Below are 57,671 nucleotides of genomic sequence, written 5' to 3' on the forward strand. Positions count from 1 at the left end.
CCATTACATTTTATTATATTATATTATTAGTAAGGCGTACTACATGCTAGTGCAATTATAAAGAAGAATATATATATAGCAACGGTAAAAATAATTGAAGCTATGAATCCAAACAATGACCATTTACCTATAGCATCTGAACTTCTTGGTTTATTATCCTTCCACATAAAATAAACTATTATTCCAACTATAGGAAAGCAACAAGCTATTATATTTGCAATGGTGTCAGGCTCATCTTTTACTATTGGATGGCCATAATTATATGAATTATTATTCATTGATTGCTGGTTATTTGGATTTATAGCATTGCCACATTCAGGACAGAAGGTGACGTTATTTAGAATTTCTTTTCCACATTTAGAACAATACATATGCGAATCCTCCTTAAAAATTAAGTTAGTTTTTTATTTGATTTTTGGGTTACCACAGTGTATACAGAATTTAGCATCAACACTTATTACTTTTTTGCAATTATTACAAAGAGTTTCATTTTCATCCATATTTGAAATGGCATTTGTATCCCTCACTATAGGAGTACCACAAGTTGTGCAGAATTTACTGTCAGGGTTAAGTGGAGTTTTACAGTTTCTACAAACATTATCGAGATTATTTAGTACAAGTTTTTCATTAAAGTTTATAGAATTTGTGATAACTCTCTTTTTAAATATCAATTTACTAATAAATAAAGTTAATGAAACAAACAATATAAGTATTGGAGAATATTTAAGGTTTCCAAAAATGAAATCACCCAAGCCAGTAAAATAATTATCATTAAAAGCCATACTCAATACAAAACATCTGATAAAAGAGTATAATGAAAATGATGCTATAATCCCAAGGGTTATTAATAATATTTGTATAACTAAGTCAATAGTTTTAGATTTATTTTTGAAATATGAACTTATCAAGTATGATATTAGAATTGTAATAATATATATTCCGTAATAACATAATTCTAATAATAAGAATGGCACATTATCTATGCTAATATCATTTTTGAACATATTTATGGGTATAGCTAAAATTGGACCTAGAAATAAAAAAATGCAAGTACTTAATCCCACGTCTAAGATGTTAGAGGAAGCATACCCTATAAACACTAGAATTGCTAAGAGGAAGCATAATATAACTTCATAAAGTACATCATTAAAAGGTACAAAATCTATAATTAAAGATGTAATTATAGCTATGGAAGTGGCAATGGCAAGACAAATTATTTTTTTAGTATTAATGGATTTTTTATCATAATTAATCATTCTATTTAATTCCTCCAATGAGGCATATATTATAGGCCCCTCAAAATTTTTTGTAATTTGACTCCATGACTATAACCAAGTTTTCCAATAAAAATAATAATATATATTGTAGCAATGCCAGCTAAAATACCTGTGAATAGCCTTCTTGTATTTGTACTTGTCCACTTTCCTAAGTATTGTCCTATACCATCAATTCCGATAGGTATCAATAGAACAAAACTAAACATCAAGGGTATTTCTATGAAAAATGCCATTAGTAATGCTATTAAGTATCCAATTAATATACCAGTGCAACGAGCACAAATAGGAAACTGCTTTCCTTTATAAAAGAATGAACGCTCAGGTAGCTTGTGACATATAAAAAGATAGTCAAGTATTTTCATATTTTGATTTTTTCCTTTCTCATTAAAACCCATTAGTTGCTAGCCTAAACACAATGAATAATATGTATACAATTATGATTTTATGCGGATTTTGATTAAAGTAGTAGCTAATATATTAAGCTACTACTTTAATCAAAACATTATAATGTAAAAAATAATTAAAAGTTTACAGTTATTCTAGTAAGAAGAAAATGAACTTCCAGCTAAGCCTAATATAATACAGAGTATGTATATAATAGCTACGGCAATAACCCCACCGATGGCCCATTTGCAAACTGCACTTGAACTCTTTGGTTTTGTATCCTTCCAAACTAAATAAAGTACTAGTCCAACTATTGGAAAGCAACAACTTGCTATGTTTGCAAGGGTGTTTGGCTCATCGTTAACAATTGGTTGCCCATTGTTATATGTATTTTGAATATTTCCCATTGATTGTTGTTGGCTAGTTGGATTTGTATTATTGCCACATTCAGGACAGTAGATGGCATTGTCAGGAATTGATTTCCCGCATTTTGAACAAAACATGTATATATCCCCCTTAAAATTAAAATATTGTATAAATTCCATTAACAATTGTATCATTTATTGTAGAAATAGTAAACAATTTAGGTACAAAAGTAACTCCCTAAGCCTGCTGAGGCAAAATAAGACATATTCACGGCTTGTTCACAATTATTGTTGTACTTATAGTAAGTGGATGCAGCATAACGGAGCCTATTTAATACCACGGGGTTAGCCCCCCTCTCATTTTATGGGAGGGGGGGCTAACCCCAATTTTAAATTACATTTGGTTACCTGTTGGTTCAGATATACTCTTAAGAGCATCTTGGGCATTGTCAGAAAGAATAGGTTCAAGGGAAATATCTCCTAGTGAAACAATACCTACAAGATTATTATTTTCTACGATTGGAAGTCTACGTATCTGTTCTCTACTCATTATTTCAGCAGCATCATGAACATCCATTTCTGGGTTCCCTACAGTAGGATTTGAAGTCATGATATTTCTCACTTTTGTTTGAGCTGAATACTGACCTGAGGCTACAGACCTTAAAGCAATATCACGATCAGTAACAATACCATTTACCATTTTGTTACTACATACTGGTATGGAGCCAACATTATATTGTTTCATAAGTTGAGCAGCTTTTTCAATAGAATCCTCTGGGGTTAAACAAGCAACATCTTTTGACATGATTTCTTTTACTTTCATAAATTTCACCTCCATATATAGAGTAACCAATTAAATTATTATTTATTAGCTTGATATGTTGAAATTTTTGTGAAATTAATACTAGATATAGATCTATATATCAGGCTATAAAGGTCAATAAAGTCTAAAGGATTTTTAAATTAGCCTAAAAAATTCAAAATATCCTAAAAACAACCTATAAATTTTAGCAAAATAGTTACAATTTTTTAATATTTATGGTAATATGAAAAATAGGTGTTGACTGAATTATTAAAGTCAGACCATTCGCTAGAGAAATGAGGGGATAATTATGGGAAAAAAACTAATTTCACTTATTTTAGGCTTATCATTAACTTGTACTGTTTCGGCACCTGCCTTTGCTGCAGAATTAAAGGTAGATAAAGAAGCAAAAAAAGTACAAGCTATAGAGAAACTTGAAAAGCTAAGTGATGAAACAGTGGAACTAAAGGAAAATGATGGACAAGTCTTTTTATCAGGAGAGCTTTCTGATAAAGAAGTTCCAGGCGAGGGTTCAGCAACTAAATTTTTAGAGGAAAACAAAGAGCTCTTTGGAATTGACAATACAAAAGAGGAACTAAAGGTTGTTGAAGTAAATAAAGATGACATAGGAGATACTTTTGTAAAGTTTGCACAAGTTATTGAGGGAACAGAAGTAGATAACAGTTTAATAAATGTGCACTATGATAAAAATGGAGTTATAGTTAGTGTTAACGGTAACCTTGAAGAAAATAAAGAAATCACTACTCTTGGTAGTAAGGTTATTTCTCCTGAGAAAGCTATTGAAATAGCAAAAAGTCAATTTGAATTTAAAAAATTAAAAAAGACGCCAAAGGCTGAAAAGCTAGTAATAACTGAAGATGGTGTGAACTATGAAGTTTACAAAATAAATATTTTCTTTATGGAGCCTACCATAGGATGTTACGATGTTTATATTGAAGTTAATTCTGGTAAGGTAATAAAAACAGAAAATAAGATAAGATATAATACTTCAGTAACTGGAACAGGTATTGATGTTCTAGGAAAAACTAGAGAGCTAAAGTTAAGTGAATATAAAGATGAAGCTGAAGATAAAGTACAATATGGAATGGTAGATTTAACAAATGTAGCCACAGAAGCTATAGCTACCTATGATGCGAAAAACAGCACTGAGGAGCAATTTAATATGTTTTTAGTTTCAAATACTACTAAGGAGTTTACAGCTGAAGAACATAAAGCTCCAGTAAGTGCTCACTATAATGCAGATAAGGTAATAGATTTTTATAAAAATTTATTTAATCGAAATAGTATAGATAATAAGGGCATGGCAATAGAATCAATTACTCATCTTGGCTCAAATTACAATAATGCCTTTTGGGCTGGAGATATGATGTTTTACGGTGATGGAGATGGAGAAGAATTTACATACCTAAGCGGAGATTTAGATGTAGTTGGTCATGAAATGACTCATGGATTAGTAGAGTATACAGCTGGACTTGTCTATGAGTATCAACCAGGTGCATTAGATGAATCTATGGCTGATGTGTTTGGAGTACTTATTTCAACTTATGATAAGTATAATGTTGCTAATGGAGGAACTTGGAAATTTAACTCAGCTGATTGGGTTGTAGGAGATGACATCTATACTCCTAACATTCAAGGGGATGCTTTAAGAAGTTTAGCAGATCCTACCATATATGGTCAACCAGCTCATATGGATAATTATTGGGATCTTCCTAAGACAGATGATGATGGTGGAGTTCATAGTAATTCAGGGATTCCAAATAAAGCAGCATATAATATAGCTAAAAGTATAGGAATGGATAAGACTGCAAAGATATATTACAGAGCATTAACTCAGTACATGCATGCGGATACTAATTTTCAACAAGCAGCATACTGCCTTGTACAAGCTGCAGCTGACTTATATGGAAAAGGATCTAATGAGATCACTGTAATAAAGAATAGTTTTGCTTCAACTGGAGTGGCATATAAAGGACAGAAACCAGTTATTTCAGGAGCTACAGCTAAGAATGCAACAGTTGGAAATGTGTTTGATACAAAAGCTGGAGTTACAGCTGCAGATCTTGAAGACGGAAGCTTAACTTCAAAAATAGCTGTTAGTGGAACCATAAATACAAATAAAGTAGGTAAATACACTTTAACTTATACAGTAGCAGATAGCGATGGAAACAAGGTAAGTATACCTAGAGTTATTAATGTTGTTGCTAGAAATGTACAAATTAATGCATTAATAGGTACTGATAGATACGATACAGCAGTTAGACTAAGTAAGGGTCAATTTACAACTGCAAACACTGTAATGATAGCAAATGGTGGAGCTTTAGCAGATGGATTAGCTGCTACACCACTAGCAACCTTTAAAAAAGCACCTTTACTTTTAACAGAAGCAAGTAGTCTCCCAGAAGGAACTAAAGGTGAAATAAAGAGATTAGGTGCAAAAAATGCTATTATTGTAGGTGGAAGTGGAGTAGTTAATGACAGTGTAATAAAGGATTTAAAAGCACTAGGTGTAACTAACGTGGAGAGAATTGGTGGAAAAGATAGATATGAGACATCTTTAGAGATTGCTAAGTATATTGATAAAAATTGCTATGAAGTAAGTAAAGTAGTTATAAGTAATGGACATGGTGAAGCAGACGCTCTATCCATAGCTTCCGTAGCAGGTAGAGATAAGATGGCAATAGTTTTAGTAGAAAAGGATACAATTCCAACGAAAGTTTATAGTTGGTTACAATCAGAATCTCTACAAAATGCCTATATCATAGGTGGTACTGGGGTAGTTTCTGATAATGTACTAAGTAAGGTTAATGGAATCACTTCAGGAAATATAACAAAGAATAGATTAGGTGGCAAAGATAGATATGCAACTAATGCCATGGTTATAGATAAATTCTATGGAAGTGTTGTAAATAAAACTTATATAGCAAAAGGATATGAATTAATAGATGCTCTAGCAGCAGGTCCAGTTGCAGCCCTTAATGGATCACCAGTGGTTTTATCAGATGATGACTTAACAACAGAACAAAAAACTGTACTAGATAAGAGATTTGGAAATATAATCATAAGAACTGGTGGCGGAATTGCAGATAAAGCAGTAAATTCTTTAAAAAGTTGCATTCAACAGTAATTAAGTAATAGAGTCCAAGTATGGAGGATACTACTATTTCTTAGACTCGAATATAAAGCTGGTGTGGTATTTCACACCAGCTTTTGTTATGTGTAAATCATTAGTATGTATGCTGAGCTGTGAGGCAAAAGAAACCAGAAGTTCATGTTTAAAAATTTTATAAATTTTGTTTTTTAAACTTTAAATTTCATAATAATTGTTTGTAAGTTTTGTGCTAAATTTGATAGGTTTTCACTAGAATTTGCAATTTCTTCTATAGAGGCAACTTGTTCTTCCATGGATGCTGTTGCTTCTTCAGTTGCAGCCGCACTTTCTTCAGCAAGGGATGAAAGCTTTTCTAAAATATCTAGTATTTCATATTTTGTTTTTTCCATATTTTCTCCTGAAACATTTAACTGTTTAACTACTTTTCCAGATTCTTTCATTGATTCAGCAATTAACATATACTTATCTCTAGTATTAATTACACTACTAGCTTGTTCTTTAGATATATTAGATAGCCTTTCCATTGTATTTACAGCATTTTTAGCATTTTTTTGCAATTCATTAACCATTCCATCAATCTCTTTTGTAGAAGTTGAAGATTGTTCGGCTAATTTTCTGATTTCATCTGCTACCACTGTAAAACCTCTACCTGCTTCCCCGGCTCTTGCTGCTTCTATTGCTGCGTTTAATGCTAATAAATTAGTCTGTTCTGCTATAGAGGCAATGACATTACTTGCTTGTCCAATTTTATTAGAACTATCATTAGTTTTTAATATAACTTCATATATCTCTTTTGTTGCATCATTGCTTTCTTCTGTTATTTTTGATAGGGTATCAATGTCATTTAAACCTTCATTAACCACTTCTGCTACCTTCATTGAAGCAGTATTTAAATTTCTCACATTTTTCTGATCTTTTTCAATAATTTCTCCTAATATAGTAGCTTTTGAAGAACCTTCTTCTGTAATTAGTGATTGTTCAGAGGCTTCCATTGCTATTTCTTCTACTGTTTTTGATACTTCGTCTACAGCTATGGCTGATTGTTGTGAAGTAGCCATCAACTCCTCTGAAGCAGCAGTAACTTGTTCAGAAGAATCACTGACTTTGTCAATAATATCCCTAAGATTTTTAATTATGCCTTGTAGAGCTTGGGCTAAGGCTCCAATTTCATCATTTTTTTTAAGATAGTCTTCAGAAATATCTTCTGTAATATCTAAATTAGCTATTTTTTCTGAATGTTTTATTGTTTTTATAATAGGTTTAGTAATGGACTTACCAATTAAATATGTAATAGCAATACTAATAAATAAAATTATAGAAGTAACTATTATAATTGTTTTTTGTAGCCTAGGAATTGCAGATAAAACCTCACTCTTGTTGGCAGTAGTAATAAATATCCAATCAGTACCTTCAATAGGAGCAAATCCAGCATATAAATCATTACCTTCAAGGGAATAGGTGCTAACTCCTTTCTTATCTTTCAATGCTTTCTGAAGTAGCGTAGACATTGAGGTTAGACTTTTATCTTTTTTCATTTCTTCAGACGGATTAAACTGATTTAATACTTTTTCCCTGTCTGGATGAGCAATTATTGTTCCATTACTATTAATAATATAGCTATATCCTTCATCACCATATCCAATATCATCTATAATTTCACTTAAAGCATTTCCGTCTCTACGCCCTATTAAAGCACCTATAACTTTACCATCTCTCTCAATAGGGGCTGCATACATTAAAACAATTTCATTGGTTACACGACTAATTAATAAGTCGGATACATTCACTTCGCCATTTAAAGCCTTTTTTACATATTCTCTATCACCTAATTGGTTAGTTGATCCATTTGAATAACGGGCAGTACCATCAGGATCAACCACAGCAATATCAAGAAAATTTAGTCCTTCTACTTGTCTTTGTAGTATAGGTTGTTGTAATGTCCAATCCATGCTCTTAATTTTGTCTAATAGAGCTATTGTTTTTAAGCACTGTTCTTGAGTCTCACTTCTACTCTCTGTTACTCGTGCTCCTTCGGCTGCTAGTGAAACTAGAGATTTTTCTGCTTCTTTTGTAAGAGCAATATTAATATTTTGCGTAGAAATCATCTCTAATGAAATTGATGATAATAAAATTAGCACAGAGAAGTAGATAACTAATTTTGTTTTAATACTTTTTATTTTAAACTTCCTTTTAAAGTTTTTTAGATTTTTCATTTTCATCCCTCCATTTAATTAATCTATAGATTTTGGTTTTAATAACTACTACTTAAGAGTAGATATTTATAACATGCTAGATGCAATATAGTGTAAATAGGTTACTTTAAAAATAAATATTGCAAAATATGTAGTTTGTATTCCAATTCATATTATAACAAATTATCCTATAAAACAACAGAATTAAAATATTTTATACAAATAATACTAATTTTTTAACTTAAACAATCAAAAAAATTAGGCTTAAGTTGTTAACTAATGAAGCTTAAACCTATAGAAATTGAAGATAGGAGTTCTAAATTTCAATATTACTTTGAAAACATACAAATATAGGATATAATATACTGGTAAGGAGGGGAATATATGAGAAAAGATAGGATACAAACCATATTATGCATAGTATTATCCGTTGCGTTAATTGCTACTTTAGCTTTAGGTATAAATAGATCTAAGAAGGAAAAAGAAAAGATTTTAGAAAGTAAGAAACTATATGAAAGCTCAATAAATCTAACATCTAAACTGGAAGAAGAGAAAAAAGAAGGTAATGTTAAGAGAGAAACCAAAGGAAGTGAAGAAAAGTTCATTTTGGAAGGAAAAACTCTACTTTCTCTTGGAGATGGAGTTTCAAAAGGAAGTACATATCAAGAAAAGGTAAAAACTCTTTTGAATTTAAAAAGTGTAACAAATAACTCTAATAATGGCTTAGTTATGAGTAGTATGCTTAACTTAATTAATGGAGAAGCCCTCAAGGATATAGATATTATAATTATTATGGTAGGTACTAATGACTACACTAAAGGAAGAGCTCTAGGAACTAAAGATGATGGGGGAGAAGTTGAATCTTTTTACGGAGATGTGCAAGCGGTTATAAATACAGCACAAAAGGCTAAGCCTGAGGCAAAACTTGTATTTTTAACTCCATTAAAGCATGGATATATTGAAGGACAGCCAAGCTATCCTGATAAAAACAATATTGATCTTGGTCTAGAGGATTACTCCATGGCAATTAAAGAAGTATGTAATAAAAATTCTATACCAGTAATAGACTTATTTAATGAAAGTGGCATAGAAGCAGAAAACATAGCTGATTATACTGTAGATAATATGAATCTAAATGAAGCTGGAAATGAAAAAGTAGCCAAGACTATCAGCGAAGGTTTAAAGGAGATATTTAAGTAGGATATACTAAAGTGGATACACATAGTAGATATGCTAAAGTAGATATGCATAATAATATTGTAGTTTTGTGATATAGATGAAAATTCTTAGAAATGACAAAAGTTAATCAATGCAGAAACCATTAAATTTTGGTTTCAAATGATTAACTTGTCATGAATAAGAATTTTCAATAGGAATTATTTAAATTGCTTATTATTTTGAAAGTATTTATACACATAAAGAATTAAGTGAGGACCTTAGCTTGTTAAGAGCTACGGTTCTTCTTTTTGCTGCTGTTGAATAGTTAAGGTTTCTGGATTTTGAATAATCTTTTAGGTTGCCTTCACAATTTATGTATATGAAGGTTATTAGATCTCTTAAGTTATCTTGGAGGTTGTCCACTTCTCTTTTTATAAGTTTATACATTTCTTTTTCTATAAAACTATCTTCAGTTGATGCATCAGCTATTAAAGTATCCTCTATTCTAAGGTTAGTTTCAATTGGAGCTTCGATGGTTTGTACTTCATTATCTTTTGCTCTTTGCCTTATTAGGTAATTAAAGTTATTTTTTATTGCATAGGATATATAAGCTGTAAAATTGCCTTTTTCCGGAGTGTATTTTTCAAGGCAACGCATTAAGGTTATGTTTCCCATTTGAATTAAGTCTTCCATTTCATAGCCTCGGACATGAACCTTTGAAGCTTCTTTAATTATTAGGTATTTGTATTCATTAATCAATTCTTCCATTGCACTTTGGTCTTTATTTTTTGCTTTTAATATAAGATTCTTTAAATTGGAATAATCCATAGATATAACCCCCTAAAATACTTTAATAATATATATGCATTTTTTTGAAAAAGTGGAAATATAACTGATAAAAAAATTTTAACACAAACATTAGTTTGTGTAAATATACAATTGAAATATTTGGATAAAAAATATCTGAACAAAATATTTGAATAAAAATATCTGGATTAAAATTTTAATTTTATATTTATATGTTTTCTTATAATATATAGTGAAAGAGGAACAATATATATAAGGGAAATATACAAGGGAGAAATATACAGGATATTGATATACTGTATTAGTTGATAATTAAAACAGAATAATATATATTATCAAAAGATAAGAGATTTAAATGGTTTGAATATATTCTTTCTGTATTATAAAAAAATTTTAAAATAATTCAGAATATCTTGCAATAGATAATAATTGTTTGTTAATATGTAAGTATGGAAGATAATATGAATGCGGAGGTAATGAAATGGAACCTTTAAAATTAACTAATTCAGTTCATTGGGTTGGGGTTAATAATCCTGAACTTAGAGTATTTGACATAATAATGGAAACAAAAATGGGAACTACATATAATTCCTATTTAATTGAAGATGAAAAAATCACTATTGTTGACACAGTTAAGGATGGATACTTTGAACAATATTTAAAGAATATTAAATCTATTATTGGTGATAAAAAAATAGATTATATTGTAGTTCAGCATACAGAACTTGATCATAGTGGTTCATTAAAGGAACTATTAAAGGAATATCCAGAAGCTCAGGTTGTTGGATCAAAGGCTGCAGTAAGATATCTTAGAGGAATTATAAACATGGAATTTAAGTCTATAGATGCTTCAGGAGAGCTATCTATAGGAAAGAAGACATTAAGATTCGTAAATGCACCAAATCTTCACTGGCCTGACAGTATATTTACTTACTTAGCAGATGAAAAGATATTATTTACATGTGATTTTATGGGATGTCACTATTCACCAAGTGGGTGCATTACTGATAGTTGTTCTGGAAACTATGAAACTGAAATGAAGTATTATTTTGATGTTATCATGGGACCTTTCAAAAAATTTATTAATACGGCCCTTGATAAGATTGAAAATATAGAAACTGAAATTATTGCTCCTAGCCATGGTCCAATTCATATTGATGATAGAGAGTATTATAAAAATTTATATAAAACTTGGGCTAAGGAAGCTGCTATTGAAGAAAAAAACATCCAAATATTCTATGTTTCTGCCTATGGAAATACAGAAAAGGTTGCAAATCATTTAAAGGATGCCATTGAAAAAAGAGGAATTAAGGCTGGAGTTCATGAAATTACAACTACACCTTTAGAGGAACTTGTATCTCTTGTAGAAAAGTCAAGTGGTATATTAGTAGGTTCTCCTACTATAAATCAAGATGCAGTGGAGCCAGCTTGGAATTTACTTGCTCATGTTAGTGCTATTGTAAATAGAGGTAAAATTGCTGGAGCTTTTGGATCTTATGGTTGGAGTGGAGAAAGTGTGCCTATGCTTTCAGAGAGATTAAAGAGCCTTAAATTTAATGTAATTGATCCAGGTTTTAAATTTAACTTTGTACCAAGTGAAGAAGAACTTAAGCTAGCAGATGAATTTGCTGATAACTTCCTTGGAATGTTAAAATAAATTTAGTATATAATAATAGATTATGGTATATTATTAAGGTATGAGATATAATATAAAAAATGTTATATTCCATACCTTTTTTCATAGCCAATACTAATTACAAACTTAATAATATGTTTACATGAAAGATTTTATTAGGGAATAGGCTATAGAGAGAAAATATGGTAAAATGTAAGAAAGCTGATAAATTTCATTGCATTTTTATAGGAGTGATTATATTGAAGTGGTTAAATAAATTAGAGAGAAAATATGGCAGGTATGCCATTAGTGGATTGATGAAATACATTGTAGCAGCTAATTTGGCTGTATTTTTATTAGAGGTTATAAATCCAGGGTTAGAGGCAAACCTAATGTTAATACCTCAGGCAGTAATGGCAGGTCAAGTGTGGAGGTTAGTTACCTTTATTTTAATTCCACCAGCAACTAGTGCCTTTTGGATACTCTTTACCCTTTATTTCTATTATATTATAGGTATGGGGTTAGAACAGGCTTGGGGAAGCTTTAAATTTAATATATATTATTTAGTAGGGATGATTGCTACTATAATTGTATCTTTAATTGGAGGTAGTCCTGCTACAGGGGTATTTATAAATCTAACTTTATTTTTAGCCTTTGCATCCATATATCCTAACCATGAAGTTTTACTATTTTTCATTTTACCAGTTAAAGTTAAGTATTTAGGAATTTTAAATGCAGTGCTTTTGGCACAACAGTTTATAATGGGTGGAGTTGGAATAAAACTCATGATCCTTGCATCCTTAGCTAACTACTTTATTTTCTTTGGAAAAGACTTTATAGAGTTATTTAAAACTAAGAAGAAAGTTAAGAGGAATAAGGAAAAATTTAAAGTCATAGAGATGAAAGATTATGTACGTCATAGATGTACTGTATGTGGAATAACTGAAAGAGATGACCCTAATATGGAGTTTAGATATTGTTCAAAATGTAGTGGACATAAGGAATATTGCATGAATCACTTGAAAAATCATGAACATATTAATGATTAGTAGTGTATACCATGACTATTTGTTAAAAAATTAAGGGATCCATCAGAATTAAATGCTAACTATTAAGGTTAGTTAAATTTTGATGTATTCCTTTTTTATTCCATGACTACCAGCTCTAGTATTCCCATCTTATTTAAAGGTGGAGGAAAGAGCTTCTATATCCTAGGATAAGGATTTCTATATATGAAGGAGGAAAATTTATGAGATATGAAGGTGCAGTTTATAGACCACCTAGTGAAGGAAGAAGTTTAATAGTTCAAGCTACCATTGGTTGTTCTCACAACAAATGTAGTTTTTGTAATATGTATAAGGCAAAGCAGTTTAGAATGAGGGATTTAGAAGAAGTAATTGAGGATTTAGTTTGGGCTAGGGAGAGGTATGGATATATAGAAAAAATATTTATAGCTGATGGTGATGCTCTTATTATGCCTACAGAAAGACTTATTACAATTTTGGATAAAATTAAAGAATTATTTTCAGAATGTAAAAGCATTACTGTATATGCTAGTCCCAAGTCTATTTTACTTAAAACTCCAGAAGAACTAAAGCTTTTAAAAAGTAAGGGTTTGGAAATGGTATATCTAGGTATAGAAAGCGGAGATGATGAGGTTCTGCTTAAAGTGAATAAGGGAGCAACCTCAAAGGAACTTATTGAGGCTGGAAGAAAAATTAAGGATAGTGGAATAAAACTATCTTGCACTCTAATAAGTGGCTTAGGTGGGTTAGAAAACTGGAAAAATCATGCTTTAAACTCAGCAAAGGTTATTAATGCCATAAATCCAGATTATCTAGGCCTTTTAACTCTTATGACTCCTGAAGATGCACCTATATATGAAGAAATAAAAAGAGGAGCTCTTATGCTTTTAAATCCTAGGGAAGTAATGGAGGAGGTTTATCACCTTGTTAAAGAACTAGATCTTACAAACTGCATATTTAGAAGCAATCATGCATCAAACTATGCACCACTAGCTGCAGTATTAGGTAAAGAAAAGGAAAGATTACTTTCAGATATAGAAGGTTTTTTAGCAGGACAAAATAACTTTAAACCAGAATATTTTAGAGGGCTTTAATAATATTGAAATAAAGCCCTCCCTTTGATATAATTAGGATGTTAAAAAACTTTAAAACCTAATGGAGAAGGTTAGCACATAATGTAAACCATTACCTAATTTCAACAGAGCCTAAATATTAATGTACTATTTAAATTAAAGAGCTGTTTAAATTAAAAACAGTCTATTAAGGAAGGATGTTAATAATGAAAAATACATACATAAATATTCTTAAGAGAGAAGTTATACCAGCCTTAGGATGTACAGAGCCCATAGCTCTAGCCCTTGCAACGGCGAAATGTAGTCAAGCTTTAGGAGGAGTTCCAGATAGGGTTACGGTTCTTGTTAGCTGTAATATTCTAAAAAATGGTATGGGAGTAGGAATACCTGGTACAGGAATGGTTGGTTTAAATATTGCAGCAGCCCTTGGAGCTATTGGTGGTAATGCAGAGGCTGGATTAGAGGTTTTAAAGGATGTTACTAAGTCAGATATTGATAAATCAAAGGAATATTTAGCAGAGGGCAAGGTTACAATAGACCTTACTAAAGCGCCGGAAAAACTTTATGTAGAGGTTATTGGACATAAGGGCCATGATAGCTCTTCTGTAATAATTAAAAATAAACATAACAATATAGTTTTAATTACTAGAAATGAAGAGATATTGTTTGAAATCGAAGAGGTTAAAACTGTAGCTACAGAGGATAATGGAGACGAGGAACAGTTATCTGTTAAAGATATATATGAATTCATAAAAACTGTACCCTATGAGGATATAGAGTTCTTAATGGAAGGTATAGAAATGAATCGTAGAGTTTCAGAGGCTGGAAGAAAAGAAGAATATGGACTTAAAGCAGGAAAAATTTTATTAGATGGAAAGAACAGTAAAATGTTTGCAGATTCACTTCAAACCTATGCCATGGGATTAACTGCTGCAGGCGTTGATGCTAGAATGGATGGATGTACACTGCCAGTAATGAGTACAGCAGGTAGTGGAAACCAAGGATTAACAGCTACTTTACCTGTAATTGCAGCGGCAGAAAAACTAGGAGTTAGTGATGATACTTTAGTTAGAGCCGTAGCCCTTAGTGATCTTATAACTATTCATGTAAAAAGCTTTATAGGAAGACTTTCAGCTCTATGTGGATGTGGAGTTGCAGCTTCAATTGGAGCTAGTTGTGCCATTGTTTATATGCTAGGAGGAGAACTATGTGCTATAAATAAAGCTATAAAAAATATGGTGGCAGACGTTTCTGGTATGGTCTGTGATGGAGCAAAGCCAGGATGTGCTCTAAAAATTTCTACAGCAGTAGGTACATCAGTGCTATGTGCAGCCCTTGCATTGGAAGGGGTAGAAGTATCATCTCATGATGGAATTGTTCATGAGGATGTGGAGAGAACTATAAAGAATATGGCAGATTTAGGGGTAGTTGGAATGGCTGATGCAGACAGAGTTATCCTTAATTTGATGATGTGTAAGTAAAAAGGATGAATTTTTAACTTGTAAGGGATAAATTTTTAACTCGTAATAGTTGACAGTATGGTTTAAATTATCTATAATTTTATAGGAAATTAAGTTTTGTAAAACTAAATAGAAGTGTAATTTTTAAAATTATACAAGTGCTGAAGCAAACCACTTTGATAACCTTCAAAGTGGTATTTTTTTTTGCCGGAAAGGAGAATATCTATGACTAAGAAAACTTTAAAAGAATTATTTTATGATAAGAAATTTTATAAGATGGTATTATTTCTAGCTTTACCAATTATATTGCAGAATCTAATAGCATCCTCAGTAAATATGCTAGATACTTTGATGATAGGAAGAGTTGGAGAAGTTGAGTTAGCAGCAGTAGGTATTGCTAATCAATTTTATTTTATATTTAGCTTATTTATAATGGGAATAAGTTCAGGATGTGCAGTTTTTATAGCTCAACTTTGGGGGAAGAGAGATAAAAATAATATACAGAAGGTTTTAGGTATAGGAATTATAAGTAGTGTTCTTATAACCAGTGTTTTTAATTTAGTAGGAGTATTATTTCCAGAGAAAATAATTTCAATTTTCAACATAGATCCTCAAGTTATTAATATAGGGGCTAGCTATTTAAAAATAGTTTGTTTTAGTTATATCTTTACAGCTATATCTTTTAACTATGCAGCTGCTTTAAGGAGTGTAGAAAATACTGTACTTCCAATGTTAGCTAGTTTTTTAGGGTTAGTTGTAAATGGAGTTCTTAATACTGTCCTTATATTTGGTTTATTAGGTTTTCCAGCAATGGGAGTTAGGGGGGCAGCTATTGCCACCATAATAGCTAGAGGTTCAGAATGTGCACTTTTAGTTTTATATACCTATACTTCTAAGAATATTTTAGCTGCCAAAGCTAAAGATTTATTTAATATTACAAGAGAGCTGACTAAAAGTGTATTTGTAACTATGATACCAGTGCTTTTAAATGAAGCTTGTTGGGGGTTGGGGAACCTAACCTACGCAGTAATTTATGGAAGAATAGGAACTCAAGCTACGGCATCTATACAAATATGTACAACCATCTTTAATCTATTTATGATTATAACCTTTGGACTTGCCAATGTGGCGGTGGTAGTTATAGGTAAGGAAATTGGAGCTGGAAGAGAAAAGCGAGGATTACTTTATGCTAGAAGACTATGTGTAATTTCTTTGATTACAGGAGTTATATTAGCTGTAGTTTTAGCTATAACTTCACCAATAGTTTTAACTGTGTTTAAAGTTTCTGAGGAAGTGCTAAGAAATTCTTTAAGGATTCTATATGTATACTCTGCTCTAATGCCTCTTAGAGTATTTACAGTAATTTTGGTAGTTGGAATCTTAAGAGGAGGCGGTGATGCTAAATATGGTGCCATTGTACAGGGTATAACTCTATGGGGCATCGGAATCCCATTATCTTTTGTGGCAGCTTTTATATTACATCTACCAATATATTTGGTGGTTTCAGTTACTGCAGCAGAGGAAATTGTAAAATGTATTATTGTAGTTAGAAGATATAGAAGTAACAAGTGGATAAATAATATAGTAAATCAAGTTTCTAAGGAAAGTGTAGAAATAGTTATATAATTCTTTGTGTATCGGTATGTGTTGCTTAGCAATTATCATACCGATTTTTTTAGTGAACTGTTGTCAGCCGAAAAAAATTTATATATAATTTATTATAAGGGAATTATTTGAAAATTATTTAAATAAAATATTTTGGGTGGGGTATATTATGACATATAAAGAAATGAATTTAAAAATGCGAGATGGAAAAGAGATTTATTTATACAAATGGGAGCTAGATGAAGGTGTTAAACCTAAGGGAGTTATACAACTTATTCATGGTATGGCTGAATATGGTAGCAGATATGATAGATTTGCAAAGGAATTGGTTAAGGATGGTTTTATAGTTTATGCTGATGACCATAGAGGCCATGGAAAATCTGCAGAAAGCCTAAGTGCTTTAGGATATATTAGCGATAATGATGGATTCCATGACATGGTTCATGATCAACGTGAAATAAATAATTTTATAAAAGAAGAAAACCCATCACTAGATATTTATATTTTTAGTCACAGTATGGGGTCTTTCATAGCACAAAGGTATATGGAGATATATGGAGACACTGTTAAGGGTGTAATTTTATCTGGAACTGGTGGTAAACCTAATACTTCAATGAATATGGGAATATTTTTGTCAAAGGTTATAATGAATCTTAGGGGTAGAAGATCTAGTGGAAAGTTAATGGATGATTTAGGCTTTGGAAATTACAATAAGCTAGTAGAAAATCAAAAAACTAAATATGATTGGTTAAGTAGGGACGAGGAGGAAGTAGAAAAATATATTCTAGACCCCTATTGTGGAGGAGTGTTTCCGGTATCCTTTTTCTATGATTTTTTAAAGGGAATGAAGGCAATACATAAAAAGGACAATCTTGCTAGCATACCAAAGAACTTATCTATAACCATGTTTAGTGGTGATAAGGACCCAGTAGGAAACTATGGCAAGGGAATATTATCTCTAGTTGATACTTTTAAAAGTTTAGGTATTAAAAATTTAAGTTATAAACTATATGAAGGTGGAAGACATGAAATATTAAATGAAATAAATAGGGATATGGTTACAGAAGATATTAAGGCGTGTTTAAATAGCTGGGTTAAAGGGGATAATTAGATTAGTAGGATTATCTCTAGTTTGACATATTAATCATTACAATATAGAATAGATAGAGTTGTAGTTATTTGAATTTACTATGGTTTGCAAGTGTTGTTTATGAGAAAATTATAGGAAGTTTTGCCATTGTAAAACAAATGACTTCTTATGGAAAGATGTTACTTAATTTGGAGGAATGATTATGTCAAAAACCATAGAATATAAAGATCTAACTGGAGACTATGTCCTTGTTGATGTGAGAAGTACAGGAGAATTTAATGAGGCTACTATTAACGGTGCAGTAAGTATTCCTCTTTTTAATGATGAAGAAAGAGCAATTATTGGAACCATATATACTAGAAAAAGTACTGAGGAAGCAAAGAGATTAGGGGTAGAGACAGTATCTAAAAAACTACCTTATATATATGATAGAATTCATGAGCTTGAAAAACAACATAAAAATGTAGTATTATTTTGTGCTAGAGGTGGCATGAGAAGTGCATCTATTACAGATCTTTTAGGTGCCCTTGGCATGAGAGTTAGCAGAATAAAGGATGGTTATAAAGGCTATAGAGCCTTCATAAATGAGGAGTTGCCTAAGGTTAATGAAAAAGTTACCTATATAGTACTTCATGGTAATACGGGAGTTGGAAAAACTGAGATTTTAAAAAAACTTAGAGCTGATGGATATGATGTATTGGATTTAGAAGGATGTGCTAATCATAGAGGCTCCATATTAGGTGCTGTAGGCCTTGGAGATGGTACTAGCCAAAAGCAGTTTGAATCTAATATCTATGAGGAATTAAAGGCTGTTAAGGGTAAATATGTATTCATTGAAGCAGAAAGTAGAAGGATAGGAAGGGTTTTAATTCCGGAATATATACATTCTGATATGAAAAGGGGACTTCACATATTTGTAGATGCTCCAATAGATTTTAGAAGTAAGATAATAATTGATGAATACACTAAAAATAATAGCTGTAATGAAGAAATTTGTGATGCACTAAGAAGATTAAAGAAACACATCAGTGAAAAAAACATAGAAATATATTGTGATATGGTTAATAATGATCAGTATGAAGAAGTGGTTAAGGAACTTATGGTAAGGTATTATGACCCACTATATACTCACAGCTCTGATAAGTATGAATATGACAAAAAGCTTATGATAAACTCCATAGATGAAGGAGTAGAAGAATTAAAAAGCTTTATAAATAATTTAAAATGTGAAGAATAAAATATGTATATTAAGTAAAGCTTATAATTAATGTTTATGAGACTTTTGTAAAATAAACTAATCTAAATAAACCTTAAGCACGTACTAATATTATTCGCTAACAATAATATTAAAGCACATGCTATATATTCCATATAAGATTAGCAATATATTTTACGAAAACATAGCAGAACAGTAATTATAGGCTTTTTCATGTAAAATTTTAATATTTACTATTTAAATAAAGAACATTGCGGTTCATTAAAGGGATAGAATTTTATTTTTTCAAGTAATTAGAAAAATAATAAAAAAATACCGCAAAAATAAGAACGTTTGTTTTGGAATTTCAAGAAAAAACTTTACTCCTTTGGAATAAAGTTATACAATAACAAATGTAACTCAACTTTTAAGGAGGGATAATATGGCGCAAAAGGAGAATAATAGAGGTACTTATGAAGTTACAGATCTCACATCTCTTGAAAAATTAGAGCCAGTAAGGGTTAGGCCTGGAATGTACATTGGCTCAACGGGTACTAAGGGTCTGCACCATTGTATATGGGAAATACTAGATAACTCTATTGATGAAGTTGCCAATGGATTTGGAGACAGGATAATAGTTACTTTAAGTAAGGATAAAACCGTTACTATAGAAGATAATGGAAGAGGAATACCTACAGGAATACATCCTGTTAAAAATAAATCTGGGGTGGAGATGGTTTATACAGAACTTCACACAGGAGGTAAATTCAATAATAATAACTATAAGACCTCAGGAGGACTTCATGGAGTTGGAGCTGCTGTTGTAAATGCTCTGTCTAAGTGGTTAGAGGTAGAAGTTAAACAAAAAGGAAATATTTATCTGCAAAAATTTCACTATGGATATGACAAAGAACTTAAAAGGGACATGCCGGGAACCCCAGCTACACCTTTGAAGATTGTAGGAAAGTCTAATGAAACTGGTACTAAAGTAACTTTTTTAGCAGATGGTGAAGTTTTCGGAAATGTAGATTATAAGTTTGAAATAATTGATGAAAGATTAAAGGAGCTATCCTTTCAAAATAAAGGGATTACCTTAATTCTAAGAGATGCAAGGAAAGATGATGTTGTAGAAAAAGTATATCATTCAGAGAGAGGCCTTTTAGACTTTATAGATTATTTAAATGAAAGTAAAACCGTCCTTCACAAAGAGCCAATAATTTTCCAAGGAGAAAGAGAAATTAATGGACTTATGGTATCGGGAGAAATATGCATACAGTTTACAGATTCTACGGCAGAGCATATTGCTAGCTATGTAAATAATATTCCCACAAAAGAAGCTGGTACTCATGAAACAGGATTTAAGACTGGTATGACTAGAGCCTTTAAAGAAGGTAGTAAGAAGTTAAATCTTTTAAAGGAAAAGGATAAGGACTTTGAAGGGGACGATATTAGAGAAGGTATGACTGCCATTGTAAAGGTAAGAATTACAAATCCAGTCTTTGAGGGTCAAACTAAAACTAAGCTAGGAAATGTTGAAGCCTATTCTGCAATGAATGACCTTGCCTATACTAAGCTAGGTGAATGGATAGAGGATAATAAAGAACTAGCTACTGTAATTATTAATAATGCTATTTCAGCTGCAGCTAGAAGAGAGAAAATTAAGAAAATAAATGAAGCGGAGAAGAAAAAGATAGGAAATGGTACTGCACCACTGGCAGGAAAAATAGCTGTCTGTACTTTGAAAGACAGAGAATTTACTGAGTTTATAGTGGTGGAGGGAGATTCTGCGGGAGGTTCTGCAAAACAAGCAAGGGATAGACGATTCCAAACCATAATGCCTTCTAAGGGTAAGATTATGAATACGGAAAAACAAAAATTAGAAAATGTTCTTGCAAGTGAAGAACTTAGAATCTTTAATACTGCCATAGGAACTGGAGTTTTAGAAAACTTTAAACCAGAGGAATTAAAGTATGGAAAGATAATTATACTAAGTGATGCCGATGTGGATGGATATCATATCAGAACCCTTTGGATGACTTATGTTTATAGATATATGAGACAACTTATTCAAAATGGAAATTTATTTATTGCATTACCACCTCTTTATAAGGTTTATAAAATCACTAAAAATGGTGAGGTTAGTAAGTACGTTTATAATGATGAAGAGCTAAATAAGGCTAAGAAGGAAATTGGTAAGGGTGCATTAATTCAAAGGTACAAAGGGTTGGGAGAGATGAATGCAGACCAACTTTGGGATACTACATTAAATCCGGCTACTAGAACTCTTCAAAGGGTTACCATTGAGGATGCTGCTAAGGCTGAAAAGATGATTTCCTTGTTCATGGGAGATGTGGTAGAGCCAAGAAGAAACTATATGTACAATCACGGTGAATTTTAGGAGGTGTTACAATGGCAAAGAAAAAAGAACCAATTCCAATAGATAATAATATTATAGATGTTTCTATAGATGAGGCTATGCCAGAGAACTATCTTCCCTATGCTGTAGAAGTATCAAAGGATAGAGCTCTTCCAGACGTAAGGGATGGACTAAAGCCTGTTCATAGAAGAATTTTATATGGAGCTTATATGCTTAAGGCATTCCCAGATAAGCCATATTATAAGTCTGCCAGAATAGTAGGAGATATTCTAGGTAAGTACCATCCCCATGGAGATACATCAGTTTATGATGCCATGGTAATTTTATCTCAGGATTTTACTACAAGAAAGCCCCTTATAGATGGTCATGGAAACTGGGGATCTATAGATGGAGATAGTGCAGCTGCCATGCGTTATACAGAAGCTAGACTATCTGGCATTGCTTTAGAAATGCTTAAAGATATTGATAAAGATGTAGTTGATATGATGGATAACTACTCTGATACAGAAAAGGAACCTACAGTTTTACCTGCAAAATATCCAAACCTCTTAGTTAATGGAGCCTTTGGTATTGCTGTAGGATTGGCTACCAATATTCCACCCCATAACCTAGGAGAGGTTATTGATGGAGCCATTGCCTATGCAGATAATGAGGAAATAACCACTAGAGAACTTATGGAATACATAAAGGGACCGGATTTACCTACTGGTGGAATATTAATGGGAAAGGATTCTTTAGTGGCTGCCTATGAAACTGGGGAAGGAAAAGTGGTTTTAAGAGCTAAAACTCATTTTGAAACCTTGGAAAGTGGTAGACTTGGTCTTGTTATTTCAGAGTTTCCTTATAGAAAAAATAAGGCTAAGCTTCTTCAAGCAATATCTGATTTAACAGGAGATAAAAAGCATAGCAAAGCAGTGGAATCTATTGCGGATATTAGAGATGAATCTGATAGAAATGGTATTAGAGCCGTTGTAGAATTTAAGAAAAACACTACAGAGGAAACGGCGGATAGAGTCCTTAAATATCTATTTAAGAGAACGGAGCTTCAATGTAATATATCCTTTAACATGGTGGCTTTAGCTGGTGGAAAGCCTAGGACCATGGGACTTAGGACTATAATTAAATACTATATAGAACATCAAAAGGAAGTTATTACAAGAAGAACAAAAAGAGAGCTAGAAATAGCAGAAAAGAGATTCCATATTGTAGAAGGCTTTATTAAAGCTATTGGAATCATGGATGAAATAATTAAAACTATTAGGGCATCTAAATCTAAAAAGGATGCAGGAGAAAATTTAATAAGCAAATTTGGCTTTACTAACCCTCAAGCAGAAGCTATTTTAGAGTTGATGCTTTATAGACTTACAGGTCTTGAAATTAAGATATTCCAAAAGGAACATAAGGAATTAGAGACTAAGATTAGGGGACTTAAGAAGGTATTAAGTAGTGAAAAGGAGCTTATTAAAGTTATTAAAAAGGAGCTTCTAGAGGTTAAGGAAAAATATGATGACCCAAGGAGAACTACTATTTTAGAAGATGATAGTGATGCTAATATTCAATTAGAAGAACTTATAGTAGAGGAAGATGTGGTAGTAACCATGTCTAAGGATGGATATATTAAGAGAACTGCTTTAAAATCCTTTATTAGAACAACACAAAATACTGAGGATATAGAATATAGAGAAGGAGACTTTAATAGATTCTTCTTTGAATGTAATACCAGAGATACCCTATGTATCTTTACAAATCAGGGAAATATGTATCAATGTAAGGTTGCAAATTTAATTGAGTTTAAGTGGAGAGATAAGGGTGAGAGAATTCAAGGATTTATTAGAACTCTAGATTTAGATAAGGAACTCATAGTAAATGCCTTTGTAGTACAGGATTTCTCTATTACTAGGGATGTGCTTCTTATGACCTCTAGAGGTCTTATCAAGAAAACTGAACTTAGCAAGTTTATTACTAATAATTCAAGACTTCAAGGTATTAAGCTTAAAAAGGATGAAGAATTGATAAGTGCTGAATTAGTGGATAAAGATAGAGAAGAAAGATTTATTGAAATAACTACTGCTAAGGGATTAAACTTCATTGCACAGGAGCCTAAGGTTGAGCCAGTGGATAGAGGTATAGTTGGAAAACCTATAGTTAATTTAACCCATGGAGATAGTATAACTCAGTGTAGTTATGTAGATGAATTTAATTATAAAGAGTTCTATATAACTGTTAATAAAAAGGGGATCTTAAGAACTTCCAGTAGAAGAAGCGGAGAACCGGTTATAACTACATCAAACTCTAACGGTGAGTTATTCCTATTTACAGCTGGTGGAGAGTTATTTAAAATGTCAGCCTTAATGATACAAAACATAGATAAAAAGGGTATTGAACTGGAAAAGCTATTTGAAGGTTATAATTCTAAGGATCCAGTGATTGCAATAATATCTGTGGATAATGAAGGAAGCTCTAAAGAAAATTTCTACTTCTTTACTGAAAAAGGTGTAGTAAAGAAAACTAGTATAGAAGAATTCACTGGTGAGTTTACTAATATCTCAGCATATAAATTTAAGACTCCGGAGGATAAGCTAATTAAAGTAGAAGTTGAAGCTGACAAAGGAGAAGGGTTACTCTTCACAAGAAAGGGTATGTGCCTTAAATTTGATTTAGAAGCTATAAATGTCATGGGGAAAAATGCTACTGGAGTTATGGGAATTAGCTTAAAGGATGATGATAAAGTTATCTTTGCAAAAGCAAGAAACGGTGCTATTTCAAATAAAAATAATGAATTATGCGTAGATTTATTTGAAGAAAACCTGAAAATAACTACCCAAAATGGTCAAGAGAACATAGTGGATTTAGGAGCCTTACCAATTCAAAATAGAGCTGGTAGAGGTAAAAATGTCATTGTATTTATGGATGATGACTTTATAGAAAAGGTAGAGCTAATTAAGTAATAGAAGTAAAGTGGGGGTAGCATGGATAAGATATTTTTAAAACATGGAGTTAGGTTGCTTTATGAAAGAGTTCCAGGAAATATAACTTCTTTTACCATAGGGTTAGAAGCAGGAGCTAATAGTGAACATTCTAATAATCTGGGCATTGCCCATGTTGTAGAACACATGGTATTTAAGGGTACCCATAGTAAAAGCGAGAAGGAAATCAATGAGATATGCAATGAGTACCTAGGATTTCATAATGCTATGACTAATTATCCCTATGTAGTTTATTATGGAAGCTCCTTAAAGGAAGATTTTAAAAATGCCTTTAATATATATTTTGATATAGTATTTAATCCAGCCTTTAGAGAAGAAGGTTTTAAGGAAGAAATGGCAGTTATCATAGAGGAACTTAAGGAGTGGAGTGATGATGTAGTTCAGCACTGTGAAGATTTTTTATTCTATGAAACCTTTGAAAAAAGAAGAATAAAGGAGTTAATCATAGGCAGAGAAGAAACTATAAAGGCTCTAACCTTAGAAGAGATAAGGGAGTACCATGAGAAGTTTTACACCCTAGATAACTGTGTAGTTTCTGTAGTAACTTCTTTAGACCTAAGTGAGGTTATTGAAATTATTGAAGGTGAAATAGCATCCTTGAATAAGACAAAACCTTTATTAACGCATAACACCTGTGAAATAGAAGTCCTGGAAGGGGTAAAATCATCCTTCACCCAAAGGAGCTCTGAAAGAGTTTCATCAAGGGAAAGTCAAGAAGAAAAGACTTTTTCCCTTTACGAGAATCCCAAGGCTGGAGTGTATATTGAAGAGAATCTCTCAATTAATGGATGCAAGGTTCAATATATATTTCCCATTCATAACCTAAGTGAAAGGGAAGTTACCTTACTTCAATTATTTAATGAATATTTTGCAGGGGGCACTAGCTCCTTGCTCTATGATGAAATCAGAACTAAGAGAGGTTTAGTATATGATATTCAAGGAAAGGTTAAGGGAGAAAAGGGCATAAAACTATATACCATAACTTTATCTACATCTAAGGAAAATATTGATTTGGTTAAAGAGATAATTAAAGAAAACATTGATAAAGTAAAAGCTTTAAAGGGCATATTTACTGAAGATTTCTTTAAAAAATATATAAAGAGTCAAAATTTAAAGAGAATGTTAGCTCTAGAGAAATCCATAGTTTTATCTATGCACCTAGCTGTCTATGAAATAATGCACAGTGGTGGAGAATTACTTTTAAATGAGTTTTATAACCTAAGTAATTGCACAGAAGAAGAAATCCTTAGTGTAATAGATAAGGTATTTATTAAGGAAACAATAGGAATCATAAGGAATTAAAGGTAAGGTGATTTGGTGAATACTGTTTGGAAAGATAGTCAGTGCTCTATGGAGGTTTTAAAGGAGCTACTTAAGGATATAAAGGTTACTCCTATTACGCTTAGGGTGCTTATGAATAGAGGAATAGATACTAAGGAAAAGGCAGATGAATTTTTAAATTCTTCTTTGAATAAGCTATATAACCCTTATCTTATGAAGGATATGGATAAGGCCATAGAAATTATGGTGGAGGCTATAAATAATAAGGAAAAAATTATGGTCTACGGAGATTATGATGCAGACGGAGTTACTAGTACTGCCATTCTTTATAAGGCTATAAAAAGCTGTGGTGGAATAGTAGCTTATCATATACCACATAGGGAAAATGAAGGCTATGGTATGAGTATTTCTAGAATAGAGACCATAGCAGAGGAAGGCTTTAATCTTATAATAAGTTGCGATAATGGGATTTCTGCTATAGAAGAGGTAAAAAGAGCTAAGGAACTTGGATTAAAGGTTATTATCACAGATCATCATGAACTTCCCTTTGAGGAGATAGATGGAGAAAGAAAGATGGTAATTCCAAGTAGTGATGCCTTAATAAACCCTAAGCAGGAGGATTGTAATTATCCCTTTAAACTTTTATGTGGAGCCGGTGTGGCTTATAAGTTTTCTTTAGCTTTATATGGAGCTATGAATATGAAGGATAAAAATACTGATGATCTTCTAGAATTAGCTGCCATTGGCACTATATGCGATGTGGTAGATTTAATGGATGAAAATAGAATCATTGCAAAGGAAGGGCTAAAGATACTTTCTAATACAAGAAATTTAGGAATAAAAGCTTTAAAACATATAATTGATATAAAGGATGAGGTAACTTGTTATAATGTTGGCTTTAACATTGGTCCTTGTATCAATGCTACAGGAAGGCTAGAAACTGCTGAGCTATCCTTAGATCTACTACTTTGTAAAGATATGGGTCAGGCTATGGATATTGCTACAAAGGTTTTTAATCTTAATAAGGAAAGGCAAGACCTTACCACAGAAAGTGTGGAACAAGTTTGTGCTGACATAGAAGGGTCTTCTTTGATAAATGATAGAGTACTTGTAGTATATAACCAGCATATCCATGAGAGTATTGCAGGAATTGTAGCAGGCAGAGTTAAGGAAAGGTATGGTAAGCCAACCTTTATTTTAACCCAGGGAAAAGATATGCCAAAGGGTTCAGGTAGATCCATTGAAGAATATAATATGTTTGAAGAAATGCTAAAATGTAAGGATTTACTAAGCAAGTTTGGTGGACATCCAATGGCAGCAGGACTTTCCATAGAAGAAAAAAATATTTCAAAGTTTAGACAATTATTAAATGAAAACTGCTATTTAAGTGAGGAAGATCTTGCTTCTAAAATGAGAGTAGATTCTCCCATAAAGTTAAATTATATAACAGAACAGGTTGTAGAAGAATTCAAGTTATTAGAGCCCTTTGGAAAGGGAAATCCAACGCCAATTCTAAAGGCTAATAGAGTTTTAGTGGCAGATATAAGATTTTTAGGAAGTGAATATCAGCATGTTAAATTTAGATTTAATGTGGAAAGTACCAATAATCTGATAGATGGTTTATATTTCAATAAAAGAGATGAAGTTATTGAGATTTTAAAAGATGTCTATGGAGATGAATATGGAGATATTGGAAGTGGGTATATAAGACCGAAGGGTCTATTTCTAAATATATTATTTCAGCCAGATATAAATGAATATATGGGAAGAAGAAGTGTGCAATTAAAACTTAAAGATATAAAATGCAACTAAAAGTATAAGATGTAAAAGGTAATTAAAAGTTTTATATAAGAAAGTCAGTTAAAAAGTTAAAATCCCATTAATAAAGAGATGCACCTATAAGGTGCATCTCCTATTTAGGGTTTACTTACTATTAAATAATTTATTCAGATATTAATATATCCTATAAATTTCTTTCGTAAGCTTCAACCATTTTTTTAACCATTTGTCCGCCGATTGATCCAGCTTCTCTAGAAGTTAAATCACCATTATATCCTTCTTTTAGGTTAACTCCAACTTCTTGAGCTGCTTCCATCTTAAATCTGTCTAAACCTGCTTTAGCTTCTGGTACTAATAATCTACTTTTGCTTGTCATTTTATATTCCTCCTCCAATAAATTAGTAGAAGTCAACAAACATATTAATGTGAACCTCTTATTATTTAAACAAATTTTGCTAACTTCTTAAATAATAAACTTACCACACGCTACTTACAAATGTTTGATTAAAGATTTTTTTCGTAAGCTTCAACCATTTTTTTAACCATTTGACCACCAACTGATCCAGCTTCTCTAGAAGTTAGGTCTCCGTTATATCCTTCTTTAAGATTAACTCCTACTTCTTGAGCAGCCTCCATTTTAAATTTGTTTAAACCTGCTTTAGCTTGAGGTACTGCTGGTTGATTAGAATTATTATTATTGTTTGACATGTATTTTCACCTCCTTTGTTTTGATAATAGTATTGTACCCGGATATAAGAAGATTATTTAAGAGAATGGGTGGAAACATATGAAAGATTATGAGCAATTACCTTTTTATGTATATATTCAATAGTTTTTAATATAAAATTCATATTTTATATTTACATTTGTCTTCATATGTGGCATAACTTAATAAGGAGCATAATATATCTAATATAATAAAAAACATATTATAATAAAATCTATATAGTAATAACATTATTTTTAGCTTTAGCGAGATTACATATACTCGTCTAAGGCTTAGATATTTTTATTTTAAATATTTCAAAGCTATTAAAGCTTTTACTAGGTAATTTTAGGAGGACTTTTAAATTGAGTAACAAAAAAATCATTATGACAGGTGGAGGAACAGCTGGACATGTAACTCCCAATATCGCACTTGTGCCCAAGCTAAAGGAGCTAGGATATGAAATACAGTATATAGGTACTGAACATGGAATAGAAAGAAAACTTATAGAAGCAGAAAAAATTAAATATCATAGTATTTCTAGTGGTAAGTTAAGAAGATATTTTGATGTAAAGAACTTTACAGATCCTTTTAAGGTTATTAAAGGGGTTTTTGAAGCAAAGTCAATTATAAAAAAAGAAAAACCAGCCATAGTTTTTTCAAAGGGAGGATTTGTATCAGTTCCAGTGGTGTTAGGAGCTTATTTTAATAAAATTCCAATTATAATACATGAGTCAGATATTACACCTGGTCTAGCAAATAAAATATCCATGCCCTATGCAACAAAGATTTGTGTTACCTTTGAAGAGGCTATGGATCATGTTAATAAAAAGAAAGCTGTACTTACAGGTTCACCAATTAGAAGTGAACTATTTAAGGGCAGCAAAACAAAGGCTAAGGAATTTTGTAAATTTAAAGATGATAAGCCTGTAATTTTAGTTACTGGTGGCAGCTTAGGTTCAAGAATTATAAATGAATGTGTTAGAGAAGCGTTACAGGACCTACTTAAAACTTTTAATGTAATACATCTATGTGGAAAAGGTAATTTAGATAAGAGTTTAAATGTAGTTGAGGGATACGCTCAGTTTGATTATATTAAAGAACAGTTATCAGATTTAATGCAATTGGCAGATATAGTAGTTTCTAGAGCAGGGTCTAATACTATATTTGAGCTTTTAGCTTTAAAGAAACCTAATATTTTAATACCCCTATCAGCTAAGGCAAGTAGAGGAGATCAAATTTTAAATGCTAAGTCTTTTAATAAATCAGGATATAGTAAAGTTATAGAGGAAGAAAATTTAAATGCATTGACTCTTTTAGAAGCTATTGATGAAGTTAATAGAGATAAAGAAACTTATATTAAAAACATGAGCAAAAGCAAACAAAGGGACAGCCTTGGAAAAATAATAGATCTAATTGAAAGCTGTAAAAGAAAATAAGAAAAACCCTGAGACCCGCACTACGACAACAACTAGTTAACTAGTTAAATAGTTTTATAGTTAAATATATAAAATTTTCCCTATATAAATAGTTATATAGGGATATTTTTATATAGTGAAAATGATAAATATATAAATAGTCCATACATAAAATCCTATGGCATTAGTGAATAATAGTAAATATATTAAACATAGGAAAGATAGGAGAAGTTTCAATGGAGATAAAGTTAAAGTTCTTAGGAGCTACTAAGTGTGTTACAGGCTCTAGTCATTTACTTACTGTTAATAATAAAAAAATACTTTTAGATTGTGGCTTATTTCAAAGTAATGATTTGAAGTCTTATAGTAATGATATATTGAATGTGGACCCTAAGGAAATTGACTATATTGTGTTATCTCATAGTCATGTGGATCATAGTGGTAGGATACCTATTTTCTTTAAGTTAGGATTTCAAGGGAAGGTAATTTGTACTGAGCCTACTAAGGAATTATGTGGGTATTTACTTAAGGATGCTGCTAGGATTCAACAGGAGGAAACTTATTTTGAAAATCTTTCTAGACATGGTAAAGGAGTTAAAGCTTTAAGTCCACTATATGATGAAGAGGATGTGGAACTAGCTCTAAAAAGTTTTTATACCTACGGATATAATGAGGAAATCCTATTGGAAGAGGATATAAAAGTTATTTTTAGAGATGCAGGTCATATATTAGGTTCTGCAATATGTGAAATTTTAATCAAAAATTGTGGTGAAAGTTGGATTAAATTGATATATACTGGAGATATAGGAAATATTAATAGAGATATTTTAAATAATCCAGAAAAAGAACTCCAGGGAGATTTTTTAATCCTTGAAAGTACTTATGGAGATAAGATGCATGAAGAAAAAGATAATTATGCAAAACTCCTAGAAATTGTAAAGGATATCATGGAGGGTGACGGAAATTTAATAATTCCTTGTTTTTCCTTAGGAAGAACCCAGGAGATTATATACATGCTAAATACTTTTATAGAAAGTGGACAGGTGCAGGGCTGTAATGTATATATAGATAGTCCTTTGGCAGCAGGAATTACCAAAATATTTAGAAAGTATGAAGAATACTTTGATAAGAAGGCTAAGGCTCTTATAGAAAAAGGTGATGATCCATTGAACTTTAAAGGACTGCATTTTGTTGAAAGTAGTGATGATGGAAAAAAGGTTTATGAAGTTAAGTCAAAATCCATAATTATTGTAGCTGGAGGAGTTTATGATGGGGGGAGAATAGCTAACCATCTAAGAAATAATCTTCCTAGACCAGAGTGTGGCGTATTAATTACCTCCTATCAAGGGAACCAGAGCATTGGAAATAAATTGTTAAAAGGAAATAAAAGAATTAAACTCCAAGGTGAGAACATTGAGGTTAAAGGAAAAGTTTTTTATATGGATGGACTATCAGGTCATGCAGATAAGGCAGGATTATATAATTGGGTAAGTAGTATGAAGGAAAAACCTAAGAAAATATTTCTAGTTCATGGTGAAGGAAAAAATATTGAATCCTTCACTAATAAATTAAAAAGTGAAAATTATTCCGTGGTTATACCGGATTTTTTGGATGAATTTCCCTTAGAAATTAATTAAAAACTTAACAAAGTGTGTTAATTTTTAGGGTTGAATTTTAATAAAATTAAGGTATAATTTAAATGTAAGGTCATGTTAAACATTACCAAACCTTTAGTTTGGCATTAATATGTCTTAGAGAAATAGCTAAATATAAGTGAATTCATGATAGCATTTTCACAAAGAAAAAATAAGATTATGAGTTTGCTAATAAAATATTTATAGAAGAAAGAGGGTTGCTTACAATGAGAAAAATGAAAACTATGGACGGTAACACCGCCGCAGCTCACGTAGCCTATGCATATACTGATGTAGCAGCTATATACCCAATTACTCCTTCATCACCAATGGCTGAACACTGTGATGAGTGGGCAGCACAAGGTAGAGAAAATGTATTCGGACAAAAGCTAAAGATAATGGAAATGCAATCAGAGGCAGGCGCAGCTGGAGCAGTTCACGGTTCACTACAAGCAGGTGCATTAACAACTACTTTCACAGCATCTCAAGGATTATTACTTATGGTTCCAAACATGTACAAGATTGCTGGAGAATTACTTCCAGGTGTTTTACATGTAAGTGCTAGAGCATTAGCAGCACAAGCTTTATCCATATTTGGAGATCATCAAGACGTTATGGCTACAAGACAAACAGGTTTTGCTTTACTTGCTACTAATAGCGTTCAAGAAGTTATGGACCTTGCTCCAGTAGCTCACTTAGCATCTATTGAAGGTAGAGTTCCATTCTTACATTTCTTCGATGGATTTAGAACATCACATGAAATACAAAAAATTCAAACTTGGGACTATGAAACTCTAGGAAAATTCTTAAATAGGGATGCAGTAGATGCATATAGAGCAAGTGCTTTAAACCCAGAGAATCCTGTAACTAGAGGAACAGCTCAAAACCCTGATATATACTTCCAAGCTAGAGAAGCTTCAAACCCATTCTACAATGCAATTCCAGGAGTTGTAGAAAAATATATGGAAATGATCAATAAAGAAATTGGTACTGATTACCACCTATTCAATTACTATGGAGCACCAGATGCAGAGAGAGTAATTGTTGCAATGGGTTCAGTATGTGATGTTGCTGAGGAAACAGTTGATTACTTAACAGCTCAGGGAGAAAAAGTTGGACTAGTTAAAGTTCACTTATATAGACCATTCTCATTAGAACACTTCTTTAAACATATGCCAGCAACAGTTAAAAAGATTGCTGTATTAGATAGAACAAAAGAGCCAGGATCTGCTGGAGAGCCACTATATCAAGATGTTAGAAATGCATTCTATGATAGAGCTGAAAGACCAGTTATTATTGGTGGAAGATATGGATTAGGTTCAAAAGATACTACTCCATCTCAAATAGTTACTGTATTCGATCACTTAAAAGAAAAAGAACTTAAAAATGGATTCACTATAGGAATAGTTGATGATGTTACAAATACATCACTAGACATTACAAGAACTATAGCTACTACACCAGCAGGAACTGTTGAGTGTAAATTCTGGGGATTAGGATCTGACGGAACAGTTGGAGCTAATAAGAGTGCTATAAAAATTATAGGAGACCATACAGACATGTATGCTCAAGCATACTTTGCTTATGACTCTAAAAAATCTGGTGGAGTAACAATGTCTCACTTAAGATTTGGTAAAGAAGAGATTAAATCTCCATACCTAATCAATCAAGCTAACTACATTGGATGTCATAACCAATCTTATGTTAATAGCTATGATGTATTAGCTGGAATTAAAGATGGTGGTACATTCCTATTAAACTGTATTTGGGATGAAAAAGATTTAGAAGAACATTTACCAGCATCAATGAAGAGATATATTGCTGAGCATAACATAAACTTCTACACAATAAATGCTGTAAAAGTTGCTCAAGAAATTGGTCTTGGCGGAAGAATTAACATGATTTGTCAAGCTGCTTTCTTCAAATTAGCTGAAATTATTCCAGTAGATGAAGCTATTAAATACCTTAAAGATGCAGTTCAAACATCTTATGGTAAAAAAGGTGAAAAAATTGTTAAAATGAACAACGATGCTATAGATGCTGGAGTTAATGCTATAGTTAAAGTTAACGTTCCAGAAGCTTGGAAAAATGCAGAAGATAAAAATGAATGTAAGAAGGATACTCCTGACTTCATTAAAAACATCGTTGAAGTTATGAATAGACAAGAAGGAGACAAACTTCCTGTAAGTGCTTTTGAAGGAAGAGAAGATGGTACTTTTGACCATGGAACAGCTGCTTATGAAAAGAGAGAAATAGCTGTTAACGTACCAGAATGGATTCCAGAAAATTGTATCCAATGTAACCAATGTTCTTATGTATGTCCTCATGCTACAATAAGACCATCTATTGGAACAGAAGAAGATTTTGCTAATGCACCAGCAGCTATTAAGCTTGCAGATGCAAAAGGCGGACAACTTAAAGGCTTAAAATTCACAATGTCTGTAGCTGTTCAAGATTGTACAGGCTGTGGAAACTGTGCACAAGTTTGTCCAGCTAAACAAAAAGCTTTAGTTATGAAACCTCTTGATACTCAAAAGGATCAAATAGAGTCTTGGAATTTCACAGTTAAAATGAAAAAACCTGAAAATCCATTAGGTGTTGCTTCAGTTAAAGGTAGCCAATTTGAGACTCCACTTCTAGAGTTCTCAGGTGCTTGTGCAGGTTGTGGAGAAACTCCATATGCTAAGCTTATAACTCAATTATTTGGAGACAGAATGATGATAGCTAATGCTACAGGATGTTCTTCAATTTGGGGAGGAAGTGCTCCTTCAACTCCATACACTAAGAATCAAGAAGGTAAAGGACCAGCTTGGGCTAACTCATTATTTGAAGATAACGCTGAGTTCGGTTTAGGTATGTTCTTAGGTGCTAATCACCAAAGAGAAAAACTTACTGACTTAGTTAAAAAAGCAGTATCAACAAGTTGTAATGAAGAGTTAAAAGCTGCTTTAAATGAATGGTTAGAGAATAAAGATAATGCAGAAGCTTCAAAAGCTGCTACTAAGAAAGTACTTCCATTAATCGAAGCAAACAAAACTTGCTGCGAAACAATGGAAGAGTTATATAAATTCAAAGACTTCTTCGTTAAGAGATCTCAATGGATCTTTGGTGGAGACGGTTGGGCATACGACATTGGATATGGCGGTGTTGACCACGTTCTAGCATCAGGAGAAGATGTAAATGTATTTGTATTTGATACAGAAGTTTACTCTAACACTGGTGGACAATCTTCTAAAGCTACTCCAACTGCAGCAATTGCTAAATTTGCAGCTTCAGGTAAGAGAACTAAGAAGAAAGATCTTGGAATGATGGCAATGAGCTATGGCTATGTATATGTTGCTCAAATAGCTATGGGAGCTGACCAAGCTCAAACTCTTAAAGCTATAAGAGAAGCAGAGGCATATCCAGGTCCATCTTTAATAATTGCTTATGCTCCATGTATCAACCATGGAATTAAGACAGGAATGGGTAATACTCAATTAGAATCTAAAAAAGCTGTTGCTTGCGGATATTGGGGATTATATAGATTCAACCCAACTCTTAAAGAAGAAGGTAAGAATCCATTTAGCTTAGATTCTAAAGAGCCAACTGAATCTTTCAGAGACTTCTTATTAAACGAAGTAAGATATGCATCACTTCAAAAAATGTTCCCAGAAGTAGCTGAGGAATTATTTGTTAAGACTGAACAAGATGCAAAAGAAAGATTAGAATCTTATAAAAAACTTGCAGCTCAACAATAGTTTTAAATAATTTAAGGGTTGTCTCCGTTTTGGGGCAGCCCTTTTCTTTATGCAAAATTAGGATAATTGTTGGATGAAAATAAAAACTTTGTATTAAAATATTATAAAACACTTCTAAAATATGAAGATTAAGGGTACAATGAAGAGGAGTATTATTTAAGGAGGCTATTAATATGGGAAATAACTGTTGTGGAAATAATGAAGATAAAAAAGAAACAGGATGCTGCGGAGGACATGAGCAAGAAAGTCATGAATGCTGCTGTGGAGGACACGACCATGAACATGAGCATGAAGAGTGTGGTTGTGGCTGCGGAGAGCACGAAGCAATGTTCGTTGAGTTAGAAGATGAAGAAGGAAATGTAACTCAATGTGAAATAGTTGATGGATTTTTATTTGAAGAAAATGAATATGCCTTAGTACAAAATCCAGATGATGGTTCAATATACTTATTTAAAGTAGTTGGTGATGATGAAGTAGGAGAACTTGTTGTACCAGAAGATTCAGAGTATGATGCAGCAAAAGCATATTACGAAGAATTACTTGCAAATGAAAATAGTGAAAACTAATTAAACTTTTAAGAGCCGCTATTTATATAGCGGCTTTTATGCTTAGCTACTCCATATTCTCCTATGGAAATAATATATTAAGAAGGATATGGAATGGATGATCAATGGTTAAGAATAACATGAAAGTAGGTCAATTTCACATGGAAAAACTAGCTATATTTGATATTGATTATACATTAACTAAAAAGGAGACTTCTATAGAATTATATAAATATATGCTTAAGAAGGATAGGAAGTTACTTAGGTACTTACCATCACATATAATAACTGGTATTTTTTATGGTTTAAAGGTTTATAATGCTGGAAGAACTAAGGAGAATTTTTTAAGATTTTTAGCAGGAACCAGTGAGGAAGACTTAAAGAAGCTAGTGAAAAGATTTTATAAGGAAAAGATAGAGAGTATATTGTATGAAGATGCAATTAAAGCAATTAAGGACTTTAAGGAAAAGGGCTATAAGATATATTTAATTTCTGCCTCTCCTGAGTTTTATGTTAATGAATTTTATAGTATAAAAGAAGTAGATAAGGTTATTGGAACTAAGTTTCATATTGATGAAGGAAAATTTAATCCTAAAATTTTAGGGGAAAATTGCAAAGGTGAAGCAAAGGTAAAAAGATTAATGGAGGAATTAATAAAAGACAATATAGAAGTGGATTTTAAAAATTCCTATATGTTTTCTGATTCTCTTTCGGATTTACCTCTTTTGAAGTTAGTTGGCAAGGGATATTTAATAAATTATAAGAAGAATCATGAATTAGAGATTTTAAGGTGGCGATAATTATGGAGAATTGTATAAATGATTACTTTATAAAAAATGATGAAGCTTATGAAAGGGAGGAATTTCAAGATATATATGTGGTAGAAGGTAAGTGCATATATGAAGTTATTAGGGTTATAGATGGAGCTCCTCTATTTTTAGATGAACATTTAGCTAGGCTTGAAAATTCTTTAAAGTTAGAAAAAAAAGAAGAACTTATATCTATGGATAAGATTAAGGAGTACATAGGAAAGTTAATAACTCTAAACAGAGTTGAAAATGGTAATTTAAAGCTTGTAATAAATAAGGATAATCTATTTATATTTTTTATAAAGCATTCTTATCCAACTAAGGATATGTATAGTAATGGAGTAAAGACTATTCTTTATTTTGGAGAAAGACATAATCCTAATGCAAAGGTTATAGATAATTCCTTTAGGGGAAAAGTTAATGAAAAAATAGATGCTAGTGGCAGTTATGAAGCTATTTTAGTAAATAGTAAAGGGTACATTACAGAGGGAAGCAAGTCCAATATATTTATGATCAAGGGTGATGAAATAATTACAGCCCCAGTAGAAGGGGTACTTCCAGGAATAACTAGAAGCGAGATAATAAAAGCTTGTGAAGAATTGGGCTTAAAGGTAAGAGAAGAAAATATTCATTATGAACATATAAAAAATTTAGATGGATTATTTATATCTGGAACTTCTCCTAAGGTGCTACCTATAAATGAAGTTGAAGGTATTATAAAATATGATAAAATTTATCAAAGAATTTATGATATAAAAGATAAGTTTGAAGAATTAATTACAAGAAACTTGAAGAATTATAAAACAAGTAAATAGTAAAGTATGTCAAAAACAATACGATAATATATTATAGTATTGTTTTTGTATTTTAGAAGGAAATGATCTGTATTATGTATTAGGGGTGATAATGTGGAAAATAAGACATTAAGGGGAACTGCAAAAGTACTTGATGGCAAACTGATTATTACTGATGAAGAAAATATTTCTGAGGGTCCTTGGATTGTAAAGGGCAAGGATGTTGGTTTATTTGTAGATGAACAAGAAGTAAAAGGAAGAGCTAGAGTTAGCTCTGAAAGTAAGATAGATATAATTTTTAATGAATCTAAGGCAATAAGAGAATTGAATATAAATATTAGTGAAGACAAAATGACAGCTAGTATATCAATAAACTATAGTCCAGAAGTAATTTATACTTTAGAAGATACACCAGAAGCACCTATTATTACATTAAATGCAAAGGTAAAAGGAGAGAAATTTCCACCTAAATATACAAGAGATGAATTATTAAAAGAACTTAAAGATAAGAACATAGTTTATGGGATTGACAATAAGATGTTAGATGACATAAAAAATATGGACAAGATAGAAAATGTTGTAGTTGCTAGAGGAAAGGAACCTATTGAACCTATAGATGATGTATTAGAAGTATATTTTGATACTAGTACCCATAAAGGATTTAAAAGTGACCAAAGTGGTAATGTAGATTTTAAATCTATAGGTAGTATAACAAGTGTGAAGAAAGATGATATCCTTGCAAAGCGTACTGTAGGAAAAGAAGGTACCATAGGTATTAACCTATTTTCACAACCTATCCAACCAAAGAAAAGAAAAGTTAAGGACATGATGGTAAAATCAGGATGCAAATTTAAGGATAAGGATACTATAGTGTCTACAATGGAGGGAAAACCTCAAGTAAAGGGATGTATTTTTCAGGTTAATAATGTTCATGAGGTTCTTAGTGATGTAGATATAACTACAGGGGATATTAATTTTATAGGCGATGTAATTATTAATGCTGATGTTAAAGAAGGTATGAAGGTTAAATCAGGAAATACCATAATTATAAAGGGAAATGCAGTAAGATGTAGTCTTTGGTCAGAGGGAGATATGCAAATTATTGGTAGTGCAATTTCATCTACCATAAAGATTAGAAGTGAGTTCTCTGAGTTTAAAGGATATTTAGAAGAGTTATCTGCCATAGTGGATAGTTTTCATAGCTTGTATAAGGCTGTAATAGCTGTTAAAGAAGGTGGAGATATAAAGGGGAATATAAGAGATTGTGATATTATAGCCCTTGTTATAAAGAGTAAATTTCCTTTGATAACAAAGATAATTAATAAAGTATTAAATACAATGGTTGAAATTAATGATAATAACAATGAATTATTTAGAGTGTTAAAGATTAAATATGCTAATAAGAACTACATGTTAATAAGTGGTGTAGAAGAACTAATTAAGGTTAAAACTTTGGCAGAAGAGAAAATAAAGGCCATAGAAGCTATGAAAGATATTAATTCAGATGCTACAATAGGGTACATTCAAGATTGTACAGTATTTTGCTCTGGGGGCTTGACAATAAATGGAAAAGGTATTTATAAATCCAATGTTTACGCAGAAAAGGGTATATATTTTACAGGAGAAGGTCAATGCGAGCTTCGAGGTGGAAAAGTTAAGGCGGAAAGTGAAATTAAGGCTAAGGTAGTAGGTTCACCTTCGGGGGTTATGACGGAGGTCGTAGTAGGTAAGGAAGGACATATTTATTGTGATGTTGCTTACTTAAATACTAAGTTTATAGTTGGAAATATGGAAACTATAATGGATGAAACATGCAAAAATGTTCATGTATATATAGATAAAAATCGAGATTTAATTGTTGATAAGTTTAAAATTTAGGAGGGGTAAAAGTGGCAGAGGAATTTAAATTACTTGTGTTTAGATTAGGAGACCAGTGCTTTGCAGCAGATATTAGAGAGGTAGAACGTATTCTAAACTATGAAGAGCCAACAAAAATTCCAGATTCACAAGATTTTTTACAGGGAGTTATAAATTATCAAGATGGAATATTACCAGTTATTAGTTTAGCTAAAAAATTTGGAATATATAATCTGGAAGATAAAGAAAAGGATGGTTCAATAATCGTTGCTAGAAACGAAGATGGTGCCATGGGAGTTATAGTAGAAGCTGTTAATGAAGTTATATCTAGGAAAGTTGAGGATTTAGAACCCACACCAGATATATCTTCTAATATATCGAAGCGATATGTGAAGGGTATAATAAAAGACAAGAACAAAAATACTATTATTTTACTTTTAAATTTAAATGAACTTCTTTCAAAGGATGAAAAGGAGAAAATAGAAAGGTAAGCTATGGAATACAAGGAGATAAAAGTAGGCATTGCAGATTATAAAATAGCCAAATGTCCAGATAGACTTATGACAATTGGGCTAGGTTCTTGTATTGGTATTGCCATAATAGATAAAAAAAGTGGAATTGGAGGCCTTGCCCATATTATGCTTCCAGACAGTGAAAAGTTTAATAAGATAGCAAATGAAATAAAGTTTGCTAATCTTGCAATACCTATTCTGATTAAAGAAATGGTAGAAAATGGTGCAAAAGAAAAGGATCTAAGAGCTAAGATTGCTGGTGGAGCGTCTATGTTTAACTTTGCAGACAGTAAGGTTAATATGGATATAGGTGCTAGAAATAGCCTAGCAGTTAAGGGGATATTAAAGGCTAGAAAGATACCTATAGATAGTGAAGAAATTGGAGGAACTAAAGGAAGAACAATAACCTTTGATACAGTAACAGGGGAGCTATATGTAAAAACTGTAGGAGAAGGTATTAAAATTATATAGAAATTAATGATTGGAGTGATTACATATGGTACAAAAGGTTTCAGTTATGGTTGTAGATGACTCCGCTTTAATGCGAAAGATGATATCAGACATGATAAATATGGAAGATGACATGGAAGTGATAGCAATTGCAAGAAATGGAGAAGATCTTTTAGAAAAGTTAAAAAAGCAGGTTCCAGATGTTATCACTTTAGATATTGAAATGCCAAAGATGAATGGAATAGAAGCTTTGAAGAAAATAATGGAGTTAAAGATACCTACTAAAGTTATTATGATTAGTAGTTTAACACAAGATGGTGCCGAGGAAACTATGGAATGTTTAGAAAATGGAGCTATAGATTTTGTACCAAAACCATCAGGTTCAATTTCTTTAAACATTAATGTAGTTAGAGAAATTTTAGTTTCAAAAATAAGAGGCATCAGATTTGTTAGAAAGACTTCTTCCATTAGTAACACAAAAGATGTTGACATTAAAGAAGATAAAAAAAGAGAAATACATAGAGTTTCTACAGTATTGAAAATAAGAGAAAGAGACTCAATGCCTAAAGCTATAAGAAGTAAAGAGATAGGTAATAAAAAAATCTCAGCAATTGTAATGGGGGCATCTACAGGTGGTCCTAAGGCATTATTTAATGTCATTACAAATCTTCCAGAAAAATTAGGAGTTCCTGTATTAGTGGTTCAGCATATGCCAGAAGGCTTTACAAAAGCATTTGCTGAAAGACTTGATAAATTTTCTAAGGTTAAGGTGGTGGAAGCCAGGGAAGGTATGTCCATAGAAAAGGATGTTGTATATATAGCACCTGGTGGTAAACATATGGAGATAAGTAGAAACAAAACTATAACCTTAAATTTAGAACCTCCAATGTGGGGAGTGAGGCCAGCTGTAGACAAGCTATTTATATCAGGAGCTAAGGTATATGGAGAGAATTTATTAGGGATTATCCTCACTGGCATGGGAAGAGATGGGGCTGATGGAATTATAGAAGTTAAAAAAGCAGGTGGAGCCACTATATCAGAAGATGAGTCTACTTGTATAATATATGGAATGCCTAAAGCAGCTTATGAAACTAATATGATAGACGAAGTTATTCCACTTTATGATATTAGTAAAAGAATAGCTAATATAGTACTGGGGGATGTGAAGAATTAATGGATTTTACAAAGTTTGAAAGTTTTATATTAAGAGAGTTTAATTTAGATTTGTCTGGCTATAAATCAGCTCAGTTACATAGAAGAATACTTACTATTATGTCTAGAGCTGGAGCTAAAGATTTAGATGAATATATGATATTAATAAAAAAAGATAAGGTCATAAGGGAAAAGTTTTTGGATTATGTTACGATAAATGTAACAGAGTTCTATAGAAACCCACAAATATTTCAGGAACTTGAAAATTTTATAAAAAGTGAATTATCCTATAACAGACCACTAAAAATATGGAGTGCAGCTTGCTCTATTGGTGCAGAACCTTATTCTATATCTATGATGCTAAAGGAGATGACTCCTAGTGTTAGGCATAAGATATTAGCTACGGATATAGATACTAACATCTTAATAAGAGCAAAAGCAGGAGAGTATGTAAGTGGAGATATTAAAAACATACCTAAAGTTAAGCTTCATAAGTATTTTAAACATGAGGGGGAAAAATTTATAATTAACCAGGAAGTAAAAGATCTAGTAACCTTTAAAAAACATGATCTTATATTAGATAGCTATGAAGGTGGCTTTGACATAATTGTATGTAGAAATGTGGTTATATATTTTACTAATGAAGTAAAAGAAAAAATTTATGAAAGGTTTTCTAAAGCATTAAATCCAGGAGGTTTATTATTTATAGGTGCTACAGAAAGTATATATGGATATAAAAATTTTGGTTTTGAGAAACTTTCAACATTTATCTATAAGAAAATTTAAGGAGGGGTAACATGGACACTTCTCAATATCTATCTATGTTTTTAGAAGAGTCAAGTGATAATCTACAACTATTAAATGAGTCATTACTTATATTAGAAAATGATTCGGAAGATATGGAAATATTAAATCAGATTTTCAGAGTTGCACATACCATTAAAGGAATGGCTGCTACTATGGGTTATACTAAAATGGCAGAACTTACCCATAAGATGGAGGATGTACTTTCTAAGTTTAGAGAGGGACAACTTAAAGTAACCCATGAAGTGGTAACAGTATTGTTTAATTGTTTAGATATTTTAGAATCCATGGTAGGTGATATTACTGATGGAGGTGATGGAGACTTAGAGATTAATAACATTGTAACTCAGCTAGTAAAGATAGCAGAGGGAAATGAAAACATCCAAAAGGAAGAAAATTCATCAGAGGTAACTCAGAATAAAGATAAAGAAGTGGTACAAGATATAATTGGCAGTGAGGAGATTGTAGACTTAGGTCTTGATGAATATGATATTGATACCTTAAAGGAAGCTTTAAAGAATAATTTCAATACCTTCCATGTTCATGTTGGACTTGATGAAAAAACTATTTTAAAATCTGCTAGAGCATTTATTTTATTTCAGACTTTAGAGGAGAATGGAGAAATCCTAAAATCAAATCCAAAGCTTGAAGATTTAGAAAGTGAAAATTTTGATTTTGATATTGATTTAGTATTTGTAACAGAAACATCTCAGGACATAATAAGAAATTCTATTAATGGAATATCTGAAATAAGGCAAGTAGATGTAAGAGATATAAGTGGCTTGGTTATAAATGGTAAAAGTATTAACGATGCTAAAGGAGCTAATGAAGTTGCTGCCACAGCTTTAGCTACTAGTACTAAGGCTACAAATACTGCTGAAATTGCTAAAGACAAAGAAAGTTCTAACAAAGTAGTAGAGCTGAAGGATTCAAAAAATAATCTTAAGGCAAAAACTGTAGAAACAGCACCTAGTACCAAAGAGGAAAATAAAAAACAACCAGTAAAACATAAAAATAAAGGTGTTGGACAATCTGTTAGAGTGGATTTAGAAAGATTAGATAACTTTATGAATATGGTATCTGAGCTAGTAATTCATAGAACTAGATTAGAGCAAATAAGTGCTAATCATAAGATTGTGGAATTAAATGAAACCTTAGAAGAAGTAGCAAGAACTACTACTGATCTTCAAGATTTAGTTATGAAGATTAGAATGTTACCTTTAGATGTAGTATTTAATAGATTCCCAAGAATGATAAGAGATTTATCAATGGAACTAAATAAAGAGATTGATTTTGAAATTCAAGGACAGGATACAGAGCTTGATAGAACTGTAATTGAAGAGATAGGTGAACCTTTAATACATTTACTTAGAAATGCTGCAGACCATGGAGTTGAGTCAGCAGAAAAAAGAATTAGTCAAGGTAAGCCAGCAGCAGGAAAGATAAAATTAATTGCCTATTCTGAAGGTACCAAGGCTGTTATAAAGGTAGAAGATGATGGTAGTGGTATCAATGTAGAAAAGGTTAAGGCTAAGGCAGAGAAAGTTGGTATTAATACTGAAGGAATGAGTGATAATGATATAAAAAATCTTATTTTCTCTCAAGGGTTTAGTACTAATGAAGTAGTTACTGATATATCAGGAAGAGGAGTTGGAATGGATGTTGTAAAAACAAAAATTTCAAGCCTTGGAGGAACCGTAGATGTATTCAGTGAAGAAGGAAAAGGAACCTCCTTTATAATAAAGTTGCCTTTAACTCTACAAATAATTCAATCCTTACTTGTTAAGATTGGAACAGAGACTATGGCTATATCCTTAGGATTTATAGATAGAGTTATGGAATATAATCCAGAGGAAATTAAAAGAACAAATAATAAAGAAATTGTGGTATATAATGATAAGGTGTTTAAATTAGTAAGAATTAATGATAAATTAGATATAGAAAGTAAGGATTATGGAAAAAAATACGTAATACTTGCAAAGGTTGGCGAAAAAGAAGTTGCCTTACTAGTTGATTCATTATTAGGACAAAAGGAAATAGTTATTAAAACATTTGGAAATATACTAAAATCGACAAAAGAATATATTGGAGCTACCATATTAGGTGATGGATTAGTAACCTTAATTTTAGATGTAGCAGCACTTATTTAGGAGGAGAGCTATGGAGTTTACCGAGTTACAAATAGATGCATTGAGAGAGATAGGCAATATAGGTCTTGGAAATGCAGCTACAGCCATGGCGCAAATCTTGGGGAAAGAGATTCAAATATCAGTTCCCCGGGTAAATGTTATTTCCTTAGAGGATATTTTTGAAAGGGTAGATGAAGAAACTGTAGTTTATGCGGTAATTGCAAGAGTTCTTGGTGAAGCCCCAGGAAATATATTATTTATGTTTGATACAGCTACAATGATGAAGATTGCAGAAATGTTAGTTGGAAAGCAAGAGGGAGAAGAGTTAAATGAACTAGGTTATTCAGCCCTTGGAGAAATAGGTAACATAATATTTGCAACCTATATGAATGCCATAAGTCAAATGACTAATTTAAGGCTATTCCCGTCGGTACCGGCAGTAGCAAAGGACATGCTTACAGCAGTGCTTTCCACAACTTTCATTGAATCTGGTCAATTTAATGACTATGTATTAGATATAGAAACAGGATTTTCTCAGGAGAATGAAGACTTAAAAGGTGATTTTTATTTTATCCCAGCGCCAGGGTCTTTGGAAAGAATATTAGAATCATTAGGATTAAATTAACGGAGGTTATGTAGAAAATGGCAAGAGTATTAATAGTAGACGATGCGACTTTTATGAGAATGATGGTTAAGGATATTTTAGAGAAGAATGGATATGAAGTTATTGGAGAAGCTAATAACGGAATTAAGGCAGTGGAGATCTATAAAGCAGAAAAACCAGATATAGTGACCATGGATATTACAATGCCTGAGATGGATGGAATAGAAGCAGTTAAACAAATAAAAGCATTTGACCCAAGTGCAAAGATAGTTATGTGTAGTGCAATGGGACAACAAAGCATGGTTATGGATGCTATAAAGGCTGGAGCAAAGGATTTTATAGTTAAACCATTCCAAGCAGACAGGGTACTTGAAGCTATAAAAAAAGTATTAGGATAATATGGGAGGGATTTTAGTGCAAGTTGTGGTTTTTACAATAGGTGACGAAGAATTCGCAGTAGAGACAAGCAAAGTTCAAGGAATAAACGGACTAATGAAAATCACAAAGGTTCCCAAAGCGGAAAAATATATTAAAGGACTTATAAATCTAAGGGGAAGTATACTTTCCGTATTAGATATTAATCTTCTTTTAGGTATGAATGTAAGTGATGAAAACAATAATAACATTATAGTAATAGATTTAGATGGTGAGCAGGTTGGAATAACTGTAGACCATGTAGAAGAAGTCATGAATGTGGAAGAAGATATGATTAAAAGAGTTCATGAAGATAAAAATAAGCCTTTTATAAAAGGACTTATAAATCTTGAAAATAGAATATTAACTATGATTGATATTGATAAACTACTACAATAGACCCACTGGGTAGAAAGAGGTAGAATATGGCAGAAACCTTATCGCAAAGTGAAATAGATGCACTTTTATCTGCCTTGTCTTCTGGTGACTTAGAACCAAGTGACATTGAAAAAGATGAAGAAAACGTTAAAATTAAAAATTATGATTTTAAAAGACCACAAAAGTTTTCTAAGGATGTTATTAGAGCAGTAGAAGTTATCCACGATAATTATGCAAGGATAGTATCTAACTACTTAACAGCTCAGCTTAGAAGTAATGTTAAGGTGAAGATAGAAAGTGTAGAACAAATAACCTATGAAGAATTTATACATTCTATTCCAAGCACCACTGTGCTTAATTTGTTTAGAATGCCTCCCCTTGATGGTCAAATAATATTAGAGACTAACGAGGAATTTGTCCTTAGAATATTTGATGTTCTAGCTGGAGGAAGTGGAGACAAAAAGCCTAAATTTAAGGAACTCACAGATATAGAAAAAAACATTATTAAGCATGTTAATCAGGAGATGATTTCTAAGTTAAAGTTAGCTTGGGAAGATGTAATGGAAGTAGAACCAATTCTAGATAGTATAGAAACTAATCCAGCATTGAATCAAATTCTAGCTCCTAATGAGCCTGTAGCATTAGTAACTTTTAGTGTAGATATGTTTGATACAAGTTTACTTATAAATATATGTATTCCGTATTTAAGCATAGAAAAAGTTTTAGACAACTTGGTTATAAAAAATTGGTTCAGCACCATAGATAATGAACAAGGTGAAGAGGTAAAAGCAAATATAAACAAAACTATAAAAAATGTAGATGTAGCAATGAAGGCTGTCCTTGGAGAAACGAAGATTTCCGTAAATGACTTCTTGAATTTATTTACAGGAGACATTGTTACCCTAGATAGAAGTTATGATAGTACAGTTGATATTTATGTTGAAGATGAACTTCTATTTAAAGCTAAACCAGGATTAAAGGGTAAGAATAAGGCAGTTCAAATAATTGAATATATTGACAAGGGAGTTGAGAATGATGGATAATTCGTTTCTTTCACAAGAGGAAATAGATGCACTTCTAAATGGAGATGGTGGTTCTTCGGAAACTGAACCAGTTAATGAACCAGCTGAGGAATTATCAGATTTAGAAAAGGATTTATTAGGTGAAGTAGGAAATATATCTATGGGCACAGCAGCCACAGCGCTTTCAGCTGTAGTTGGTAAACCTGTAAATATTACAACTCCAACTATAACTCTTAGTACATTAGATAAGCTGAAAAAAAGCTTTAAAACACCTAATATAGTATTAGATGTTCAATTTGTCAGTGGAATAGTTGGGGGAAATCTATTTATAATAAATATTGAAGATTCAGCTGTTATAGCAAACTTAATGATGGGTGGAGATGGTGTTGTAGAGCCGCCAAATGAACTTTCTGAATTAGAAATAAGTGCTGTTCAGGAGGCTATGAACCAAATGATAGGTTCAGCAGCAACTTCCATGGCAACTATGTTCAGTAGAGAGGTAAATATATCACCTCCTATATCTTCTGTTTGTGATGAAAATTCAGAGGAAATATCTACAGATATATCTGCAGACGAAGAAATAGTGAATGTTTCTTTTAGAATGACTATAGGTGATCTAGTAGATAGTAATATTGTTCAAATATTACCAATTGCTACAGCAAAGAAAATTGTAAGTATTATGATGGGAACTGAGGAAGGTGCACCAGTATCAGAATCTACAAAGGCATCAACTGAAGTGAAAGTTGTAGCTGAGCCTAAAGAAATTTCTATGAATAATGAAGTTGTAGCTAATGAAATAGCTTCAAAAGACACTAATAGAAATGAAAATAATTACAGTGTTCAAGGTCAAGGAATTGTAGAAAATCATGAAGAACCTGTTAACGTGAAGCAAGCATCCTTTGGACAACTAGAAGAAATTAGAGGTGCAGAAATGCCTAAAAATATAGACTTAATATTAGATGTTCCATTAGAATTATCAGTAGAGCTTGGTAGAACAAAGAAGAATATAAGAGATATTCTAGCTCTTACTAGAGGTTCTTTAATTGAATTAAACAAACTAGCAGAGGAACCAGTAGACATTTTTATCAACGGTAAAAGAATTGCCCATGGTGAAGTAGTTGTAGTAGATGAAAACTTTGGCGTTAAAATTACTGAAATTGCTAGTGGAGAGGATAGAGTAAAAAGTCTTTCTAAGTAAAGACTTTTTTTCTATTAATGAGGCAATAACAAGTTTGTAAAAAATTTACTAAAAAACCCTATAAACTTTAATTAAATAGGTTCGAGTATAAAGGTAGAGAGAAGTAGTTGGGAGTGAAAACATGAAAATTAATAATGGAAATATTCACGCTCTATATGTAAATAGCTATAAGACTAAAGAAAATGCTAAAGCAGAAAATTCTAAATCAAACAAGGATATGGTTAAGGATACTTGTCAGCTTTCAACTTTAGGAAAGAGCTTGAATAAATTAGCATTAGAAGAAGAAAGTGTTGGTATCAGTGATAAAGAAGTAGAAAAGATAAAAAGTAGAGTTTCTAAAGGAACCTATACTGTGGATTCACAGGTTTTGGCTAAGGCTATGATGGCATATGGGAAAGGTGGACAATAGATGAAAAACCAGCTTAAAGGAATATTAGAAGAAGAGCTAAAGGCAATAAAGGCTCTTATAGATATTTTAGAAGCTCAACATGAACTATTGGTTCTTCAAGATGTGTTTAAATTAGAAGCTATAACTAAAGATATTGATGATTGTAGTAGAAACTTAGCAAGAGCTGAAGGTTTAAGAAGAAGCTTAACAGGTAAAGAATCTATTAAAAAAATAGTAGAAGAAGTAGATGAAAAGGAAATTACTCATATATATGATGAGATGGTTAAAGCTATTAACGCTTTAGTAATTCAAAAGGAAACTAATGAACTACTAATAAAACAAAGTCTTAGCTATACAAATTCTATGTTAGCTATGATAAGTCCTAAAAAAGAGCCGGTAGTTTATAATGGATATGGAAAAATAAAGAGATAAGGAGAAGGTTATGTCAGGATTATTTGCAACATTAAATACATCAAAGGGCGGTATGTTTGCTCAACAGCAATATATCAATGTAACTAGCCATAATATTTCAAATGCTAATACGCCAGGTTTTTCAAGACAACATATTGTACTTCAAACAGCAAGACCTCAAACCATAGCAGGGGGCGTAGGACAGATTGGTACAGGAGTAACAGTAAGTTCCATTGAAAGAACAAGAAATCAGTTTCTTGATTTTCAAATAAGAAAAGAAAGCTCTCTTCTTGGAAATTATGGTGTTAGACAAGATTACTTATCAGAAATTGAAGGTATTTTTAATGAACCTTCTGATACAGGAATGTCAGAACTTATGTCGGAGTTTTTCGATGCTTGGCAAACTCTTTCTAAAAATCCAGAAAAGTCTGATGCTAGAACAGTAGTAGCTCAAAAGGCAAAAGCTTTAGCAGATGAATTAAATCATACTTATAAGAAGTTAAATGATACTAAGGATAATGCAGCTAAAGAAATACAAAACAACCTTTTTGAAGTAAACACTATTCTTGATCAATTAAATTCTATAAATAAAGAAATAATAACTGTTACCATTGCAGGGAACAATCCGAATGACTTATTAGATAGCAGAGATTTACTTTTAGATGAGCTAAGTACAAAGTTTGGTATCGATACTAGAAATCAAATACTTAATGGAATTACTTGTAAACCAGAAGATAATGACTCTATGAATCTAATAAGAAATAAAGATTCTCAAGATATTAATAAATTAGGATTTGTAAATAAACTAACAAAAAATCCAGATGGAAGTTATGATATAGAATACTATAAAAATGGAGATATGACTTCAGATAAAAATAAGGTTACATTAACAGGAGTTACCATTTCTGATGAGCAATATGAAAATTTAAATAATGGAAGAGTACTTGTTACTGAAGAAGATGGAAGTGTGAATCTTACAGGTGGAGCATTAAATAATGATCAAATATTTAATCCATCCTCAGGAAGACTAGGTGGACTTCAATCAATTCACGAAGATGCTGAAAGTTACATCGAACAAGTTAATACCTTGGCAAAGACTTTAGCATTTGCAGTAAATGCTATTCATACAGAAGGAGTTCCAGCAGGTGAACAGTATGCCTTCTTTGTTAATTCAGGAAATGACCCTCTTGATTACGATGGTATTACAGCAGGAAATATAACAATGAATTCAGATATTCTAAAAAATGTTATGCTAATTCAGGCTGGAGCAAGTAAGGGTTCAGGTTCTACTGATGGAGATAGAGCAGGAGCATTAGCAAGCCTAAGAGACTTTGGACTTAATATAGATAGTATTCAAAGTGGTAAAAAGAAGGATGGCTCAGTATATGACTATAAAGCTTTTGTAGAGGAACATCTAGGTACTACTGCTGGAGGAGAGGTACCAAAGTTTAATACTATAGATGGAGGAGTCAAGGTAGAGGGATTCTTTAAAAATACTATAAATAAGTTAGGAGTTCAGTCTGAGGAAGCTACTAGAATTGTTAAAAACCAAAACACTTTGTTAAAGGGACTTGTTGAAAGAAGACTTTCAACTTCAGGAGTATCCTTAGATGAGGAAGCTATAAATCTTGTACAATTCCAACATGCCTTCCAAGCTAATGCAAAGGTAATAACAACGGTAGATCAACTCCTTGATGTAGTAATTGGTCTAGTTAGATAAAAAGATAAGAAGTTGAGGTGATAAAATGAGAATAACTCATGGTGTAATGGTTAGTGGCTTTTTAGGTGATATGAATACTAACTTAAATAGCTTAAACAAAATACAAAAGCAATTAAATACTGGTAAGGTATTTTCAAAACCTTCAGATGACCCTTTTAAAGTAGCAAGATCCATGCAGATGTATTCAGAAATAAATGCTAATAAACAATATAACACTAATATAAAGGATACTATAAACTGGATGGATACCACAGACACAGCTCTAAGCAATGGTACTAAGTGTCTTCAAAGAATAAGGGAACTTATGGTATCTTCTGGAAATGCTGCCTATGGTTCATCAGAACTTACTGCTATTAAAGAAGAGATAAATGAGAGAGTAGCAGAATTTGGACAGATCTTAAATACTAGCTTTGATGGAAAGTATATCTTTGGTGGTAAAGATGGAGCTTTAAAACCAGTAGAAGTAAATTTAGATGGGGTAACAGGTGAAAATTCCATAAGTATATCAGGAGATGAAAATATTATAAATAAATCTCTAAAAGTAGAGATATCTTCTGGTGTTAAAGTGGATTACAATGTAAATGCTGTAGAAGTTTTAAAGTTTAAGGACAAAGCAGGTAATGATATTGAAGTTACACAATTCTTTGATGACCTTCTACATAACTTGAGTGATGTAAATGGTAAGTCTAAGGTTGTAGGAGAAAACTTGGATCAGATGGATAAGGTAATAGAAAATATGATTAGTATAAGTGCTAAGGTTGGTACTGTGCAAAATAGGATGGAAAGTGCTAAGGAGCTGAATACAGCACAAAATGAAAACCTTACAGAAATACTATCTGGTAATGAAGATATAGATTTCATGGAAAAGAGTATGGAGATGGCTGTAGCAAGAACCATCTACGTAGCATCCCTACAAACTAGCTCCAAAGTCCTTCAGCCATCAATTCTAGACTTTTTATAGAGACTTGTAGGCTATGAAAATTCTTTTCCGTGACATGATAAGTGTTTGAAGCATATTTTTAATTAAGAAACTCTAAGTCTACGCTTTTGTGAAATTACCTATCCTCACTATTGGCCATCCTGGCTCAGAGCTCGGCTCTTGCCGTCAGTGGCAAGAGTTACGGTAATTTCACAACGCTACAACTAAGAGTTTCGAGAATCACAAATTTTATTGCTTCTGCACCACTTATCCTTGTCACTACAAAGAATTTTCAAATATAAGAAAGTCACATAAAAGTTGATAGTAGATAAGCAGTAATTAATAGAGATAAGAGGTGTCATTATGGCCGTAGAGGAAAAAGAAAAGAATATTATTACCTTTAATAATGGGTTGCCGGGGTTTGAGAGTTTAAAAACTTTTGTTCTTGAGGAGATAGAAGGGTCAGAGCCTTTTAAGACCCTTAAGTCTACAGAGGATGTGAATATTGGCTTTGTTACTATAGTTCCCTTTGATTTCAAAGTGGATTATGAAGTTAAGTTAACAGAGGCTGTTATAAATTCTCTTAAGATAGAAGCTCCTGAAGATGTTTTGATTTTAAATACGGTTACTCTTAATAGTGATGTTAAGAAGATAACTACTAATTTAAAGGCTCCTATTATAATAAATTCAAAAAATAACTTAGGGTATCAAATGATTCTAGATAGGGAAAACTATAGCATTAAACATCCCTTAATAAAGGAGTGATAGTATGCTAGTGGTAACAAGAAAACCAGGTGAAGGAATTAAAATTGGAGACAATGTAGAGATAACTATAGTTAAAATTGACGATAACTCTGTTAAGGTATCTATCAATGCACCTAAGGAAGTTAAAATATTAAGAAGTGAGCTTTATAAAGAAGTAGGAGAAGAAAACATCAATGCTTCTAAAATAAACATGGAGCTATTACCTAAAATAAAAAAATAATTTTATACATAACCCCCAAATAGTTAAATATTCACACTTTTAACTATATGACTATATAAATAGTTAGCTATATAAGTATAAAACTATATAGCTATATAACTAGTTAAATAGTTAACTAGTTGTTGTCATAGTGCGGGGTTGAGAGGTTAAGTATATATATCAGGGAAGATAATTAATATAATTTACCGAAACATTTATTATAAAATATTATAATTTGGGGGAATTAATATGGAAGTTAGTAGAGTTAATGTTGGAAGAGCCATGGAAGGTGTAACTCCAGCAAGAGAAGTTCAACCTATATCACAAAATAATGCAACGACACAGGAAGCTATAGATAAAAATCAAAATTATAAATTAGAAGAGATTCATAAGGCTGTTGATAAACTTAATAAATTTATGGAAGACGAAGATATCCATGCAGAGTATGAGATACATGATAAATTTAATCAGATAATGATAAAAATAGTAGATAATAAAACCAAGGATGTATTACTCGAAGTACCACCAAAAAAAATCCTAGATATGGTTGCTAAAATGTGTGAAATGGTGGGGATACTTGTAGACAAAAAGGCCTAAACTGGAGGAGATAAAATGTATAATGCAGGTGCTAATGCATATAACGCGTACAAAAGTAATAGTGTTAATTATGCTTCTAAGGAGCAATTGCTATTAATGCTTTTAGATGGAGCTGTAAAATTTGCTAAAATGGCTAGACAAGCTATATTAGATAAAGATGTAAAAGGTAGTCATGAAAATCTTGTGAAAACTCAAGATATATTTACAGAGCTTATGATTACTTTAGATCAAAATGCCGGTGAATGGGCAGTGAATATGTATAAGATATATGAGTTTATAAAAGAAAGACTTTTCCAGGCAAACATTAAAAAGGATGTAAAAATTATAGATGAAGTTATGCCACTTATAGAAGAAGTAAGAAACACATGGCAGGAAGCTTATGAAGTTTCAAAAGGAAAAAGATAAGGAGGACTAAGTATGAGAATAACAGGACTTGCCACAGGAATGGATATGGACCAATTAGTCAAGGAAACTATGCAGCCCTATAGAATTAAAATTCAACAACAGAAGCAACAAAAAGACATAATGGAGATAAAACAACAACTTTACAGAGACTTAATTAAGGAGTCTAAAGAACTTTATGATAAGTATTTTGATGTTGCGAAAACAGATAGTTTACTATTAAGCAAGAATTGGTCAACAGTAAAATTTCAATCATCCAATGAGAATGTGTTAACTGTAACTGGTGGTAGTGATGTAAAGCCGGGAAATTACACAGTAACAGGGAATACAGCCACAGCAGCTAAGGCAATAGTGACAGAGGGACTAGATTCAGGTAATAGCCTTGTGATAAATGGAAAAGAATTTACGCTACAAGGTGATACAGCAAAAGCAAGGGCTGAAAACTTAAATAAAGAATTAAAAGCAGCAGGAATGAATGTATCGGTTAGATATAGTGATTTTGCAGGAACAGAAGCTGGAAATCAAAGTGGATTTATCTTTGAATCTACAGTTTTAGGTAAGGATAGTACATTTACAATAGGTGGGACAAGTTCATTAGTAGGAACTATAGTAGAGGGAATAGATGCAACAGCCGCAACTGTAACTGGTTTTACAGTTCAGGATTTAAAAGATGCTAATGGCGAAATAAATGTAAATGGTGAGATAGTAACTATTGATATTACACCTGAAAATGTTAATGATGATATAGAGAAGTTATTACAGAGTAAATTGAAAGATAAAAAATTAACTGCGGAAATTGATGACAGTGGAAATATTACTTTTAGTAGCACAGTATTAGGAAGTAAAGTTGAAGATCCTAATATCAAAATAAGTGGTAATACTGGAACTTTTACTAGTGGAATAAATGCTACTTATACTACTAATACTTTAAATGCAGCTGATATAAAAGGGAAAACTATATCTATTAATGGAAATGTTATTGACTTATCTAAAGCAGTTGATGGACAAGAAGTAGAATATTTAAATAAGGTATTAAAAGAACAAAACATAAAGGTAACTGCTAAGTTAGATGAAGTTGATACAAGTAAGATTATATTTACTTCTACCAAAGCTGGAGCAGATGGTAAAGTTGATGTAGGTATATTAGATGGTACAACAATGTCATCACAAGGCACAGACGCTGAAATAGTAGTAAAAGATGATAAAGGTGGAGTGTTTACCCATACTGGTATTTCTAATACGTTAACTTTAGATGGAATGACTTTTAAATTTACAGGAGAAATACCAGCAGAAGGGATAAGTGTAAATGGTAAAAATGATGCTGCTGGGGTAAAAGATAAGCTTGTTAATTTTATTAACGATTATAATAAGCTTATGGAAAAACTTAACACCTTAACTATAGAAAAAAGAAATAAAAACTATATGCCATTAACAGATGAGCAAAAGAAAGAAATGTCAGAGAATGAGATAAAAATTTGGAATGAAAAGGTTAAGCAAGGACAGTTATATAAAGATTCTGATGTATCAAGAATAGCAAATTCTATGAAGAGTGCTATGAGAGGTCTTGTAGATGGAGTAGATGGAAATTTAGAGAAGTTTGGTATTAAACCAGTTGCAGACTATCAAGGAACTAAAAATGGAACTTTTGTTATTGATGAAGATAAACTTACTAATGCTTTAGAAAATAATTTAGAAGATGTAATGAAATTATTTATTTCAACTCCACCATCAGATGATAGTTTATCTGCTCTAGAAAAGAATAAATCAACAGGCGTTGCTCAAAGGTTAAAAGGCATACTATATAATGAAACTGTAAGTATATCATCAAGTTTAATTAAAAAAGTTGGTATAGAAGGTTCAGCTTCATCAGTTAATAGTGAGATAACAAAAGCTATAAAAAAATATGATAGAAAGATGGAAGATATGGAGAAGGATTTTGCTAAAAGAGAACAGCAGCTATATTCTAAATGGGCAACCATAGAATCTATGATGAATAAGCTTAATGCACAACAAAGTTATCTTACATCTCAATTAGGAATGTAGTATATTATGGAATTAAAGGAATTGCTTTTAAGGTATAAAGAAATTACAGAGAAGTTTATTGAAGCTATAAAAAATGATGAAGAAGCCGATAAATTTCTAGAAGAAAGAACAGAAATAATAGAAGAAATGAACAGTATGAATATAAAAAAAGAAGAATTAAAGAAAGTAGTAGAAGAAATAAATTTGTTAACTGTGGAAAAAGAAGCTTTTAATATTCTTAATGAAGAAAGAAGTAAAATAAAGGATGAAATCTTTCAATTAAAAAAAAGTAAAAGGGCTGCTTTTGCATATGAAAATAAATTTAATGGTATTAATTTTATAAATAAAGAGATATAAAATTAAAAAAGAAAAATTGATAAAAAAATAAAAAAAGGTATAAAGTTCATCTTGAACCTACCGATAAATATATTAGAAGATAAAATTAGAATAAACTCATGAGAAACATATCTAGTTATATACTTCTATCAAAGAAGTTATAAATATAAAAGGACAAGGATGTCCGTTAAAATCAAGGAGGAATTAATTATGATAATTAATCACAACATGAATGCGTTAAACGCACACAGAAACATGGGAATCAACACTACTTCAGCAGGTAAATCTATGGAGAAATTATCTTCAGGTTTAAGAATAAACAGAGCTGGAGATGACGCTGCAGGATTAGCAATTTCTGAAAAAATGAGAGGACAAATCAGAGGATTAGAGCAAGCTTCAAGAAACTCTCAAGATGGTATTTCTTTAATTCAAACAGCAGAAGGTGCTTTAAATGAAACTCACAACATTCTTCAAAGAATGAGAGAATTAGCAGTTCAAGCATCAAGTGATACAAATATCCAAGATGATAGAGCTCAAATTGGTAAAGAAATTACAGAATTACAAAATGAAATCAACAGAATAGCAAGCCAAACAGAGTTTAACAAGAAAAAACTTATCAATGGATCTTTATCAGGAGCTGATAACAATGCTTCAGTATTATTACAAGTTGGAGCTAACTCAAAACAAACTGTTACTTTAAAGATTGCAACTATGACAGTAAGTGCTTTAGGAGTAAGTGCTGGAAAAATAGTTATATCATCTGCTACTAGTGCAGCTAGTATTACAGCAATGATAGATACTATAAACACTGCAATAGATACTGTTTCTGGAGAAAGAGCAAAACTTGGAGCAATGCAAAACAGATTAGAGCATACAATTGCTAATGTTAATACTTCATCAGAAAACTTAACAGCTGCAGAATCAAGAGTTAGAGATGTTGATATGGCTAAAGAAATGATGAATTTCTCTAAAAATAACATTTTACAACAAGCTGCACAAGCTATGCTTGCTCAAGCTAACCAACAACCACAAGGAGTTCTTCAATTATTAAGATAATTTAGAACTGGATTATTTTTAAAAGGTACCGATTTATCGGTGCCTTTTTTGTGTAGAGTATTTAAGTTTTTGTTTGAAACAACGATAATAGTGATATATAGAAAAGTGACATAAAAAAGGAGTGATTTATATAGCTATTAATAGATTAACACAAAATAATATAGATAAAGCTATAGAATATGAAGTATATGAAGAAATAAGTAAAGATAATAAAAAAATACTAAGAATATTTACTGAGGGAAAAAGTATTTATTTAGGAAGTAAATATTCTGTTCAAAGGGACATAGATTCAATAAAGGATTTTATTTTAAGTAATGGAGATAAACATAGTATAATCATTGGATTAGGAACTGGAGAGTACATAGAAGAAATAGAGCCTTTAATTAAAGAAGATAATAAGCTGATTATAATCGAACCTAATATTGAGGTTTATAATAAATATATCTATGGAAAAGAAAATAAGTATGAAAACATAGCAATAATTTCTATGACAGATGAATTTTTAAAGTATTTAGAAATGTATATTGGAAGCATTGCTTTAAAATCCTTTGTAGTTCAAGAATACCCTAATTATAGAAATGCATATCCTGCAGAAGTTCATAATATTTATGAGCTTATTAGAAGCGTCACAAGAAGAAGAGTTATTAATAGAAACACCAATATATTTTTTTCTAAGATTTGGTTTGAATCTACCATTTCTGATCTTAAATATTTAAGTAAAAGTAAAAATATAGTGAATATGAAAAATGCATATAGTGGTAAACCAGCAGTTATAGTATCAGCAGGACCATCACTATCCAAGAACATAAGTCAACTTAAACAGTTTGAAGATAAGGCTGTGATTTTTACTGGAGGAAGAACATGGAGAACTCTAATAGAAGAAGGAATAAAGGCGGATTTTCTATCTATAATAGATGCCCATGAATTATCTTATGAATTGGTTGATGAAGTTATTAATAAAGAAGAGGTAACATTAGTACATTCAGAGATTTTGCCTAATAAAGTTCTGAAATTACATAAAGGAAATAGAGTGTTCTATCCTTATGCACCTTGGATAAATGATATAGTGGAAAATCCTAATTATA

The 57,671-nt window shown here is 31.7% G+C and carries 51 protein-coding genes (1 of these 51 running past the window's edge); 42 read left to right on the forward strand and 9 right to left on the reverse strand.

All coding sequences use genetic code 11. The features are described 5' to 3' along the window. Nucleotides 1–26: 26 nt before the first annotated feature. The 5 genes from B3Z56_RS09840 to B3Z56_RS09860 all read right to left on the reverse strand — a co-directional run bounded on the left by B3Z56_RS09840 (nucleotide 27) and on the right by B3Z56_RS09860 (nucleotide 2,849). Entirely contained in the window at nucleotides 27–371 is a 345-nt protein-coding gene (locus tag B3Z56_RS09840) for a zinc ribbon domain-containing protein (RefSeq protein WP_346878696.1), read from the reverse strand. 33 nt (nucleotides 372–404) lie between these two features. Then, nucleotides 405–1,256 (reverse strand): zinc ribbon domain-containing protein, encoded by an 852-nt coding sequence (locus B3Z56_RS09845; protein ID WP_346878697.1) that lies wholly within the window; start codon nucleotides 1,254–1,256, stop codon nucleotides 405–407. Between the two features lie 29 nt (nucleotides 1,257–1,285). Beyond that, nucleotides 1,286–1,672 carry a DUF2085 domain-containing protein gene (locus B3Z56_RS09850; RefSeq protein WP_346878698.1) on the reverse strand — a complete coding sequence of 129 codons (387 nt, stop codon included), beginning with the start codon at nucleotides 1,670–1,672 and terminating at the stop codon, nucleotides 1,286–1,288. 144 nt (nucleotides 1,673–1,816) lie between these two features. Then, entirely contained in the window at nucleotides 1,817–2,164 is a 348-nt protein-coding gene (locus B3Z56_RS09855) for a zinc ribbon domain-containing protein (protein ID WP_346877332.1), read from the reverse strand. Between the two features lie 256 nt (nucleotides 2,165–2,420). Beyond that, nucleotides 2,421–2,849: a CBS domain-containing protein gene (locus B3Z56_RS09860; RefSeq protein ID WP_346878699.1), complete on the reverse strand. Its 429-nt coding sequence runs from the start codon at nucleotides 2,847–2,849 to the stop codon at nucleotides 2,421–2,423. Between the two features lie 289 nt (nucleotides 2,850–3,138). Here B3Z56_RS09860 and B3Z56_RS09865 point away from each other — a divergent pair, with 289 nt between their 5' ends. Next, nucleotides 3,139–5,976 carry a cell wall-binding repeat-containing protein gene (locus B3Z56_RS09865; RefSeq protein WP_346878700.1) on the forward strand — a complete coding sequence of 946 codons (2,838 nt, stop codon included), beginning with the start codon at nucleotides 3,139–3,141 and terminating at the stop codon, nucleotides 5,974–5,976. Nucleotides 5,977–6,149: 173 nt separating this feature from the next. On the opposite strand, the gene B3Z56_RS09870 is transcribed toward B3Z56_RS09865, so the two are convergent. Next, nucleotides 6,150–8,174 carry a methyl-accepting chemotaxis protein gene (locus tag B3Z56_RS09870; protein WP_346878701.1) on the reverse strand — a complete coding sequence of 675 codons (2,025 nt, stop codon included), beginning with the start codon at nucleotides 8,172–8,174 and terminating at the stop codon, nucleotides 6,150–6,152. A gap of 363 nt (nucleotides 8,175–8,537) precedes the next feature. Here B3Z56_RS09870 and B3Z56_RS09875 point away from each other — a divergent pair, with 363 nt between their 5' ends. Further along, nucleotides 8,538–9,353 carry an SGNH/GDSL hydrolase family protein gene (locus B3Z56_RS09875; protein ID WP_346878702.1) on the forward strand — a complete coding sequence of 272 codons (816 nt, stop codon included), beginning with the start codon at nucleotides 8,538–8,540 and terminating at the stop codon, nucleotides 9,351–9,353. 207 nt (nucleotides 9,354–9,560) lie between these two features. Here B3Z56_RS09875 and B3Z56_RS09880 read toward each other — a convergent pair whose 3' ends face one another. Continuing rightward, nucleotides 9,561–10,139, reverse strand: coding sequence for a sigma-70 family RNA polymerase sigma factor (locus B3Z56_RS09880; protein WP_346877336.1), 579 nt, complete (start codon nucleotides 10,137–10,139; stop codon nucleotides 9,561–9,563). Nucleotides 10,140–10,599: 460 nt separating this feature from the next. On the opposite strand from B3Z56_RS09880, the gene B3Z56_RS09885 reads away from it, so the two are divergent. The 11 genes from B3Z56_RS09885 (at nucleotide 10,600) to recJ (ending at nucleotide 27,638) form a co-directional block, all read left to right on the forward strand. Continuing rightward, nucleotides 10,600–11,775: an FprA family A-type flavoprotein gene (locus tag B3Z56_RS09885; protein ID WP_346877337.1), complete on the forward strand. Its 1,176-nt coding sequence runs from the start codon at nucleotides 10,600–10,602 to the stop codon at nucleotides 11,773–11,775. Between the two features lie 209 nt (nucleotides 11,776–11,984). Then, nucleotides 11,985–12,782: a hypothetical protein gene (locus tag B3Z56_RS09890; protein ID WP_346868479.1), complete on the forward strand. Its 798-nt coding sequence runs from the start codon at nucleotides 11,985–11,987 to the stop codon at nucleotides 12,780–12,782. A 200-nt stretch (nucleotides 12,783–12,982) separates the two neighbouring features. Continuing rightward, the gene (locus tag B3Z56_RS09895; protein ID WP_346877339.1) at nucleotides 12,983–13,852 is read left to right on the forward strand and encodes a radical SAM protein; all 870 of its coding nucleotides are present in this window, start codon (nucleotides 12,983–12,985) and stop codon (nucleotides 13,850–13,852) included. A gap of 185 nt (nucleotides 13,853–14,037) precedes the next feature. Continuing rightward, entirely contained in the window at nucleotides 14,038–15,312 is a 1,275-nt protein-coding gene (locus B3Z56_RS09900; protein ID WP_346847838.1) for a serine dehydratase subunit alpha family protein, read from the forward strand. Between the two features lie 204 nt (nucleotides 15,313–15,516). Further along, nucleotides 15,517–16,917: an MATE family efflux transporter gene (locus tag B3Z56_RS09905; RefSeq protein WP_346878704.1), complete on the forward strand. Its 1,401-nt coding sequence runs from the start codon at nucleotides 15,517–15,519 to the stop codon at nucleotides 16,915–16,917. Between the two features lie 148 nt (nucleotides 16,918–17,065). After that, complete coding sequence (locus tag B3Z56_RS09910; RefSeq protein ID WP_346847840.1) at nucleotides 17,066–18,007, forward strand: alpha/beta hydrolase; 942 nt, start codon at nucleotides 17,066–17,068, stop codon at nucleotides 18,005–18,007. Between the two features lie 181 nt (nucleotides 18,008–18,188). After that, nucleotides 18,189–19,223, forward strand: a complete 1,035-nt coding sequence (mnmH, locus tag B3Z56_RS09915) for a tRNA 2-selenouridine(34) synthase MnmH (protein ID WP_346878705.1) — start codon at nucleotides 18,189–18,191, stop codon at nucleotides 19,221–19,223. A gap of 400 nt (nucleotides 19,224–19,623) precedes the next feature. Beyond that, nucleotides 19,624–21,579, forward strand: a complete 1,956-nt coding sequence (locus tag B3Z56_RS09920; RefSeq protein ID WP_346847842.1) for a DNA topoisomerase IV subunit B — start codon at nucleotides 19,624–19,626, stop codon at nucleotides 21,577–21,579. Nucleotides 21,580–21,590: 11 nt separating this feature from the next. Further along, complete coding sequence (locus B3Z56_RS09925) at nucleotides 21,591–24,506, forward strand: DNA topoisomerase IV subunit A (protein ID WP_346878706.1); 2,916 nt, start codon at nucleotides 21,591–21,593, stop codon at nucleotides 24,504–24,506. Nucleotides 24,507–24,527: 21 nt separating this feature from the next. Then, nucleotides 24,528–25,847 carry a pitrilysin family protein gene (locus B3Z56_RS09930; protein ID WP_346878707.1) on the forward strand — a complete coding sequence of 440 codons (1,320 nt, stop codon included), beginning with the start codon at nucleotides 24,528–24,530 and terminating at the stop codon, nucleotides 25,845–25,847. A 15-nt stretch (nucleotides 25,848–25,862) separates the two neighbouring features. After that, a complete protein-coding gene (recJ, locus tag B3Z56_RS09935; protein WP_346878708.1) occupies nucleotides 25,863–27,638 on the forward strand; it encodes a single-stranded-DNA-specific exonuclease RecJ in 1,776 nt (591 codons plus the stop codon). 151 nt (nucleotides 27,639–27,789) lie between these two features. On the opposite strand, the gene B3Z56_RS09940 is transcribed toward recJ, so the two are convergent. Together B3Z56_RS09940 and B3Z56_RS09945 are read right to left on the reverse strand one after the other, a co-directional pair. Next, nucleotides 27,790–27,981 carry an alpha/beta-type small acid-soluble spore protein gene (locus B3Z56_RS09940; protein WP_035129176.1) on the reverse strand — a complete coding sequence of 64 codons (192 nt, stop codon included), beginning with the start codon at nucleotides 27,979–27,981 and terminating at the stop codon, nucleotides 27,790–27,792. A 128-nt stretch (nucleotides 27,982–28,109) separates the two neighbouring features. Further along, nucleotides 28,110–28,313 carry a small, acid-soluble spore protein, alpha/beta type gene (locus tag B3Z56_RS09945; RefSeq protein WP_150845036.1) on the reverse strand — a complete coding sequence of 68 codons (204 nt, stop codon included), beginning with the start codon at nucleotides 28,311–28,313 and terminating at the stop codon, nucleotides 28,110–28,112. Nucleotides 28,314–28,676: 363 nt separating this feature from the next. On the opposite strand from B3Z56_RS09945, the gene B3Z56_RS09950 reads away from it, so the two are divergent. From B3Z56_RS09950 to B3Z56_RS10090, 29 genes are all read left to right on the forward strand, one after another. Then, a complete protein-coding gene (locus B3Z56_RS09950) occupies nucleotides 28,677–29,750 on the forward strand; it encodes an undecaprenyldiphospho-muramoylpentapeptide beta-N-acetylglucosaminyltransferase (protein WP_035129182.1) in 1,074 nt (357 codons plus the stop codon). A gap of 215 nt (nucleotides 29,751–29,965) precedes the next feature. Beyond that, complete coding sequence (locus B3Z56_RS09955; RefSeq protein ID WP_346878709.1) at nucleotides 29,966–31,366, forward strand: MBL fold metallo-hydrolase; 1,401 nt, start codon at nucleotides 29,966–29,968, stop codon at nucleotides 31,364–31,366. A gap of 224 nt (nucleotides 31,367–31,590) precedes the next feature. Further along, complete coding sequence (gene nifJ / locus B3Z56_RS09960; RefSeq protein WP_346847847.1) at nucleotides 31,591–35,103, forward strand: pyruvate:ferredoxin (flavodoxin) oxidoreductase; 3,513 nt, start codon at nucleotides 31,591–31,593, stop codon at nucleotides 35,101–35,103. A 173-nt stretch (nucleotides 35,104–35,276) separates the two neighbouring features. Further along, nucleotides 35,277–35,669 carry a DUF1292 domain-containing protein gene (locus tag B3Z56_RS09965; RefSeq protein WP_346847848.1) on the forward strand — a complete coding sequence of 131 codons (393 nt, stop codon included), beginning with the start codon at nucleotides 35,277–35,279 and terminating at the stop codon, nucleotides 35,667–35,669. Between the two features lie 140 nt (nucleotides 35,670–35,809). Beyond that, nucleotides 35,810–36,448: an HAD-IB family hydrolase gene (locus tag B3Z56_RS09970; RefSeq protein ID WP_346848211.1), complete on the forward strand. Its 639-nt coding sequence runs from the start codon at nucleotides 35,810–35,812 to the stop codon at nucleotides 36,446–36,448. A 2-nt stretch (nucleotides 36,449–36,450) separates the two neighbouring features. Beyond that, on the forward strand, nucleotides 36,451–37,272 hold the full coding sequence (locus B3Z56_RS09975; protein WP_346847849.1) for an aminotransferase class IV: 822 nt from the start codon (nucleotides 36,451–36,453) through the stop codon (nucleotides 37,270–37,272). 93 nt (nucleotides 37,273–37,365) lie between these two features. Next, entirely contained in the window at nucleotides 37,366–39,129 is a 1,764-nt protein-coding gene (locus B3Z56_RS09980; RefSeq protein WP_346878710.1) for a FapA family protein, read from the forward strand. 11 nt (nucleotides 39,130–39,140) lie between these two features. After that, entirely contained in the window at nucleotides 39,141–39,599 is a 459-nt protein-coding gene (locus B3Z56_RS09985; protein WP_346867717.1) for a chemotaxis protein CheW, read from the forward strand. A 3-nt stretch (nucleotides 39,600–39,602) separates the two neighbouring features. Further along, complete coding sequence (locus B3Z56_RS09990) at nucleotides 39,603–40,091, forward strand: chemotaxis protein CheD (protein WP_346877347.1); 489 nt, start codon at nucleotides 39,603–39,605, stop codon at nucleotides 40,089–40,091. A 25-nt stretch (nucleotides 40,092–40,116) separates the two neighbouring features. Continuing rightward, nucleotides 40,117–41,244: a chemotaxis response regulator protein-glutamate methylesterase gene (locus B3Z56_RS09995; RefSeq protein ID WP_346878711.1), complete on the forward strand. Its 1,128-nt coding sequence runs from the start codon at nucleotides 40,117–40,119 to the stop codon at nucleotides 41,242–41,244. Continuing rightward, entirely contained in the window at nucleotides 41,244–42,008 is a 765-nt protein-coding gene (locus tag B3Z56_RS10000) for a protein-glutamate O-methyltransferase CheR (RefSeq protein ID WP_346878712.1), read from the forward strand. The genes B3Z56_RS09995 and B3Z56_RS10000 overlap by 1 nt, the downstream gene beginning before the upstream one ends. 11 nt (nucleotides 42,009–42,019) lie before the next feature. Next, nucleotides 42,020–44,176 carry a chemotaxis protein CheA gene (locus tag B3Z56_RS10005; RefSeq protein ID WP_346878713.1) on the forward strand — a complete coding sequence of 719 codons (2,157 nt, stop codon included), beginning with the start codon at nucleotides 42,020–42,022 and terminating at the stop codon, nucleotides 44,174–44,176. A 10-nt stretch (nucleotides 44,177–44,186) separates the two neighbouring features. Continuing rightward, a complete protein-coding gene (locus B3Z56_RS10010; protein WP_346847856.1) occupies nucleotides 44,187–44,780 on the forward strand; it encodes a chemotaxis protein CheC in 594 nt (197 codons plus the stop codon). A gap of 17 nt (nucleotides 44,781–44,797) precedes the next feature. Beyond that, nucleotides 44,798–45,157, forward strand: a complete 360-nt coding sequence (locus tag B3Z56_RS10015; protein WP_346847857.1) for a response regulator — start codon at nucleotides 44,798–44,800, stop codon at nucleotides 45,155–45,157. A gap of 16 nt (nucleotides 45,158–45,173) precedes the next feature. Then, the gene (locus tag B3Z56_RS10020) at nucleotides 45,174–45,572 is read left to right on the forward strand and encodes a chemotaxis protein CheW (protein WP_346847858.1); all 399 of its coding nucleotides are present in this window, start codon (nucleotides 45,174–45,176) and stop codon (nucleotides 45,570–45,572) included. Nucleotides 45,573–45,598: 26 nt separating this feature from the next. After that, nucleotides 45,599–46,594 carry a flagellar motor switch protein FliM gene (gene fliM, locus B3Z56_RS10025; RefSeq protein ID WP_346877349.1) on the forward strand — a complete coding sequence of 332 codons (996 nt, stop codon included), beginning with the start codon at nucleotides 45,599–45,601 and terminating at the stop codon, nucleotides 46,592–46,594. Beyond that, complete coding sequence (gene fliY, locus B3Z56_RS10030; RefSeq protein WP_346847860.1) at nucleotides 46,587–47,771, forward strand: flagellar motor switch phosphatase FliY; 1,185 nt, start codon at nucleotides 46,587–46,589, stop codon at nucleotides 47,769–47,771. Before fliM ends, fliY begins: the two co-directional genes overlap by 8 nt. A 121-nt stretch (nucleotides 47,772–47,892) precedes the next feature. Beyond that, nucleotides 47,893–48,180, forward strand: coding sequence for a flagellar biosynthesis anti-sigma factor FlgM (gene flgM, locus B3Z56_RS10035; RefSeq protein ID WP_346847861.1), 288 nt, complete (start codon nucleotides 47,893–47,895; stop codon nucleotides 48,178–48,180). Continuing rightward, the gene (locus B3Z56_RS10040) at nucleotides 48,181–48,591 is read left to right on the forward strand and encodes a flagellar protein FlgN (RefSeq protein WP_346877350.1); all 411 of its coding nucleotides are present in this window, start codon (nucleotides 48,181–48,183) and stop codon (nucleotides 48,589–48,591) included. A 10-nt stretch (nucleotides 48,592–48,601) separates the two neighbouring features. Continuing rightward, nucleotides 48,602–50,290 carry a flagellar hook-associated protein FlgK gene (flgK, locus tag B3Z56_RS10045; protein WP_346878714.1) on the forward strand — a complete coding sequence of 563 codons (1,689 nt, stop codon included), beginning with the start codon at nucleotides 48,602–48,604 and terminating at the stop codon, nucleotides 50,288–50,290. Between the two features lie 25 nt (nucleotides 50,291–50,315). Then, nucleotides 50,316–51,251, forward strand: a complete 936-nt coding sequence (gene flgL / locus B3Z56_RS10050) for a flagellar hook-associated protein FlgL (protein ID WP_346877352.1) — start codon at nucleotides 50,316–50,318, stop codon at nucleotides 51,249–51,251. A 321-nt stretch (nucleotides 51,252–51,572) separates the two neighbouring features. Continuing rightward, nucleotides 51,573–51,974 carry a flagellar assembly protein FliW gene (gene fliW, locus B3Z56_RS10055; RefSeq protein WP_346877353.1) on the forward strand — a complete coding sequence of 134 codons (402 nt, stop codon included), beginning with the start codon at nucleotides 51,573–51,575 and terminating at the stop codon, nucleotides 51,972–51,974. Between the two features lie 4 nt (nucleotides 51,975–51,978). Continuing rightward, nucleotides 51,979–52,194, forward strand: a complete 216-nt coding sequence (gene csrA, locus B3Z56_RS10060; protein ID WP_346847866.1) for a carbon storage regulator CsrA — start codon at nucleotides 51,979–51,981, stop codon at nucleotides 52,192–52,194. Nucleotides 52,195–52,422: 228 nt separating this feature from the next. Then, nucleotides 52,423–52,770: a flagellar protein FlaG gene (locus tag B3Z56_RS10065; protein ID WP_346878715.1), complete on the forward strand. Its 348-nt coding sequence runs from the start codon at nucleotides 52,423–52,425 to the stop codon at nucleotides 52,768–52,770. A 15-nt stretch (nucleotides 52,771–52,785) separates the two neighbouring features. Continuing rightward, nucleotides 52,786–53,175, forward strand: coding sequence for a flagellar export chaperone FliS (fliS, locus tag B3Z56_RS10070; RefSeq protein WP_346877354.1), 390 nt, complete (start codon nucleotides 52,786–52,788; stop codon nucleotides 53,173–53,175). A gap of 12 nt (nucleotides 53,176–53,187) precedes the next feature. Next, nucleotides 53,188–55,215: a flagellar filament capping protein FliD gene (fliD, locus tag B3Z56_RS10075; RefSeq protein ID WP_346877355.1), complete on the forward strand. Its 2,028-nt coding sequence runs from the start codon at nucleotides 53,188–53,190 to the stop codon at nucleotides 55,213–55,215. 6 nt (nucleotides 55,216–55,221) lie between these two features. After that, on the forward strand, nucleotides 55,222–55,551 hold the full coding sequence (locus B3Z56_RS10080; RefSeq protein WP_346877356.1) for a hypothetical protein: 330 nt from the start codon (nucleotides 55,222–55,224) through the stop codon (nucleotides 55,549–55,551). Between the two features lie 189 nt (nucleotides 55,552–55,740). Next, complete coding sequence (hag, locus tag B3Z56_RS10085) at nucleotides 55,741–56,586, forward strand: flagellin Hag (RefSeq protein WP_346877357.1); 846 nt, start codon at nucleotides 55,741–55,743, stop codon at nucleotides 56,584–56,586. 121 nt (nucleotides 56,587–56,707) lie between these two features. Continuing rightward, nucleotides 56,708–57,671: the 5' portion of a motility associated factor glycosyltransferase family protein gene (locus B3Z56_RS10090; RefSeq protein WP_346877358.1), read on the forward strand. The gene runs 848 nt beyond the window's last position; only the first 964 of its 1,812 coding nucleotides appear in the window; its start codon is at nucleotides 56,708–56,710; its stop codon lies beyond the right edge, outside the window.

The organism is Clostridium sp. UBA7791 (genome assembly GCF_002480755.1).
GTDB lineage: Bacteria > Bacillota > Clostridia > Clostridiales > Clostridiaceae > Clostridium_J > Clostridium_J sulfidigenes.

Excerpts from the sequence above, each read along its gene's own strand:
- B3Z56_RS09840 (WP_346878696.1), bottom strand. The coding sequence starts at position 371 with ATGTATTGTTCTAAATGTGGAAAAGAAATTCTAAATAACGTCACCTTC.
- B3Z56_RS09845 (WP_346878697.1), bottom strand. The coding sequence starts at position 1,256 with ATGATTAATTATGATAAAAAATCCATTAATACTAAAAAAATAATTTGT.
- B3Z56_RS09850 (WP_346878698.1), bottom strand. The coding sequence starts at position 1,672 with ATGGGTTTTAATGAGAAAGGAAAAAATCAAAATATGAAAATACTTGAC.
- B3Z56_RS09855 (WP_346877332.1), bottom strand. The coding sequence starts at position 2,164 with ATGTTTTGTTCAAAATGCGGGAAATCAATTCCTGACAATGCCATCTAC.
- B3Z56_RS09860 (WP_346878699.1), bottom strand. The coding sequence starts at position 2,849 with ATGAAAGTAAAAGAAATCATGTCAAAAGATGTTGCTTGTTTAACCCCA.
- B3Z56_RS09865 (WP_346878700.1), top strand. The coding sequence starts at position 3,139 with ATGGGAAAAAAACTAATTTCACTTATTTTAGGCTTATCATTAACTTGT.
- B3Z56_RS09870 (WP_346878701.1), bottom strand. The coding sequence starts at position 8,174 with ATGAAAAATCTAAAAAACTTTAAAAGGAAGTTTAAAATAAAAAGTATT.
- B3Z56_RS09875 (WP_346878702.1), top strand. The coding sequence starts at position 8,538 with ATGAGAAAAGATAGGATACAAACCATATTATGCATAGTATTATCCGTT.
- B3Z56_RS09880 (WP_346877336.1), bottom strand. The coding sequence starts at position 10,139 with ATGGATTATTCCAATTTAAAGAATCTTATATTAAAAGCAAAAAATAAA.
- B3Z56_RS09885 (WP_346877337.1), top strand. The coding sequence starts at position 10,600 with ATGGAACCTTTAAAATTAACTAATTCAGTTCATTGGGTTGGGGTTAAT.
- B3Z56_RS09895 (WP_346877339.1), top strand. The coding sequence starts at position 12,983 with ATGAGATATGAAGGTGCAGTTTATAGACCACCTAGTGAAGGAAGAAGT.
- B3Z56_RS09900 (WP_346847838.1), top strand. The coding sequence starts at position 14,038 with ATGAAAAATACATACATAAATATTCTTAAGAGAGAAGTTATACCAGCC.
- B3Z56_RS09905 (WP_346878704.1), top strand. The coding sequence starts at position 15,517 with ATGACTAAGAAAACTTTAAAAGAATTATTTTATGATAAGAAATTTTAT.
- B3Z56_RS09910 (WP_346847840.1), top strand. The coding sequence starts at position 17,066 with ATGACATATAAAGAAATGAATTTAAAAATGCGAGATGGAAAAGAGATT.
- mnmH (WP_346878705.1), top strand. The coding sequence starts at position 18,189 with ATGTCAAAAACCATAGAATATAAAGATCTAACTGGAGACTATGTCCTT.
- B3Z56_RS09920 (WP_346847842.1), top strand. The coding sequence starts at position 19,624 with ATGGCGCAAAAGGAGAATAATAGAGGTACTTATGAAGTTACAGATCTC.
- B3Z56_RS09925 (WP_346878706.1), top strand. The coding sequence starts at position 21,591 with ATGGCAAAGAAAAAAGAACCAATTCCAATAGATAATAATATTATAGAT.
- B3Z56_RS09930 (WP_346878707.1), top strand. The coding sequence starts at position 24,528 with ATGGATAAGATATTTTTAAAACATGGAGTTAGGTTGCTTTATGAAAGA.
- B3Z56_RS09940 (WP_035129176.1), bottom strand. The coding sequence starts at position 27,981 with ATGACAAGCAAAAGTAGATTATTAGTACCAGAAGCTAAAGCAGGTTTA.
- B3Z56_RS09945 (WP_150845036.1), bottom strand. The coding sequence starts at position 28,313 with ATGTCAAACAATAATAATAATTCTAATCAACCAGCAGTACCTCAAGCT.
- B3Z56_RS09955 (WP_346878709.1), top strand. The coding sequence starts at position 29,966 with ATGGAGATAAAGTTAAAGTTCTTAGGAGCTACTAAGTGTGTTACAGGC.
- nifJ (WP_346847847.1), top strand. The coding sequence starts at position 31,591 with ATGAGAAAAATGAAAACTATGGACGGTAACACCGCCGCAGCTCACGTA.
- B3Z56_RS09965 (WP_346847848.1), top strand. The coding sequence starts at position 35,277 with ATGGGAAATAACTGTTGTGGAAATAATGAAGATAAAAAAGAAACAGGA.
- B3Z56_RS09970 (WP_346848211.1), top strand. The coding sequence starts at position 35,810 with ATGGAAAAACTAGCTATATTTGATATTGATTATACATTAACTAAAAAG.
- B3Z56_RS09975 (WP_346847849.1), top strand. The coding sequence starts at position 36,451 with ATGGAGAATTGTATAAATGATTACTTTATAAAAAATGATGAAGCTTAT.
- B3Z56_RS09990 (WP_346877347.1), top strand. The coding sequence starts at position 39,603 with ATGGAATACAAGGAGATAAAAGTAGGCATTGCAGATTATAAAATAGCC.
- B3Z56_RS09995 (WP_346878711.1), top strand. The coding sequence starts at position 40,117 with ATGGTACAAAAGGTTTCAGTTATGGTTGTAGATGACTCCGCTTTAATG.
- B3Z56_RS10000 (WP_346878712.1), top strand. The coding sequence starts at position 41,244 with ATGGATTTTACAAAGTTTGAAAGTTTTATATTAAGAGAGTTTAATTTA.
- B3Z56_RS10005 (WP_346878713.1), top strand. The coding sequence starts at position 42,020 with ATGGACACTTCTCAATATCTATCTATGTTTTTAGAAGAGTCAAGTGAT.
- B3Z56_RS10010 (WP_346847856.1), top strand. The coding sequence starts at position 44,187 with ATGGAGTTTACCGAGTTACAAATAGATGCATTGAGAGAGATAGGCAAT.
- B3Z56_RS10015 (WP_346847857.1), top strand. The coding sequence starts at position 44,798 with ATGGCAAGAGTATTAATAGTAGACGATGCGACTTTTATGAGAATGATG.
- fliM (WP_346877349.1), top strand. The coding sequence starts at position 45,599 with ATGGCAGAAACCTTATCGCAAAGTGAAATAGATGCACTTTTATCTGCC.
- fliY (WP_346847860.1), top strand. The coding sequence starts at position 46,587 with ATGGATAATTCGTTTCTTTCACAAGAGGAAATAGATGCACTTCTAAAT.
- flgM (WP_346847861.1), top strand. The coding sequence starts at position 47,893 with ATGAAAATTAATAATGGAAATATTCACGCTCTATATGTAAATAGCTAT.
- B3Z56_RS10040 (WP_346877350.1), top strand. The coding sequence starts at position 48,181 with ATGAAAAACCAGCTTAAAGGAATATTAGAAGAAGAGCTAAAGGCAATA.
- flgK (WP_346878714.1), top strand. The coding sequence starts at position 48,602 with ATGTCAGGATTATTTGCAACATTAAATACATCAAAGGGCGGTATGTTT.
- flgL (WP_346877352.1), top strand. The coding sequence starts at position 50,316 with ATGAGAATAACTCATGGTGTAATGGTTAGTGGCTTTTTAGGTGATATG.
- fliW (WP_346877353.1), top strand. The coding sequence starts at position 51,573 with ATGGCCGTAGAGGAAAAAGAAAAGAATATTATTACCTTTAATAATGGG.
- csrA (WP_346847866.1), top strand. The coding sequence starts at position 51,979 with ATGCTAGTGGTAACAAGAAAACCAGGTGAAGGAATTAAAATTGGAGAC.
- B3Z56_RS10065 (WP_346878715.1), top strand. The coding sequence starts at position 52,423 with ATGGAAGTTAGTAGAGTTAATGTTGGAAGAGCCATGGAAGGTGTAACT.
- fliS (WP_346877354.1), top strand. The coding sequence starts at position 52,786 with ATGTATAATGCAGGTGCTAATGCATATAACGCGTACAAAAGTAATAGT.
- fliD (WP_346877355.1), top strand. The coding sequence starts at position 53,188 with ATGAGAATAACAGGACTTGCCACAGGAATGGATATGGACCAATTAGTC.
- B3Z56_RS10080 (WP_346877356.1), top strand. The coding sequence starts at position 55,222 with ATGGAATTAAAGGAATTGCTTTTAAGGTATAAAGAAATTACAGAGAAG.
- hag (WP_346877357.1), top strand. The coding sequence starts at position 55,741 with ATGATAATTAATCACAACATGAATGCGTTAAACGCACACAGAAACATG.